Genomic DNA, 57,671 nt, shown 5'->3' with positions numbered 1-57,671 from the left:
TAAATGGTGGCAAAAACCATTCGATTGGATTAGTTGTGCTGTATCCATCTGGTTTCAAGGAAACAAAGATCATCCAAATGATCGGCAGAATGAACAGAACAGATACTGCAATCGCTACCGTAACTTTAACCGGATGAAAAGGATCGCGACTCCTGTTTAATGCTGCGGATCTTTTCTTTTTACTTTTCGGTCCTTCTCCATTTCTTTTCTCGACTGGTTTTTGTTCCGCTATATTTGGGATTGGATTAGGTTGTCCCATTTTAACTTTCCCCCGTTCTCTGTGGCCTTAGCTGGATTATCGACAAAATTAATAGAATAAAGAATAATGCAAAGGACATTGTAGCAGCATATCCTAAATTATTTTGTGTAAAGCCAGTTTCATAGATATATTGAATGAGAGGTCTAGTCGCACCACCTGGTCCACCGCCAGTGATTAGCATAATTTGTGCAAACACTTTAAATGAGGCAAGAACCTGCAGCAGCAAAATGACTTTGGAAATCGGCTTAAGCTGCGGCAATGTAATGTACCAAAACTGCTGCCAGCGGGTTGCCCCATCTATTTCACTTGCCTCGTATAATGATTCGGGTATGTCCTGTAGTGCGACAAGAAATAGAATCATATTCGTTCCTACCGTCCACCATAAGGTAACAACTACAATCGTAATCCAAGCAAGATATTTATCAGCCAGCCAAAAAGGCTCCCCTTCGATTCCTATGCTATGAAGAATGGTATTAACGAATCCGTTATATGGTTGCAGCATAAAAATTGCTAGAAAGGAAATAACGGCAACGGATAAGATACTTGGGATAAAATAAGCTCCCCTGAAAAAGGTCTGAATCTTCGTATTTAAGTTAGCGAGTAATGCCAGTCCTAGTGCAAGCACCATCATTGTTGGTGTTGTTAAAATAACAAACAGCGTTGTATTTCCAAGACTTCTCCAGAAATAAGAATCACTGAACATGACCTTAAAGTTTTCCAACCCAATAAAGTCCAATTTTCCAATTAATGACCAATCATAGAAGCTCATTTCCAGCCCTTTAATAACGGGAAAAATAGTAAAGATCATGTATACGATAAAAAAGGGAATTAGAAAGGGCACTGCCTTCATATCCTGTAACCATGACTTGTTTTTCATAAAATACCCCTTTTCTATTAAAAGTCAGAAGCTCCTAAAGTATATTAGGAGCTTAGACAGTTCAAATTATCCTCCTATTAACGCCTTTACTTCTTGTTCAATCAATTCAAATGCCTTCTCAGGAGATTCCTCATCTGTCCAGATCAGATCAAGATTGCGAATAAGTATATCCTGGATACCACGTGCATGTACGGTTTGATCTGGAAAATTAACATAGTTTGCTACTTCTGCGTAATCACTCCGATATGGAAGTTCCGCATATTCTTCTGATTCAACAACCGTTGTCTTTGCTGGAATATGTCCTGCTTCTGCCCAAACTACACCTTTATCTGTAGCGTAGTTCATAAATTCAATCGCAGCTTTTTGAACTTCCGGTTCCGCATCTTGACTAGCAGGGATTACGAAGGTGTGCGAATTGCCGAATGCAGCCTCTTTGCCAAATATATTTGGTGCAGGTATTGCTGTAAATTCTAATCCTTCCGTTGCTTCCCAAGTACCAGTTGCCCACACCCCAGTGGACATAGTTGCTGCATTGCCAGATTGGAAATCAGCATAGAAATCCGCTAAATTCAATGGAATAACTTCATGCTCGTACCATAAATCATGCATATAGTTTGCAGCTTCAATTGCTTTATCAACATCAAGTACATATTCAGGATTTTCTAAATCATCCGTTACAATATTTTCTCCACCTAATTGACTATAGAAGGAAAACCATAACCGATAGGAGTCTACACCAGCAGTAGAAAATGCCATCGGAAATTTATCTTTCGGTAATTCTTCTTTAAGCGTTGTCAAGAATTCAACAAACCCTTCTGGTGTCTGTTCCATTTTTACACTGCCATCTTCATTCAGAAGTCCTGCGTCACCGGCAAGCTGATTATTCACGAAAAAGATATGTGGATGTGTGTCGATTGGTATAGCAAAGTGTTGCCCATCAAAAACTGTCGAATCCAGAACGTTTGGATTGAATTCATCCCAGTTAACGCCAACTTCTTCACCATATGTGTCTAATTCCTGCACTAGTCCCTGATTAACCAATTCCGGAAGTACATTCGAATGGGAAATAGCCAAGTCCGGTCCTTTACCTGCGGAGACACTCGTGATCAATTTTGTATAATACTCTTCAAATTCTTGTTGAATATTGTTTATGAAAATCTCATCCTGACTTGCGTTAAATTCGTCAACAATTTCTTTCATAAACGCTGCATCCCCACCACCAAATAAGTTCCACATAACAACCTCTGTAGCACCCTCCGGCACCTTAACTTTCCCACCAGCATCATCTGAACCGCCACTGCATGCTGCAAGTGTGATGGCAGTAATAATTATTCCGATAAGCAACATTAACTTCTTTTTCATCATTGAACCTCCCCTTTATATTTAAGAATTGCAAATGAATAGATACTAACTTTTAGCTGCCTCCTTTCATCGATTACGGTTTTAATGTAAAGTTAAAACACGGCTCATGAATTCGCTTTCAAACAAAAGCAAAAAAATAAGAAACCGCCTAAGAAAAATACTATTATTGCATTAATTAAATTAATTAACTAACATAATAATAAACTCGATCTTTTCACTTGTCAATATCAATTATTCGAATAAACTCAAAATTAATTTATTAAGAATAATGTCTTAATATGTTGCTTATTGGTTTATAATATTCAAGATTCAGATAAGATCTATTAGATTAACGAGCATTATTAACAGGATTTTTGATGTCAAACACATATTATTACCGCAATTAAAGAACTGAATCCTGAACCTATCATCCTCCTATTCATTCTTTTATCTCCAGTCTCTAACTTTAAACATGGCTCTATAAGTGCTTATAGGTGTAACGTCCCTACATATTTATATCTCATTATATTTCTTCTTGTTTTTTTAAAATAAATATAGTAACATTAACTTAATTAAATTAATTAACTATTATACATTCTTATTATAATTGCAATATCTTAAGTACTTATCTCTTTTTTAAAGACCACGATACTACAGGAGGTTATTATGAATATAAGGAAACTAACAAAAGAATTCCAGGATAAATTCAGCACTTTCCAAACACCAAGACCCTTCTTCGCCCCAGGAAGAATCAACCTAATCGGCGAACATACGGATTATAATGGCGGACATGTGCTGCCAGCTTCAATTTCTTTCGGAACATATGCGCTTGGCCTAAAGCGTCAGGATCGAAAGTTACGCTTTTACTCCGTGAATTTCCCTGATGCAGGGATAATGGAATGTGATCTGGATGATTTAATTTATCAGAAAGTACATGAATGGGCGAATTATCCAAAGGGTATGATTCTTTATCTGCAGAAAGCAGGATATCAATTCGACCATGGTATTGATGTTTTATTTTATGGAAACATCCCAAATAGTGCAGGGCTGTCTTCTTCTGCATCAATTGAAATGGCCATGGGTGTCTTATTAGAAGGTTTGTTTGAACTGAATATTGACCGGATTGATTTGATTCGCATTGGACAGAAAGTGGAAAATAATTATATTGGTGTTAATAGTGGAATTATGGATCAGTTCGCGATTGGCATGGGAAAGCAGGATCATGCGATTCTCTTAAACTGCCAAACATTGAACTACCAATGTGCACCACTCATTTTAGGGGATCATGTTATCATCATCATGAACACGAATAAACAACGGACATTAGCAGGATCTAAATATAATGAACGCCGGACACAGTGTGAAGCAGCACTCTCTGATTTACAGACTGTACTGCCTATTCAAACACTTGGAAATGTAACAATTGATGCTTTTGAGAACAATCAACGGTTCATTAAAAATGAAGTAAACCGGAAACGTGCGAGACATATTGTTTACGAGAATGCCAGAACAATAGAAGCCCTTGAAAGGTTAAAGCAAAATGACCTTATTGCATTTGGAAAACTCATGAACGCCTCCCATATCTCATTAAGAGATAACTATGAGGTTTCAGGAATTGAGCTTGACACGATTGTCGAAGCTGCTTGGAATCAGCCCGGGGTCCTTGGTGCACGTATGACAGGTGCAGGATTTGGCGGCTGTGCGATTGCAATTGTAGCGCGTGAGGAAGTGGAGAAGTTCAAGAATATTGTAAGCGCAGTCTACACTGAAAAAATTGGCTATGCACCAACTTTCTATATGGCAGAAATCTGCGATGGAGCAAAAGAAGTCACAGAAGGAGCGTTAAAATGAGTGTATTAGTTTTAGGCGGTGCTGGTTACATTGGGTCACATGCCGTTTATCAATTGATTGATCGAGGGGAAGATGTCGTTGTCATTGATAATCTGCAAACAGGACATCAGGAAGCCGTCCATCCAAGCGCACAGTTTTATCAAGGCGACATTCGGAATGCAGCTTTCCTTCAAGACGTTTTTACCAAAGAAAGCATTGAGGCTGTTATCCATTTTGCTGCAAGCTCCCTTGTTGGGGAGTCAATGGAAAAACCACTCCACTATTTTGACAACAATGTTTATGGAACTCAAGTATTGCTAAAGACTATGGTCGAGCATGAGGTGAAGACTATTGTCTTCTCCTCCACTGCCGCAACTTATGGAGAGCCCGAATCCGTTCCAATTACGGAGACAATACCGACAAAGCCAACCAGCACGTACGGCGAAACAAAATTAACAATGGAAAAGCTGATGAAGTGGACAGAGCGAGCACATGGAATTAAGTATGTATCCTTGCGTTACTTTAATGTTGCTGGCGCCCGGCACTCAGGTGAAATTGGTGAAGACCATCGCCCGGAAACACATCTTGTTCCAATCATTATACAGACAGCACTTGGTCAGCGCGATTATATAACGATCTTCGGTGAGGATTATGATACACCGGACGGAACATGTATACGTGATTATGTTCATGTGGAGGATCTTATTGAAGCACATCTACTAGCACTTGATTATCTAAAGCTTGGCGGTAAAAGTGATGTTTTCAATCTCGGAAGCAACCAAGGCTTTTCTGTAAAAGAAATGATTGATACTGCACGTGAAGTAACCCGTAAGGAAATATATGCAAAGTCAGGAAGGAGACGTGCAGGTGATCCAAGCATACTGGTTGCCAGTTCAAATAAAGCCAAAAGTATGCTTGGCTGGGAACCGAGACGCACTTCTATCAAACAAATTATCAAGGATGCATGGAACTGGCATACATCTCATCCGAATGGATATGGAAAGGACGTGAAGAAGTGATTTTTCAGTATGTTAATGGACTTATTCAACAAGCAATTAAAGCAGAACTAATTGAACAGGCAGATAATATTTATGTTCGCAACCAAGTCATGAATCTATTAAATTTGGAGACTTTTCCTGAAGAGCCTGATTGTGTCACAGATAAATCGATTCCCGACATGCTTGAAAAAATAATCGAATATGCTATTGAACATGAAGTAATCGAGGACGTATTCGACGATAAAGAGATTCTCACAGCTAATATAATGAACTGCTTTGTAGCTCGTCCATCTGTTATTCATGCTGCTTTTAATGAAAAATATGAACAGTCACCGAAAGCTGCAACCGATTATTTTTATAACTTGAGCAAAAACAGCAACTACATTCAGATGAATCGGATTGAAAAAAACATTCACTTCAAATCGGACACAGCATACGGCGAACTAGACATCACGATTAACCTGTCCAAACCTGAAAAAGACCCCGTGCAAATCAAACGAGAACGTGAAATGAAACAAAAGCTGGATTATCCAAAATGTCTATTATGTGTGGATAATGAAGGATATACTGGTAGAACAGGGCATCCCGCACGTGCGAATCATCGTGTCATTCGCGTTCCACTGCTAGGAGAAAATTGGTACCTACAGTACTCTCCATATGTTTATTATAATGAGCACAGTATTTTGCTTTCAGAAGAACACCGGGACATGAAAATTGATAGGAAAGCTTTTGAACGCCTATTAACTTTTACAGAAATATTTCCCCATTACTTCATTGGATCAAATGCAGATTTACCGATTGTTGGAGGTTCCATATTAAGTCATGATCACTATCAGGCGGGACGCTATGATTTTCCAATGACGAATGCAGCGAGTGCTTTTGAATTTATCCTGGAAAAGTTTGATAATGTTTCTGCTTCTGTATTGAAATGGCCTTTATCCGTTATCCGTCTGAATAGTTCTAACAAGGATTTACTGCTTGACGCTGCTAATCATATTTTACAAATCTGGAAAAGTTATTCCGACGAACTTGCAGACGTGAAAGCATTTACTGGTGATACACCTCACAACACGATTACACCAATTGCTCGTTCTCGCGAAGACGTATATGAGCTTGATCTTGTATTACGAAACAACCGTACATCTGCTGAACATCCACTGGGGATTTTTCACCCACATGCAGATGTGCATCATATAAAAAAAGAAAATATCGGGCTGATTGAAGTTATGGGGCTCGCCGTTTTGCCAGCAAGATTGGAGATGGAACTGGCTGAAATCAGGCAGTTTTTAATTGGAAAATCCAGTGATGTAGCTGCATATCACCTGGAATGGGCTGATCAAATCCAAAGTGAGTACGGTGAGATTCTCGATTCTAGGATGGCTGATGAAATTTTAAAGAAAGAGCTTGGCAAAAAATTTGCCAAAGTTCTGGAAGATGCCGGTGTTTTCAAGGAACGGCGAGCATTTGAAAGATTTATCCATACATTAAATAAGCAGGTGGCACAATAATGAAAGTTGAAACAACTGATATTTTAGGAAAATGGAAAGAATACACACTAGTAAATGAACAAGGAATGTCTGTCAGTGTAATAAATTTTGGCGGAATCATTACAGAAATGCTTGTTCCCAATCGAAATGGAAAACTGGAAAATGTCGTAATTGGATTTAAAAATTATGCAGACTATGAAACGAACCCGAATTATTTCGGTGCTTTAATCGGTCGTGTTGCTGGAAGAATTCAAGGTGGGGAGTTTGTGCTTAATGGTAAAACCTATAGTTTAGATCACAATGATGGGGATAATCATCTTCACGGAGGTGCGTCAGGTTTCCATCAGGTAATCTGGAATGTTGATCCTTTTCAAACAAGTGACACAGTCGGGTTGAAGCTGACTCACAAAAGTTTAGATGGTGATGGAGGATATCCTGGCAATTTAGATGTAACTGTTACCTATATTTTGAATAACGATAACCAATTTACAATCGACTATGCTGCAACCAGTGATCAGGTCACTCCAATAACATTGACGAACCATTCTTATTTTAATTTAAGTGGAGACTTGAAAAACACCATTCATCATCACCACATAACGATAGATAGTGAAGAAATTGTCAAACTTGATGAGAAACTTATTCCAACAGGAAAATTAATGAATGTATTCAATACTTCCTTTGATTTTCGTGAAAGCCGGTCATTGCGCGAAGGATTCAATGACAAGTCTGAACAAAATACAGTTGCTGGAAATGGTTATGATCATTATTTTATTTTCAATAAGAAGAAAGAAAATGCTGTTACTGTAAGTGATGAGAAGTCTGGACGCTTGCTGATGATAAAAACAGATCAGCCAGGGATGGTTATGTATACCTCGAACATGCTCGAAGATGGGATGGAACTGAAAGAAGGCTTTTCAGAGAAGTATTTAGGAGTATGCTTTGAAACCCAAGCGTCACCTGCATCATTGCATTATCCAGGATTTCCGTCAGTTATTTTAAAAGCAGGAGAACAGTATAAAAAACAGACCGTATTTTCTTTCAGCATAGTAAGATAACAAGGGTCTTACTGATACCCTGAGAAATGTTAATAAAAGAGGATAGTTCTCCATGTGTAACACGAAGGAATATCCTCTTTTTTAATGCCAGGAAACTATAAAATTTGAATGCTGTGGATAACTTAGTTACCTAAACGGACACGTCCAGCGCTTGCGCTTTTGTTCTTTTTTCATCAAACTGGATCAAACAATTCCACCAATAATAGCGAGACTGCCCCTAACAGTGTTGCATCTTCACCAAGTTTTGTTACTGTTACTTCGGTTTCTTTTGCAGCCGGACTGAGTACACGCTGTTCAATCGTTTGCTTAATTTTTGGCAAGATGAATTTCTTACTCTTCATCACCCCTCCGCCGAGAACAATTTTCCTTGGGTTTATTAGATGTATTAAATTTGTTAAGCCGATACCAATAATCATTCCAGTTTCTTCAAGAATTTCAATATATGCCGTATTACCAGATTCGGCCAATTTGTATACTTCTTCGCCTGTAATTGTTTCTGATTTCCCCTCTAGCTTTTTTCTGGTTCTCTCAGCAATAGCGACACCACTGGCGAAGGTCTGCAAACAACCGCGGCTTCCACATTCACAAATCTCTCCATTAATATCTATCGTCATATGGCCTATCTCACCAGCAATATCCTGAGCGCCGTGGTACAGCTTTCCATTAATAACAACACCTGAACCGACGCCTCTTCCAATATTTACAGCAACCATACTATCCGCATCGCCGTGTCCTCCAAACCATGACTCGCCAAGTGCCATTGCTCTGGCATCATTTTCAACGTTGACCACTAAGTTAAATTCTTCCTCAAGTTTTTGCTTGATTGGAATATTTCTTAAATCCAGGTTTGGTGCTACAAGTGAGGTACCAGTTTCTATATCCACAACCCCATGCATTGCTACTCCAATCCCTAGAATTTTATCATGATACGGTTTTGATGTATGTAAAATCTTATGTATATTTTCTTTTAAAATACTGATAAACTGACCATTTGTAATTGGAATGTTTAGCTTACTAGAAACACGTTCAACGATCTTCCCAGATAAATCAGCAAGAATACACTCAACCGTTTCTGGACCAGCATCTACGCCAACAACATAGAAGGCATTATTATTAATATGAAGCATCGTCGGTTTTCGCCCACCCTTGGATTCGCCGAGATCACTCTCTCTAACTAATTCCTGTTCGATCAATTCTTTCACAATACTGCTTACCGTTGGTGGGGTGAGCTTTGTATCCTTAGCTATTTGAGCCCTGGAAATAGGTTCCGATGTTCTTATTTTATTGAGAATGATTGATTTATTGACTGATTTCATTAATTGGAATGTGCCCCGCTGCATGAAAAGTCCTCCTATATCTCTTGATACTTGTAAATATATTATAACATGATTAATTAAATTAACTAATTAAACACAACCACTTGTAGAAAATATTCCTGCAAAGAGTACAAGATATGTCTAGAAATATGGAGTCCATTATGTCTGATGTTGAGATTGAAGAATAAAACTATCTAAAAATGATAAAACCATTGTACAAGTAAAGATTTGCAGGCATTTGCAATCCGAAGAGGTTATTCCAAAATCTATTACACCTTCATTATGTATCTTTTATACAACGAAAGCCGATGTTTCCTGATGAACGATCAAGTGTATTAAAGCTTTTGATTGTTTCTTTTATGAAGTGCATTTATTCACCTACTCTCTTCTTTAATTTAGCAGAATATTTAAATTCAGACAAGAAATCATTTACTAGTGGCAAGATAATCAAAAATGACACGTTATTAATCGAATAAGACGGAGTACCTATTAAGAAAATGCATAAAAAGAAGCGAGGGAAATATCCCTCGCTTCTCTCTCACCTTCTTTACTTCAATTTCATCGCCTCAGCAATAATTTTAGGAAGATCCGTATTATCATGGAACCCAACAAATTTATGTGTTTGTGGACCATAAGCATAGACTGGAATATCAGCACCTGTATGATTAGTACTTGTCCATCCAATGCTTGCACGGTCGCTTACAATCGTATTAATAGCAAGCGGCGCATTATCAGCTTGTTGAATTTCATTAATTTCTTCTTCTGTTAACTCAAATCCAGTATGTGTTTTCAGAACTTCACTTACATTGGAGCGGTCTTCGTTTAATTGGGTTGCCATGTAATCACCTGTAGCTGTTACATCTGTTAATAGATCAGCATTTAAATCCATTGAACCATTCGAACCAGTTGTCATCCCACCAGTATCATGATCAGCTGCAACAATTACTTGTGTCTTTCCATCTTTCTTAGCAAAATCGATTGCTTCTTCAACTGCCTTTTCAAATGCAGCGACATCAGACATTGCCCAAGCTGCATCATTAGCATGACCTGCCCAGTCAATTTGACTTCCTTCAACTACTAAGAAAAATCCGTCTTTGTCTTCTTCCAAAACATCAATTGCAGATTCAGTCATTTCAGCAAGACTAGGTTCTTCTGTTTCAGCACGATGAAGCTCTGGAGCAAGTGCATCATCTGCAAATAAGCCTAAAAGCTTTTCACCTTTCTTAAGTGCAATTTGCTTATTGTCTAGTAATTGACTTCGTGTTTCTACCAATTCATATCCTTGCTCCTCAGCTTGCTCAATTAAATTAAGCTTTTCCTGATTTCCGCCTTGATCGAATGGTAAGAAATTGTTTTTCCCTCCGCCAAGGATAACATCTACTTCATTTTCAAGCATTTGTCTAGCAATCTCCGTTTCATTATTACGATCCTCGACATGTGATGCAAATGATGCTGGTGTAGCATGTGTAATCGTAGAAGTTGCTACAAGTCCAGTTGCCTTTCCGTTTTCTTGAGATGCTTCTAAAATTGTTTCAAGCTCGTTGCCCTCTGTATCCATTCCAATGACACCATTATTCGTTTTTTCACCTGTAGACATCGCAGTACCTGCAGCAGCAGAATCGGTAATATCAGAGTTAGCAGAATGTGTCGTGAACATTCCTTTTAGATGATCATCCCATACTGCATCTTCCCCCTTGTACACGCGATAGTTACTTGCATAATCAGCACTAAAGCCGTCTGGAACCATGAAGATAACATTCTCTACCTTCTTATTTCCCTTTCCTTTTCTATCTACAGCATCCGGTTTTGCGTCTACCGTTCCTATACTTAATCCAGACAATACAAGGGACGTACTAAGTACAACAGCACCAATCTTCTTAAACATCCTACACTCTCCTCTCAAATTTTTATTACAATTTAAGCGTAAAGGAAAGATATCTAAATGAAGTTACATGCTAGTAAAAGTCTAGTAAACTTTTTTCACCCTAAATAACTACCTCTTTTTTCATAGAGTTATCTGTAACCACTTGTCATTAACCGATAGAACTTGATATAACTTCATTTAATCCCTTTCACTTGATCCATTACAATCCACCAAAAAAACACTATCACTAGAGAGAATTCCCCTATTAAGATAGTGTTTTTTAACTATAATATATTCTATTCTTCTACCGTGATTGTTATCGTTTGCTCAACTACTTTGGTTTCATCTTCATCGTTAACGAAATCACCTGCAAGATTTTGACCATTCTCTCCATATACTTCTGTGACATGTGGACCATTATTATGATGGGATGGATCCATTGTAATAACAATATCATACTCGGTTAGATTTTTAATTCGACTGTCTTTTTCAGGATCATGAATATATAAAACTGTTGAGCCATCTGGATCCGTGTAGCTATACCCCTGAAATCCTGATGTAATATAATTTGGAATGTCTGCTCTTGCCAGAATAAATGTATCTTCTATAATGTTACTATTTATTTTTACTACAACATAGTCATCTTGTTTCTCGATTACTGGCTCTATCCATACCTTGGGGTTTCCATAATCCTCCGGCAAATCCCAGCTTGGTTCCGTAATCGAAAAATTATGTTGACCACCATCTATTGTAGCCGACTGTTGGAAGGATACTTTTTGATAGATTTCATTTGATTTCGCATAGTTTTGTACGAAGCTCCCACCCAGTTGGTTTAAATAATGATTTTTTATCTCCCCATACTGATTTGCTGGCTCAAATTTCAATTCAATATGTACGATTCCTTCTACTTCGTCTGGAAGAATATATTCCAATTCAAACTCTCCATTTTCGTTAACCTCAGTTCGATCAATTCCTCCAACTAACAATCCATATTCTGATTCAATTGAAAGAACAAGTTTTGACTCAGGCAATAGATTGGTCATGCCTTTTACAGAAACGAGCTTATTATCGATCTGAAATTCCCCTTCCAGCCTTACCTCTGAATCTCCTTGATCTTCTGGAGCCTCTTTTACTTGATTGACTTCAAAGGAAACCTCTTCCGTATTATCTACTGACTCTACTTCCTTTTCCACTTTCTCCGCCTTTGTACCTTCAGTTTCCCCAGCTTGTATACTTCCACTGCTTTGTTTTTCTGTTTCACTTTGTTCTTCATTATCACTACTACATGCTGCCAAAAATAAAATCATTAGTGCTAAAAACATAAATAATAAACGTTTACATCTAACCACGAAATTGATTCCTCCTAAATATAGTAAACAATCAATCCTAATGATACCGTTTGCCTTTTTGAATAACAACAGTACCAAGTACCTATAAGAAAAAAACTGGTGACAGTTCACTTTGTACTTTCATTATAGGGTCTTAACATTATGTTATCTACTTCACAAATTAGACATAATTACTATAAAAATTTCCTTGAATGTCTTTACATAAATGCGCTTTCATATATAATATAATTAAGTGATATATTTCACAAACAAAATCTAAAGGAGGAATAGCAATGGCTAACCTTGATACAGGTCTTACTTGTGTATATCAAACACAAGGTACGATTGCTCGTGAAAATATTCGTTCGAAATTTGTGGATTACCAAATTGCAGACATAAGCCTTCACCCGGATATACCGCTGCCTACTGAAGGAAATCATCCTATTTCCATAAAAATTGAAGGTACTTGGTACAAAGCAATTGCTTCTGTTGTAAGAACGCTGGCAAACGGTAATAGTAAAGCAGTGAAAGCATATATTCGTAACTTTAATCAGCAACTTCAAGCATGTAACGTACTAATTTCCTGGGATAATTATTTAAGCACTTCGAAAAAGAAAAAGCAACAAGACAAATCATTACCTCTAGCTATGAATTTATAAGAGCATACTACTTTATTAAAAGGCATTTTTAGGAACATTCTCGTAATCCATAAAGTAGTATCGCTATTCCTTATCCAATAATTTTAATCCTCATCTTCCGACCAAGGAATCGAATAATAAAGCTCTCCTAGATAATCAAGATATCCCCAGCCAATTCATTTCTGAATTCCTCTACAATAACTATACAACCGATTATGAAATGTCTTGAAAAGCGCTTCATCTTTTTCACATTCCATCACAACTTTCTGTAGTGGAATTGGCTTATCAGCAATTCATATTGCTTCGTCTAAGCTACTTTCATTGGCGTACACATCAATGACAATAATTTAGAATTAGCAAGGAAGTTTGGTGCTGATGTTTCCGTTGATGCTCTAAGTATTACGGAAACTTGTATGAATGGAATAAGTAGCTAAGAAAAGGTGGACGCCATCACAGGTCAGTGTAATGACGAAAAAGAAGCTGGTTTTATCTGGATTCCATAATCAGAAATCGTTTATTACGACACTCAGTATGCCCGTAGCTCGCTTCACTACACTACCAAGTTGCAAAAGGAAAATTGAAACCAGGGAAAAATGGTAACTCGAGAGATTAAGCTCTCTGAATGTGGAAGGAATTTTTGAAACCACAAGTAATTTTGCAACTTCTGGTACGTTTGTTGTAACGGATTACTCTTAAATAGCGTTAAAGCTGCTTGTTGTTTTTATGCAAGCAGCTTGTTTTTCCAATAGTAATCTTATACCTAAATGATTTTGATTATAAAGATGATAAAAGTTCTGCAAAAAATGATTCACGTAACTATAGGACCCCTTATCTACTCAATCAAACAATTACCAAATTATCTGATCGTTCGCCAATTTGTTTAACAACTTCTTTACCTATCTCTAACGAGGCTGTTGCTGCTGGTGATGGTGCATTACATACATGCAGGCTTTTCTTGCCTTGTATGATTTGGAAGTCATCAACCATTGATCCATCACTATTTAAAGCCTGTGCTCGGACTCCTGCTGGTCCTGGGACTAAGTCTTCACTCTTAATTTCAGGGATAAGCTGCTGTAAGTTTTCCACAAACTTTTTCTTGCTTACAGAACGAACCATTTCATTAATTCCTTCCTTCATATTTTGACTCGCTAATTTCCAAAAGCCTTTGTAGGTTAAAACTTCTGCAAGATCTTTTATGTTGATATCTGACTTTTTATAGCCTTCTCGTTTAAAGCTGAGTACTGCATTCGGTCCTGCTTCAACTTCTCCGTTTATCATTCTCGTAAAATGAACACCTAAAAAAGGAAAATCAGGATTCGGAACAGGGTAAATTAAATTTGTTACTAGATTTCTTTTTTCTGCTTTTAATTTATAATACTCTCCGCGAAACGGTACAATTTTCATATCAATATGATATCCTGCTAGTTTAGCAATTCGGTCACTTTGCAATCCTGCACAATTAATTAAAAATTTGGCTTTATAGCTTTGCTTGTTCGTATCTACTATCACTTCATGTTCAGATTCATTAATTGATAGTACAGTCTCGCCACAATTTATTTCACCATCATGCTGCTCTATAATCTCTGCATACTTGTTTGACACCATTTTATAATCTACAATTCCCGCAGTTGGAACTTGAATAGCTCCAATACCTTTAACATGTGGTTCTATTTCATGTAACTCTTCTTTATTTAGTTGTCTTATAGATAACCCATTCTGTAGTCCGCGTTCATATAGATTATTAAGTAATGGACGCTCCTTTTCATTTGTAGCAACAATTACTTTTCCACAAATATCATGATTAATATCGTATTTACGTGAAAACTCAACCATTGATTTGCTTCCTTGTTTTGCAAAGCGTGCTTTAAAACTACCTGGTTTATAATATATCCCTGAATGGATTACCCCACTATTATGACCTGTTTGATGTGTTGCCAGTTCTTTTTCTTTTTCAAGTACAAGTATTTTTTTGTTTGGATATTTTTCTGTTAAATTCATACCTACAGAAAGCCCTACAATACCACCGCCTACAATGATGTAGTCAAACATGTCCATTCCTCCTCGTATTCAATTCCGCGGTTCCGCTTGTCATCCACCTTGATGTACGACTAGTTGACTTCCAAAATCTGTTGTCGCCTTTATTTCAGGTTTCGGTACAAATCTATCTTAATGAAAGAATCGGCCACCCAACCTGTCCATCTATCTCTTAAAATTACGAGTCTATAAAATATCTTTTCTTAGCTGCAACTAAGTGATTCCACATAGCTGTCTGAGCTTTTAATTCATCTTGTTCTTCGATTGCCTTGTAGATATCGAAATGCTCCGATAAAATTATTTGCCCTTTTCCACTTTTAATACTTTTTTCACGTAGTATATTTACTCCTTGTATGAATGGGTCTGTAAAAAGTTCTACTGCTTTTAACAACATGGGATTTTTAGCCGCTGTTACGACCGAAATATGAAATTCATAATCTTCTTCTGCTGCAACCAAATCATTTGCATAAGCTTTCTCCATTTTAATATAAGCACTTTTTATCTTTTGTAAATCTGTCTCTGAACGTCTAATTGCAGCTAAATAAGCGGCTTGTCCTTCTAATCCCTGTCGGACCTCTATTAACTCAATAAGGTTTAAACCTTGACTATTTAAAAGTTTATCCAATTTGTTTAGTAATTTCGTATTCTCATCATTTATTAAAAAAACACCTTTACCTTGTAAAACTTCTACTAAACCTGCGGATTCCATCACACTTATTGCTTCTCTAACCGAGGTACGAGAAACAGAAAGGTTTTCAGCCATTTCTCGCTCCGAAGGTAATTTATCTCCTGGTTTAAGCTCATTATCTCGAATCAAAAGCTGAATTTGTTCTATAATATCCTGATATAATCGTTTTCTACGTATTGGCTTTAACATCATAACTAATCTCCCTTTTCCATAATATTATCTACTCTTTTTTAAAGGAACATCACTCCCTATTCTACTAGGTTCTCAATAAATATAATTTTTTATTAGCTATTCCATCCTTACCAACGATATTGGTTCGATTTTAATTTTATCACTTTTTATATACCGAATGAATTTACTGCACCAATAGGACATTTACCTTAAGATAACAAACCTTCTAAAGTTTATGGAGTTGTGTTATAACGAATGAAGTGCTCTAATCTTTTAACACCATCTTCAGCAATGGATAATACTTATTATATGAATACTTCCTTATTTATTAAACTAGGAGGGATTTCTCCTTGCAAACCTTTAATTAAATTTTCCGCTGCTAACTTAGCCATTTTATACCTAGTTTCCAATGTTGCAGATCCAATATGTGGTAATGTTACGACATTTTTCATATAAAGGAGGGGATTATTTGGTTCCACGGGCTCTTTTTCATAAACATCAAGTCCTGCTGCACAAATTTCTCTTTTTTTTAAAGCCTCAACTAATGCATCTTCATCAACCATTTGTCCTCTAGCACCATTTACAAATATAGCTGTTTTTTTCATGAGAGAAAATTCCTGTTTTCCTATTAGTTGAACCGTTTCGGGCGATAATGGTGCCATTAGGCAAACAAAGTCTGATTGTTGCAATAACTTTTGTAACGATACATATTCTGCTTGTAATTGTTCTTCTGCATTAAGCTTCCTAGAGCGATTATGATATAGAATCTTCATTTTAAAACCAAAGTGAGCCCTTTCAGCAATAGCTTTTCCGATTCTTCCCATTCCAATAATTCCAAGCGTCTTATGATGAATATCTACACCATATAAATCCTCGCCAATTTTTCCCGTCCACTGACCAGACTTTACATACTGATCAAGTTCTGTGATTCTTCTAGCGGTTGCTAACAGTAAACCGAATATCGTATCGGCAGTAGAATCCGTCAAAACATCCGGAGTATTCGTTGCCATTATTCCACGTGCATTGACAGCTTCCATGTCTAAATTGTCATATCCTACAGAGATATTGCAAATGATTTCTAAGTTCGGTGCTTCATCCAAAAGTGTTCGATCTACTTTCAAACCCGATCCAATGATTCCATGTGCATCTTTTAACTCATGAATAAATTCTGGATTCTCTACGTTAGTAAGTTCAACTACTTGAAAATGTTTCTGTAATATTTTTAATAGGTCGCTATAGATTGGATTATAAACGATAATCTTTTTCATCTTGGTCACCCACATTCCTTAATTGGAGTACTTATTTTTCAACTAGACTACCTATGACATGATTTGTAAAATGCTTAAATGATTGGTTAATTAAAGATGTAACGGTAATCCCAACGTAGTCTGCCCCCCAATTTTTCCGCATAAGTGCACCACTTCTATCCTTTGTATGGATACCTACTTTTACTCCGTATGTTTTAGCAGTTTCATAGATATTGTCAATTGTTTTTAACACTTCTGGATGATCAATTGATCCTCCGTATCCTAATGAAACGGACAAATCTGTTGGTCCAATATAAACCATATCAATTTCTTTCACACTAAGAATCTCGTTTAAATGAACCATTGCTTTTTCTGATTCAATATGAATTCCAATCAATGTTTCTTGATTGGCTTTTTCCAAGTATTGTTGAATTGGAATATTGCCATAATCAGCTGCTCTCATCGAAAATGCAGCTCCTCTTTTCCCAAGAGGTGGATATTTCACCGCTTCAACAATTCTTTCTGCCTGTTCCTTAGAATCAACCTGTGGAACGTGTACTCCGTGCGCTCCACGATCCATTACTTTTAATAGTTCAGAAGGGTCGCTAGATGAAGTTCGAACCAAAGGAGTAATCCCTTTATTTTCTGCAGCAATTACCATGTTTTCAATATTTTCATAAGAATGCATTCCATGTTCATTATCGATCACAATGACATCAAACTGACTTAATGCAGCCATTTCTATGATTTGTGTGGAAGGAAATCCAACAAAAACACTAAGTACAGGATTTTCTGTTGGTTCACTCCATCGTCTTTTTAATTGATTATAAAACATGTATCCCTCTCCTCTCTATTCTTCATCTACTTTATAATTGTTTCTATATTCGTATCTTATATCGCATTCATGAGACTTAAATAACTCTTCTAAGGAACTCAGAATGGTTTTTCAACACCTTCTCATTCCATAATTTCTACAATTGCTTCAAAACAGTTATTGTTTTTATCACTTTTGATAAGCACTTAGTTTTTTACTTCCTCTTTTAACATGTTCCAACTTCTTAAAATTCCTCTTACTTCTTCTTTATCAGCTTCATTCAGTGGGCTCACTGGTTCTCTAGTGACACCTGCACGTAATCCCACTTCTTCCATTGCTTCTTTAATAACCACAACATTGTTTCCATCATGATGTTTTGCTCGTAAGTTTTCAAAGCCAATGACTTCATTCCATATGTTCCACACGGTTTCATCATCAGCATCACGAAGCGCAGTAAGCATCTTTTGGGAGCTGGATGGATAAATATTAATCAATCCAGATGTAAATCCTTTCGCTCCTGCATAATAAAAGTATGGTGCCCATTTTTCAGCCGTACCACAAATCCATGCAAGGTTATGTTCTTTAGGAACTTCACGAACCACTTGCGTAAAACGTGGTAAATCATTGATGGCATATTTCACACCTATAAATTTCTTAAGAGATGCTAATTCCTTAATAACATCATCACTTAGATTAGGATTTTTAAAATATATAATGGACGGAATATCTAATGCTTCCATAATTTTTTTGAAGTAAGAAATTGCACCTTCCGTCGTAATGAAGGGATGAATTGGTTGGTGAATCATGACACAATCTGCACCAGCTTCTTGTGCATCTTTTCCTAATTCGATTGCAGTTTCCACCGAGTAACCAACACCAGCAACCACTGTCGCTCTCCCATTAATTTGTTTTGTAACTTTTCTCGCTACTTCCTTTGCTTCATCAAGCGTTAGCGCATAAAACTCACCGGTATTCCCATTTGGAACAATGACCTCTGTATCATTCTCTAATAAAAATTCAATATTTTCTTCTACCCCTTGCCAATCAATTTCTTTCGTACCCTCATTAAAAGGTACAATATTAATTGCACAAATTGTCTCTAATTTTTTTGCAATACTTGTAAAATCCATGTTCAACACTCCTCTTATTATTTTTCATATATTTTGTATAGAACTAAATAAATGCTTATTTACACAATTGACTGGTTCTTTCTCTTGCAATACATTAATAATTTCTTTGGCAGCACCAGATGCCATTTGACCTAAGGATTCTTTGGTATGCGCTGCCATATGCGGTGTTACAATGATATTTTCTAAGTTCCATAGAGTATAATTATCTTCTGGAGGTTCATTCTCAAACACATCTATACCTGCTCCGCGTATTTCATTATATTTTATTGCTTTATATAGTGCTTTTTCATCAACCAAGCCACCTCTAGCACAATTGATTAGAGATGCAGTAGATTTCATTTTTTGCAATTCTTTTTCACCAATAATATGATGAAGTTCTGATGTATATGGTAAATGCAACGATACAAAATCGGATTGTTCTAAAATCGTATCTACGGAATCTACAAATACAACATTTTCTAAAGATCTTTCGTTTTGAATGTAAGGATCATAAACAATGACATTCATATCTAATCCTAAAGCACACTTTTTCGCCGTTAATTGACCAATATTTCCATACCCAATTAAACCTATTGTCTTATCCGTTAATTCATTCCCGATAAAATACTCTCGCACCTCAAAATGATTTTTACGAAGAGCTTTATCTGCTTTAAGAATGTTACGAGACAAAGCTATTATCATCCCGACAACATGCTCTGCTACAGCATTCGAATTTACTCTAGGAACATTACAAACATAAATACCTTTCTCAGCTGCAGCAATAATGTCAATATTGTCATATCCTACACCCGAACGAGCGATTACTTTTAATTTCTTCGCCTTTTCTATCAAAGAGCGCGAAATCACTTTGGTTCGAACTAATATCGCGTCACAATCAACGACAATTTCCTCTAGTACTTCATCCTTGGTCGATTCTGGTTGTATGATTTCAACATTAGCATTTTTTAAGACCTCCATTCCGCTACTAGAAATTGGCTGAACTACTAAAACTTTATACTGGGTCATCAAATTACCTCTTTTCTATTATCAATTGCTATATCCAGTCTTTTTTTTCTCCTTAATTGATTGAAAAAGACTAAAGCTAATATAGCAATTCCAATCGAATCCGTCATGATCCCCCCCTGAATTAATAATAATGAAGCACTAAATAGCAGTACACTTTCAATAATCTGATTTTTAACAAGAAAGAAACCGACAACAGATGTAGCAAGAGCAAATACCCCAATGATTGCTGATACTAATGCTAACCCAGACGCTAAATAATCATTGGATTGTAACAATAGTTCTGGAGAATAAACAAAGGCGAAAGGTACGATAAATCCGGCAATCCCTAATCTAAATCCCGTCCAACCTACTTTGGAAGGACTTTCTCCTGCGATACCTGCAGCCGCATAAGATGCAAGTGCAACCGGTGGTGTTATTGCTGACAAACAAGCAAAATAAAGCACAAAGAAATGAGCAACGATTGGTTCTACACCTAATTGAATTAAGGACGGCGCTGCAACGGTAGCACCCACGATGTAACAAGCAGCAGTAGGAAGTCCCATTCCCAAAACAATCGCTGTTACCATCGTTAGGAATAAAGTTAAGAATAACTGTTCATTTGCTAGGACTAAAATGACATTAGCCAGTTTTAATCCTACACCGGTAAGAGATACTACACCGATAATAAAACCAACAACAGCAGTTGCAATTGCAACCGTAAGACCACCTTTTGCTCCCTCTTCTAAAGTTTTTAATAACGTTTTGAAATCCATACGTGTGGACTTTCTTAGGTAAGAGACTAAGAAAGTTGCGACAATTGCAAAGAAAGCTGCATAGATTGGTGTGTAATCCATGAATAATAAAACCATTAGCAAAATAACCGGTAAAATTAAATGCCCTCTTTCTTTAAAAATTGGCTTAAATGCAGGCAACTGTTCCTTTGGTATCCCCTTTAACCCATTTTTCTTACCTTCATAATGGACCATAATCCAGATCGATAAAAAGTAGAGAATAGCCGGAATAATAGCAGCAATTAATACCGATGTATACGGGATACCTAACATTTCTGCCATTATAAAAGCAGCAGCCCCCATAATCGGAGGGGTAAACTGTCCACCAGTAGACGCAGTCGCTTCTACACCACCTGCAATACGCTTGGAGTACCCTATTTTTTTCATCAAGGGAATGGTGAATACCCCAGTTGTAGCAACATTAGCAGTTGCACTACCATTGATCATTCCTAAACCAGCACTACCAAGTATGGATACTTTTGCAGGTCCTCCTACCCTATGACCTGCAATCGCCATCGCACCATTTGTAAAAAACGACGATAGTCCAGTTCCATTCAAAAAAGCCCCAAACAATATAAATAAGAAGATGTAAGTTGCAGAAGTACCTAGAGCAATTCCGAAAATCCCCTCACTTCCAATATACATATGCTCAATTAACGTAGTAGCAGTATATCCACGATGAGCTAGCGCACCTGGCAAATAAGGACCTAAATAGGCATAGGCTAAAAATAGTAGCGATAAAATTACTAATTCTATTCCTACACTTCTACGGGTTGCTTCAAGAATAACAATCATGGTAATCGCCCCCATGATTAAATCAATTGTCGTTGAAGACATTCCTCTACTTGCAATAGTGTCAAACATAACAAATAAATACCCAACAGAAATTGCAGAGACGGTTGCAAATAAATAATCAAAAATCGTTGGTTTACCTTTATTCGATTTTTTTCTACCCGGGTATAGTAAGAACACAAGTACAAGTGCAAATAAAAGGTGTAGGGCTCTCTGCTTCGTACTTACCATTGGAACAACTGCAGTAAATAAATGGAATGAAGACATGGCAATAGCAATAGTAGCAATTAATAGTCCAGTTTTCCCTTTCATAATTCGTGATTTTGATTCGTTGTCTTGGTTTTTTGACAATTCATCAATATCTATTAATTCTATCGTTTTCTCACCTTTTTGCTCTTCAGATAGTTGTTTTGTCATGTAATCACCTCTTTTTAATTTGGTAATTCCTTCTATAGACAGTGGAGTAGCTTTTTCTACTACCCCACTGTTCATCATTTATTCATCAATTTCTAACCCTTGTTCTTCAAAGTATTTAATGGCACCTGGATGTAATGGGATAGTTTTACCATCTAAAGCATTTTCCAAGTTAATATTTTCTGCAGCGATATGAATGTCAACTAGATCTTGTTTATTTTCATACAATACTGTTAAGAACTCATAAACAAAGTCCTCAGACATTTCAGAGCTACCATGCAACCAGTTTGCTACTGCAAATGTTTCTAATGGTTCTGGTTGATTTGGATACGTATCTGCTGGAATAGTAAATGGATAATATGCAATATTTACTTCTTCCGCAAGTTTTTTTACTATTTCTTCATCAAATTCCAAAATTTCAAAGTCACCGCTACTCATCAAATCCAGCATATTAGAGCTACCTAATGATGCAATCATATTCGCACCATCGGCCTGTCTATTTCTTAATAACTCTACGGATTGTGATTCACTCGTATATTCTGGTGTAATATCTTCATAAGTAATATCTGCCACTTGTAATAATTCTTGTGCATTGATTTCCGTAGCACTTCCAGATGCACCTACAGCAATCCTTTTCCCTACAAAATCTTCTACTGATTTAATACCAGCATCTTTTCTTACTGCAAATTGCATTACATTTGGGAAAAGATACGTTATCTGTGTGATTTTATCCATTTGATTCCCTTCAAATTGACCAGTTCCTTCATAAGCTTCTTTCGCAACACCGGCTTGAGCAACCCCCATTTCCGCATTCCCTTTTTGAATATTTTCTAGGATAACCGGTGATCCCGGGGTAGACTGCGCATTTGCATCAATTTCTGGAAACTCTTCCCCAATTAATTGTGCCATTGCATTTGCAAGTAAGAAGAATGTACCACCACTTGTTGCGCCACCAATTGTGATAAATTGGGGATACTCGGAGGATCCACCTCCACTAGAACTTTCTGAAGTACTATTACCACAAGCAGCTAAAATTGTTGCTAAGCCTAAAATCATCACAACCAAAAATATTTTCATATTTCTCATCGATTAGCCCCCTTTTTTTATCTTCACTGAAATATTTCGTGAGCAAGGATATTTGTCCCAAGATTTTAAACACTATTTAATCTGATATATTAAACATACGAAATTAAAATACTTTCAATGGATGCTTCACATTGTTTCCCTAACATTTTTAACTCATTGAAGATAGCTTCTGTTAAAACTAATCCTTCACTTTGAACTTTTTCGCGCTTATTCTGTTCTATATCACCAGGCATAAATACTCGTTCCACTCCATCTGCTGCAGGACCTTTTACCGTTTGTTCAATACGGTCTTGCATTCGTTCCTTATACACATCAATATCCATAAAACTATTAATATCTATAACGATAAACATATGACCTAATGTTTGCGGTTCATCGCCATCATACATTAACGGAATCTGATCACCAAATAGGGATCCAGTTAATACCCCTGTCATAATATCGATCATAATGGCTAATCCAGAACCTTTAGCACCAAATGGAAGTAAATATCCGTCAAGCGCTTCTTGAGCATCGGTTGTTGGTTTTCCGTCTTTCGTAATCGCCCAGCCTTCCGGAATACTTTGATTATTTTTTGCAGCAAGATTAATCTTTCCACGAGCTACCGTACTTGTTGCCATATCTAGTACAACTGGGTGTTGGTTTGTTGGTGCCGCAATACAAATAGGGTTCGTACCTAAAGTTGGTCGTTTAGAGCCCCAAGCTACCATTAACGGAGAAGCGTTCGTCATTACAATACCAATACAACCTTGCTTAGCTGCCATTCTTGCAAAGTAGGAAGCAGTTCCAAAATGATTCGAATTTTGAACAGCACTAATTGCTGTACCACATTCCTTAGCTTTATCAATTGCTTTTTGCATGGCTACTTTCCCTGCATATTGTCCCCAACCGTTATTGGCATCGTACAAAATAGTTGCTTTGTTCTCTCTAACTACCGAAAGTTCTGTCTTTGGTTCAATTAAGCCTTTTTCCAAACGTTTCATGTAATCGGCTAATCGCGTTACCCCATGGGAGTCAACACCGATTTCATTAGCATCAACTAAACTATCAGCAATGATCTTTGCTTCCTTTTCTGGGATTGAATTTCCTAATAGGACTTTTTCACAATACTCTTTTAGTCTCGAAGAATCTACCGTATACATTTGAACAGCTCCTATGCACTATTTCATAATAATCATAAATATCGGGAAAAATTTTATACCTCACCACACCTTAAGTAAGCGGTTACAAATCTGTTTTTTTAATACACTCAATCAATACTAATACATGATAATAATCCGACAACAAGTGTCAGGGGTATTCCAAAGCTCTGTCAATCCAAATCATAGAAATACCCTCTGCTTTAAAAATATTACCAAGATGTACCTATCGAGAATGAGAGAATGCACAAATAATCACAGTTCCTGACCACCATTTAATAAACATACTTATATATTTATTCGTAAAAATAAAGTGAATTATTTATGAGTTCAACCTACAAATCTAATTGAAGCGATAAATATTTGTATTCCAGATAATCTTCAATTCCATATTTACCGCCTTCGCGCCCAACACCCGAATCTTTCACACCTCCGAATGGTGCCTGCGCTACGGTAGGTGCTGGATCGTTAATTCCAACAATACCGTATTCAAGTCTTTCACTAACTCGGAAAATACGTGAGGCATCGTTCGTAAAAATATATGAAGCTAACCCGTAAACACTATTATTCGCTTTTTCAATGACCTCATCTTCTGTTTCAAATTCAAAAATTGGAGCTACTGGACCAAACGTTTCTTCATGAGAAATTTTCATTTCATGCGTAGCATTTGTTAATAGAGTAGGTTGATAGAAATAACCGTCCTTAAACTTTCCTTCGTTTAATCTTTCTCCTCCTACTACAACTTTTGCTCCTTTTTCAACAGCATCTTTAATTTGATCTTCAGCTTTTTCAATTGCTCGTTCATTGATCAGCGGGCCAATTGTCACACCAGAATCAAGACCGTTTCCAACCATTAATTCATTTATTTTTTGTGCAAAACGTTCGGAGAATTGTTCAGCAATACTATTTTGAACATAAATTCTATTTGCACAAACACAGGTTTGACCTGCATTTCGAAACTTACTTGCGATTGCTCCTTCAACTGCTGCGTCTATATTAGCGTCTTCAAAAACAATCAATGGTGCATGACCACCTAACTCCATGGAAACCTTCTTCATTGTATCTGCCGATTTGCGAACAAGCTGCTTGCCTACTTCTGTTGAACCAGTGAACGTAATCTTTCGAATAACAGGAGATTCCATCATGACATCAACAATATCATTTGCTGAACCATGCACTAAATTTATTACACCTTTCGGAACCTTTGCCTCATGAAACGCTTTTACTACTTCTATTGCCGTTAGCGGAGTTGCCGATGCTGGCTTCAGTACAACCGTGCATCCAGCAGCCAATGCAGGTGCAAGTTTCCTTGTTATCATAGCGATAGGAAAATTCCACGGTGTGATTGCTCCTACTACTCCAACTGGCTGACGAATTACCATAAGTCGTTTGTTCTCTGAAGATGAAGGTATTGTATCACCATATATCCGCTTTCCTTCCTCTGCATACCAATCGATATAATCAATTGCCATCGCAACCTCACCTTTTGCTTCTCCTAGCGGCTTCCCCATTTCCTTCGTAATCAATGAGGCAATTTGGTCTGCTCTTGAACGCAGGATAGTAGCCACTTCCATTAAATATTGATATCTCTTTTTAGCAATAAGTTTCGCCCATGATGGAAAAGCTGCTTTTGCGGATTCAATAGCTTTTTCCGTTTCATTACCTCCGCCTTTTGCTACACTTCCAATAACTTCACCTGTTGCTGGATTCACTACTTGGATAACCTCGCCTGTTTGGGATTCAATCCATTCACCCTCTATATAAAGCATAATACTCCCTCACTTCTTTGTTTTATTTCATTTTATTGTGTAAGCGTTTGTATTTTCACGTTTTTCTCTTGACCTGCTGTAAGAATCTCAGGATTTGTTAAAACTTCTATTAAAGCTGGTTTACCTGCAGACAATGCTCTTTCTAATGCAGGAATAAAATCTGCATTCTTTTCGACCCTTTCACCGTATCCACCAAAGTTTTCAGCTACTTTGGCGAAATTTGGGCTTGTCAATTCAGTTCCAACTACTCTACCTGGGTATTTATTTTCCTGATGTGAACGTATGGTTCCATATATACTATTATTCACTACAATTGCTATAACTGGAATATTATATCTCACTGCTGTTTCAAACTCTTGCATTGTCATCATATAGCCACCGTCGCCTGAAAAAGAAACTACGACTCTTTCAGATTTAGCAAATTTTGCACCAATAGCTGCTGGCAATCCATACCCCATTGCCCCTGACGTTGGTCCAATATAGGTATCTGCTTGATCGAAGCGATAATAACGTGATAGCCAAGTGAAAAAGTTTCCAGCATCATTCGTAATGATAGAGTCTTTCGGAAGTCTCTGAATCAAGTCATGCATCATCCCATCCATATCTACATAATCTTCGCTGTAATCTTCTTTTGTTGTTGAATAGGTATTATATTTTTTATTTATTTCGTTAAGGTTATAAGAACGTTGCTGATTTTTTATTGGTTCAATATTTTTTAATAGTTCCTTTGTAAATTCTTTTACATCAGAAACAATTGGCAATGTCGGTGTATACACTTTTCCTAGAACATCCGGTGAAATATCAACATGGATTAAACGAGTATTTTCATTTAAAAGAGTATAATTATTTGTAGCAAGTTGCGTAAACCTTGTCCCTAAAGCTAGAATTAAATCGCACTCTTTTATATAATCCAGCAAATAAGCTGGCGCTCCCATCCCTAATGATCCTACATAGTTTGGATGCGAATTTGGAAATGCAGTAAAACGTCTAAACGCAGTAACAACTGGTATTTGCAACGTCTCTGCAATTTGGATAAGTTCTGGTTGTGCCTTTGCTAAGTCTACTCCCCCACCTGCAATGATAATCGGTTTTTCCGCTTTTGATAATTCACTTACTGCTTGTTTAACAGATTCGGTATTCGGTTGAATAGAATTCACATGGTAAGGTGTATGTGTGACATCCCCTGTTAAATCCTCCAACATATCCTCAGGTAATGAAACTAACACAGGACCTGGTCTGCCTGAACGTGCTATATGAAAAGCTCTATGCAATAGTTCAGGAACTCTATCCGCTTGATCTATTTCTACTGTCCACTTACATAAATGACTGAAAAAAGGAACAAAATCAACTTCTTGGAATGCTTCTCTATTTTTAAAAGAGCGTTCAACTTGACCTATTAAGGCAACTAAAGGTGTGGAGTCTTGCTGGGCCGTGTGAATACCTATTGATAAATTAGTCGCTCCCGGCCCTCTTGTAGCCATACAAACTCCAACATCTCCCGAGGCTTTTGCATACGCTTCGGCCATAAAGGAGGCTCCTCCCTCCTGTCTTGCTGAAATATATTCAATATCTGAATGATCATAAAAAGCATCCATTACAGCTAAATAACTTTCACCAGGAACACCAAAAACTTTTCTAACTCCTTCTTTCCTTAAAACTTCCACTACACGTTGCCCACCTGTTCTTTTCATGAGTTTGTCCCCTTTATATTTTTTCAAAGTAATTAATTCAATTCATATGAATCCACTCATAGACTTCTTACAAATCTAATAACTGAGTCAATAAGTGTCTGAGTGGTCTAGCCACTTAAAAGATATCATGGTAACGTTTTCATGTCAATGACTATTTTAAATTTTTTATTTATTTAAAATAAAAAAATAGTTATCAATTGGTTAAATAAAACTGTAGGTATCGGAGGGTTTTGCCAATTATACTATCAACAATTGATAGTATTGTTTACATCAGATTTAAATCAGGATATATTAAAAATGGAACTAAAGAAACTACATGATTATTTAAAACAAGTAACTCAAACACAATCTATCGTACTTTTTTTTGGAAGAATTCAATCCATATACACTAATTTGGATAACAGTTATCACAGATTATTCTTAATAGAGTTTAAGCAGCTTGCAAATTTCATGCAAGCTGCTTGGGTGTTTCACGAAATCCGGTTCTGAATGTTTAACTCTCTAACAAGATAAAATTAAGGCTCCAGTATCACCTTAATTGCTTCTTTTGCTAGGCCAACTTCAAATCCGTTCACTGCATTATCTAAGGAAAATTTGTCTGACACTAATTTTTCATAAGGATATTTACCAGATGCCGCCATAGAAATTGTCCTTTTCAACGTTTTTTCTGTTACACCGTAGACGCCTTTCACGGTAATTTCGCCTCTGACAATTTCATTTGTTGGAAGTATTGTATCCTTTGCACTGATTCCGACTAAGAGAATTTCCGCCCCTTTTGAACACATCCTTACACCATCTACTAAAGACTGATGGAAACCGCTTGTTTCGAACACATGATCGACCCCTTCTCCATCCGTTATCCGACTAATCGCATCTACCACGTTTTCTTTGTCAGCATAAACAATGTCTGTTGCACCAAGCTCCTTAGCTAATTTCAATCGCTCTTCATCTTGCGTTAATCCAGTTACAATTAATCGTTCAAACCCGTAATTGGATAGAGAAGCAATCATCGATAAACCAATTGGACCAGGTCCGATAACTACTGCTGTATCTCCTGGCAGAAGACTGGCCCGTTCAATAGCACGTACACCAATACCGACCGCTTCAAGCAAACCAGCAACTTCACTTGGAATCTCATCCGGTATTTCTAAAACGTTTTGGTAGTAAATAGCAGCATACTCTGCCATTCCACCATTTTCTCTAAATCCATAACGTAAAGATTCAGCAGCTACCTTGCTCATTGATCCATTCCCATGATCACAAAGGTTTGTATTCCCCTTCTGGCAATTTTTACAATGTCCACATTTAATTATCACACGTTTATCCAGTAAATATTCATGATTAGGATTTTCTGCTTTCACTACTTTTCCAGTAAATTCATGTCCTAAAATTACAGGTGTGGGCACCCATTCATACGCATTCATCCCTTCATACATATGTAAATCACTGCCACAAATACTTGCTGCTTCTACTTTAACAAGTACTTGATCTTTCTCCAATCGTGGTGTTTCCACCTCTTTAACCTGAACTCCATGAATCCATTTCAGATAACGGTATAAACTCGTATTTTCTTAATAAAGAAAGTTCATCCTCAATCTTCCCTTTTGCTGCTTGTATTACTTGTTCATTGGAATCAATTAATTTTACAATAAAACCATTTTGGGCAAATAGTTGCGTAATACCTAATCCCATCGTCCCAGCACCAATTATTGCTATTTTTTGTTTTGTTGTGTTCAACTTCTCACCTCAACCCTAATTTTCTAAGCACTCTTTTATGATAATGTAAACAGAGGCCAGAACCTTTTTATTATACAAAAATTATTAATCTTATACTACAAACTTAATATCACTAAAAAATAATATAATAGATTAATATAATGATAATATTAGCGACAAAACATCTTTAAGTTTTAAAATTGGGTATTTTCAATTATCGTACTGATTCCTAACCCTCCAGCTATACATAGGGTAATTAAACCATAACGTTTTCCAGTGCGTTCTAAATCGTGAATGAGTATTGTCGCCAAGATAGCTCCTGTTGCACCAATTGGATGTCCTAGAGCAATAGCACCACCATTTGGATTGATTTTATTCATATCCATATTTAATTCTTTTATTACCGCGAGAGATTGTGCTGAAAAGGCCTCGTTCAACTCAATAACATCAATATCATTTAATTCTAAACCAGCTATTTTCAAGGCTTTTAATGTTGCGGGAACTGGACCAATCCCCATAAACTTCGGATCAACTCCTGCTGAGGCTTGCGCAACAATTCTTGCTTTCGGTTTCTTTCCAAGTCGGATTGCCTCTTCTTCTGACATTAATATTAAAGCTGCAGCCCCATCATTTCTTCCACTACTATTACCTGCAGTTACAGTCCCACCTTCTTTAAACGCTGGTTTTAAGTTTACTAGTTTTTCCAAGCTTGTATCCCTTGGATGTTCATCAACTTTAAATACCTTTTCACTTTTTTTATTTTTAACTAAATATGGAACAATTTCTTTTTCAAAAAGTCCACTGGAAATTGCCCTTTTCGCCTTTTCTTGACTACTTAATGCAAACTCATCTTGTTCTGTTCTTGAAATTTTATATTTTTCAGCTAGATTTTCTGCCGTCGTTCCCATCGTTTGTATCCCGTACTCTTCAGGCTGGGATCCTGGCTGACTTTCCGTATTTGGGTCAAGCAATAAACCGTTACCTGAATGCAAGCCAAATCGAGCATTTCGAATATAGTACGGAGCTGTACTCATTGATTCAGCTCCACCTGCAATAATAACATTCGATAGCCCACATTGAATTTGTTGTGCAGCTGAATTGATTGCTTGTACACCTGATCCACATTGGCGATGAAAAGTATATGCAGGAACTTCAACCGGAAACCCAGCTCTCAGTGCAGCGACCCTTGCTAAGTTTGAAGCATCCGCACTTTGTTTTGCCTGTCCCACAATGACTTCATCTACAACCTCTTTGGAAATGCCTGTTCTTTTCACAACATCATCAAGAACTCTCGCTGCAAGATAATCCACATCTACATTTCCCAAAGCCCCACCTAATTTACCAATCGCTGTTCGAACCGAATCGATAATTACAACATTTGACACATTACCATCTCCATTTTAAATCTATTAAGTTAATATTTTTTTTAAATCAAATATCTGTCACAGCAATTTTGGCGTTTAAATCCACCCTTGGATCCCGGTAAAGAGAATCCAGCACATTGTAGATATCACCTTTGGCGATGTCGATTCCTAAGATTAAAGTTCTTCCTTTTGCTGGATCGTAATTACCAGGTACGCTTTGATCAATTGTCATGCTTGCCTCTTTTATCGAACCTCCTTTTCCAGTTACCAGTTCATTCGATATGGATATTTCCCCCCTGCTTGACTCACTAATATTCATATCTCTAATAATTGAAGTTGTTTGATAATCATCATTCTCATCCAAGTCAAAACCCGATATATACACAGTACGGGAATTCTTTAGAAGTCTTTCATCCCAGCACCCAGCTAGTAATGGAAGAATAAATAAGATCAAGAAGAGCTCATTTTTTCCCATAGGTCGATCCCACCTCTCTTTTAAAGATAATTGTTATTAAAAGCAGTAGGATAGGGATAATAATGCCGAAAATTAAACTTAAATGCTTTAACCATTTTTCAAGTAAGGTAATCTCCATATAATAAAATATTATCGAAACGATAAGGACGAATGTTCCAGATAGTATCACAGCAAATTTATGTTTGATATGGATTAAAAATAAGTAGAACGAATGTTATCAAAAATAATATCCATGCTGGAGTTTCAGGGAGTATCCATCGTTTCAAGGTATCCGCATATTTAATGAAGATATAACAAATCACTGTGAGCAGGTAAATAATATATAAAAAATTTAATATAGTTCCAGAAGTTTTCCCCAAAATTACTTTAGAAAAATCAAATAAGGTAAGATTAGGGAAATTCCTGCAAAGTAACCAGATAAGCAGTACAATTAGTTGAATAAAAAATCCAGAAATTAAAATGGAAATCCATCCGTCACTGCCTGCTGCTTCATGTGTTTGATGAGGTAATGATAACAAGCCTACACCAATCATTGTTTGCACCAGCAGAAAAAATAAATTTACAGAACTAATACGGCTCTTCACTCTCATCTAGTTTCCACTTCCTTGATCGTTTTTCTTGCTTATAATGAGGAGAATTTTTAGAGTGTTTATACATCATCCAAGAAGGAACACGAATGATAGTATCTTTAAAATCCTCCATGTTTAATGGAACAAAAGGTGAAAAATATGGAAGACCGAATGAAGTAAGGCGTGACAAGTGAATTAACACAAATAACACTCAAATGACAATTCCTAAAAAGCCGAATATAGCTGCCAATAGCATTAAAGGAAATCCTAATATACGAATCGAGCTGCTCATTTCTAGATTTGGCTGAACAAATGATGAGACTGATGTTAATGCAACAACTATAAGACCACCATAGGAGACAATTCCTGCCTCAACCATTGCTGTTCCTACAACTAGCCCTCCGACGATCCCAAAAGTCGTGGCAACGGAAGGTGGCAGTCGAATGGACGCTTCTCTAAGCAACTCTAAGGAAAGTTGCATAATCAATAACTCTATAAATGGCCGAAATGGTACGTAGCTCAACGAAGACTGTAACGAATAAACAAGCTCCAATGGAATTACTTCATAATGGAATGAAACGAATGCAATATATAATGCCGGTAGAATAAGTGCAATGATATAGCTGAATAGACGTATAAATCTAAAAAATGAACCTAACCACCAACGGGTAATATAGTCATCCGGTGTTTGAAAGAACGTCATAAATGTTGCTGGCAATATAATTACAGTAGGACTTCCATCTATAATTAAAGCAACCCTTCCGTCCTTTAAATTTGCTGAAGCTCGGTCTGGCCGTTCTGTAAGTAAAAGCTGGGGAAATGGAGTAACTGTATGATCTTCAATGCAATCCTGAATATCTCCTGCTGATCGGATGGAATCAAGCGTAATACTTTTTATACGTTGTTCAACCTTTTTTATGATTTCCGGATCTGTCAAGTGATCCAAATAAATTAGTGATACATTCGTTGTTGTTGAGGAACCCAATGTATACTTTTTAACCGTGAAATCGGGTGATTTTGTTACAGTACGGAGTAAAAAAATGTTTTTGTCTAAGCTTTCAACAAAACCTACTTTTGCCCCAAGGATTGTTTTTTCTACGATAGGCTCCGAAACTTCTCTATCGGTTGATGCGTTCGTTTTCAGCAGGAATCCTTCACTATTCCTGCCTTTTTTTATTAGCAGACAATAACCGTCTAATAATCCGTTGATGGCTATTTTATTACTTTTGGCAGTGCTGATCTCCTGGCTATATAGTTCATTTAAAATATTGTTGTTTTCCATTTTTATAAGCGGTTTAATTATTTTTGATTCAAGCTTTTCCTGATCAACTAATGAATTGATGTAAAGGATAATATAGATTTGATTATTGCTATGTATTTCACGGTCTTTTAAATCGCTAGTATGATTTAATTGACTTTTGATATTCTTTATGGAAAGATTAGCCTGATTTATCAAAGACTTTTTGGATTTATTTCTTTTAAATCTCATCCCTGCACACCCTTTTTACCGCCACTTCTTGTTAGTAGTATGTGGAATTTGAATACAATTATGCAAATAGAAGATGGAAGATGTTTCAAAGAGAATGCAAGGACATCCGTGGGACAAATTACTTGAACACCAACGCTCAGCAGCCCCATAAGCCATATTCCACAAATTGGCCCAATAATAAAGTTTTGGAGGCTATACTTTATTCTATTTTGCACCTTTAGTATAATTAGTTCTTTACTCTTTCTTTAACCTTAGCCGGCAAAAGTTCTTTTAGTAGTTTAATCACCGAAACTTACTGAATATGTTAATCCCCACCTGTTTTTAGGTGGGGATTAAACAAGAAGGGGATCGGTTGAATCAGTTCCTTTATCTCCATTATTTTATAATCCCTTTTATGTCTGTTCTGTCCTTCCTTTATGTTTATTTTTATTCCAGATAATCTGTATGGAAAGGACTTTCTCTTTCTTCGGTTTGCACAGAAATCCATTGGACAGTAGTAAACTCTTCAAGTGACCATTTTCCTCCGAATCGCCCCAATCCAGATGCTTTCTCACCTCCGAACGCAATCAATGGCTCATCGTTAACGCTTTGGTCATTCACATGAACCATGCCGGAAGTTATCTGTTTGGCCATTTCCACACCTCTTTCTGGGGAACCTGCGTGAACCGCCCCACTTAGACCAAATGGGGTATCATTTGCAATACGAATTGCTTCTTCATCACTTTCAGCAGAAATGATGGTTGCAACCGGGCCAAACATTTCGTTTTGAGCAGTCGCTACATCATTCGAACCAGTTAGTATATAAGGATGCATGACGTTCCCTTCCACTTTTCCTTCCAGCACAACTTCTGCCCCTTGCTTTTTAGCTGATTCAATTTGTTCAAGAATCCGATCAATTGCCTGCCGATTTATCAAAGGACCGATTAGATTATCCTTTTCGCTTGGGTCGCCCACTTTAATCCTTTTGGTCTTTTCAACAAATTTCTCAACAAATTCCTCATATAAATCCTTATGAACTATAATTCGATTAATAGCCATACATATTTGTCCATTATGCATAAACTTACCGAATAATGTGGAATTTACTGCACTTTCCACTTTCGCATCACCAAGCACTACAAGCGGGTTGTTCCCCCCTAACTCAAGTGCAACTTTTTTAATATTTCTTCCACAAATTTCACCAATATACCGTCCTGCCGAAGTAGATCCTGTAAATGAAATTAACCGTGGAATTGGATGTTCCACAAATGCATCACCGATATCTTCTAAGTTTGGAACCACAACATTAAAGATTCCTTTCGGCAATCCCGCCTCTTCAAATACCTTCGCAAGTAATATCCCGCCAGTTACCGCAGTTTGCTCATCTGGTTTCAGTACGACCCCGTTACCGACAGCAAGTGCCGGTGCTACCGAACGCATGGCAAGATACATTGGGAAGTTGAATGGCCCGATTACACCAACTACCCCTAAAGGACTTCGGTAAATTCTATTTTCCTTTCCTGGGATAAGGGAAGGTACAATTTCCCCATTCATTCTAAGGGGAAAAGATGCTGCTTCCCTTGTAATTGCAATAACAAAGTCAATTTCGACGTTAGCCTTCAGATGTGATGAACCCCCTTCCCTAATTAAATGATCAACAAACTCTTCTCTTCTCGCTTCAATAATCTGCACTGCCTTTTCCATAATGGAAGATCGTTCAAATGGATTATATTTTGCCCATTCTTTTTTAGCCTGTTCAGCAGATTGATAAGATTCATCGATATCTTCTTTACTAGCCATTTTTATTTCTTGTAGAACTTCATCATTATAGGGATTTTTTACTTCATAAGTGGTTTTTCCTTGACCATCACGCCATTCACCAGAGATATAATTTTTGTTGAGATTTTCATAAATTTTCATATAATTTATTCTCCTTTCCTTCGTATACATGATTTAATCTTTATTAAAAAAACTTCCCTCTCTATCCCTATTTAAACTCGAATGGGACAAGGAAGAGGAAAATGCGCCTCTTTAAAATGCGATTGAAGCCAGAGAACTGTTCCCTTTGTAATCCCCCCTTTTCATGATTTCAAAAAAAGCAACCTGTCGTATGATTCCACCGAATCGCTTTAATATTCGAGAAACTACTGTTACATTAAGATTACTGAGGGAACTTTAGGCTAATAGAAAGACTCTTTACTCTGTTTACTCAAGTTGAAAGAATACTTAAAATTAAATAATATCGGAACCATAACAACAAAAGTTGTGTAGTTGCACGGAACAGTTAGTAATCGGAATCAAGTAAAAATTATTAAAAAAAGCTCAAAATAAAATCAAAAGTGACAATTAGGTGTTCTAGCCTTATTACACTTTATGAATGGTCAAAAACAAACAAAAATCAGAAAAGAAAAAAGCAAATCTTTATAACATTGACAGTAGGAGGAACTTTACTTGCTATCCTCCTCGTTTTCTTTCCGGAAATGCCAGGACCAACTCAAATCGTTGAAGGGATTTTTAAGCCTTTAGGTAAATTTTTGGAAAAATAAAAGTATTCGAGTGAAAAAGTATAGGAACATTAACCGAAAAATGTCGTCATATATGAACGGGTGGAATTCCCATCAAGAAAGAACTATCTTACTCGAGCGAGTCTGGTGAGTCATTTATTTTCAAGCACAGCCACCAATAGCAGGTAGAAAGGGAAGGCTTGCGTACAAATAATGTTATCCGGATTACTTGCCTCAGTAAATGGAATATTCATAGGTGATCACTAGATGGTGATTAAAGCATTATACATTTGGTTATATAAGCTAGGCAGTTTATGAATCTATTGTAAATAGACAGTAGAAATCAAGGTTTATACTCGCAGTAACAATAGGAGAGAATCTCTACTTTTTCATTGACACTTCTGAAAATTGGTCTAACCGTTCTTTGATACAATCGGTTTAGACAGTGGCTTTTTTTGGGTGATTTATTGGCTGTCAAGACTGCTGTCAGGAACTATTCTATCGCGATTACTGAAACGGCAACGCCAACTTTATCAAAAAGAGAGCCCTAAAAGTTAGGGCTCAAAAATTACAGGGGATAGTTCAGTATGAACTATCTTTAATTGTTTCCAACTACCTTTTAAAATATGCACTGACCGTTCATATTTTTATAAAAGTAACTAAATAAAAGATGCTTTCTATAATCTTGTGGTCATCAAAAGAAAGGTAAAAAAGCCCATATTTATTGTGTTATGCAGGATTTTTGAACAAACTCTTTGTTTATCATTTTTAGTTTTTGATTACTCGTGATAAGCTCGTCTAATTCTTTAATACAATAATTTCTTTGATATAGATTAGTTTTTATTTATTCCCATCAATAGCCTCTATTTGACCTTTGACTGTAAGATTGTCATAAAACTTTTCAGTACTACATTTTTTATCTCCAATTCCTGACACTTTCCCGTTTATCAATAAATCCTCTAATTCTTTTTTAAAAAGGAAATTTTGAAAATGATACAAATAGGCCCCTACTGTTTGGTGATTAAGGACCTTAATATTATTGTTGTTAAGTTAAAATGTTCGTATAAAAAAGTGGAAGGAGAAGATAATATTAAAAGTAAAAAACTAATAGTGAGGACGATAAAAGTGAATCTAAAGTGGTTAAGACTATTAACAGCAGTTTTTCTATCTACCATCATGTTATTGGGGTGTAATAATGTAGAAGAGGATAATGATCCACCACCACCTGAAGTGGATGTAGATCCTGATAGAGAAGAACCAATTGAAGATCCTGAAGATGCAAATGACCCAGATAATATAGATGAAAATAAAGATGATGAAGCTGATTTAGTCCCTGATGCAGAAGAACCCATTGAAGATCCTAAAGATGTAAACGATCCAGATAATATAGATGAATAAATATTAAAAGACAGCAATAAGGCACACCGTTTGTTTTAACGGTGTGCCTCTTATTGCTCCAAATTTAACTGTTACGATAACTCAATTGTTGTTTTTTGAACCAAAAGTACAACCCAAGATTTGACCGTTAAATAAGCGGTCTGTGCCAATTAAATAGGTTATTGCAGCAACTTCCTGCAATGCATGGACATATGAAGTATCTTTTGCTTGTTCTAATCCATTTAATACTTGTGATTTCAAATGAGGATATAAAGGTTGTTTGATTTGTTGCTCTGCCCAAATTTCAGACTCAGGATAATTGCTGAGACTGGGTGGAATATTGAGGGTGATAATTAGACATGTGATTATGATATTGATGCATTTTTAACTCCCTTTCTTTTCTTTAGAGTATATTCAGTTTTATCTTATGTTCCTCACTGGGGTTGATCTGGACCAGGAGATTAACAAATGGATACAATGTTCTGAAAAATAACGACTTTCCTGATGATGACAGTGGCCATGGCATCGGAAACAAACAACCAAGAAGGCATTGCTAGCATCACCTGGTATAACAAAATAATGCCTATAAAAGCAATGGGTGCTGAAGGATATGGAACGACCTTTGATATAGCAAAAGGGATTGGCAGTGGATCATGGAGCAAATGTCATTAATATGAGTTTAGGCAATTATCAGCCTTTTTCTCTTTCGAAAGAGGCAATCGAGCTATCCAGCAGCATATCCTGAAGTTTTAAGTGTGTCAGCTGTCGACAACACAGGACGACGAGCATCATTCTCAAATTACGGGGGATTATATTGATGTTTCAGCTCCTGGAGTCCAAATTACGAGCACATTTTAACCAGCAGTATGCAGCTTTATCAGGTACTTCTATGGCTTCGCCTCATGTGCAGGACTTGCTGGCCTTTTGCTTTCTGCAAACCCTAATTTAACTAACAGAGAAGTAATAGACATTATTAAGAATTTTGCATAGGAATCCCTGGAAATGAAATGATAGCGATTTGGCAATGGCTTAATTGATGTAAAGAAGCACTGGAAGCAGCCCAAAATGAATAATCTGAAATACTCCCCCTATTGACCCCATGTCAGGCAAAATTCAATGAACCTTTATAAAAGTTACCTTTTGTAGTTAAAAAACACCTTGAAATTTTTGAATTCATCCCCAAGTAGTTCCTGATTCTGGGTTCTGATATCATATTGCTAGGAAATCCTTCACAAGCAATCCTCTATTCTCCAAATGGATTTTCTGGAAAAGTTACAAAGGTTTAACTAAGGTTAGGCGATATGAAAAAATTGAATAATTTAAAAGCTATGGACTGGTTACCATAGCTTTTTGCGATCTTATTGTATTGGAGGATTATGCGGAAACTGGGACATATACCCTGTAAACTGCTGTGCCGCCTGTTGAAGTTTTTGTGGCTGTTCCGCTTCAAGCGAATACCATCCCTTTTGAAACATCAGATTATACAGTTCACGCTGCAAATTCTTCGTTTCGTCGAAAATCGCGTGAATGTCCTGATATAGTGAAGCGTGGCTTGCCTCATTCATTGCCGTAGAATAAGATGCCGTAATGTACTTTTCATACGAAAGCATATCGTTTAGGAAGTCACGTTCATTCATCTCAGGTGTTTTTGGTATAGGTGTTTCTGGATTTTGAATCTTGTTTTGATTGTTATTCATTTTGTATGTCCCCCTTATTATTCATTTGGTTCACATTTTGCTCCAAATGCTGCAAAATACACTGATAATGTCTTTCGTGCATCATGCTTGCCTTTTCAAGGGCTACTACGACCTGTTGATCTTGGCACTGGCCTGCTGCAAAATGTGCCTTTTTGAGTCCTAAAAGGTTCCACGATAGCATGTCCTTTAAGTAATTAAAATCTTTTCCTGTGATCACCTGTGGTGGCTCTTGAAAGACCGGCGGCTGACTTTGAGATTGATTCGGTTGTTGCTGTTGCATGAACAGTTCCTCCTTATTGCTTCATTACCACTTTAACTTTCCAAATTTATAAAAAACTATACATATATTAGGAATTTACCAGATGGTAATTTTTCAAAATCACTAAGTCTCTAGTTAGGACAGTGCCCAGATCATTACGCCTTTCATGATGTCAGAACTTACCCAACCATAATTCTCTTTTTTTTTCGTTCTTAATATCTTATAAAAGTTCTTATAAAGGTAGTCCATAATATATAACAAACAATCCCTTCATATTCCATACGTATATTGGTCCATAGTTTGTACATATTAAGAGAAAGAGAAAAAGAAGGAGGGATTCCAGTTGGAGTGGATTTTTTATCTATACCTGTTAAATATGTTCTTTATGTTATTCATAGCAATTTGGGAAGTTCGTCGCCCTGCCAAGGCTTTGAATTGGATAACAATCGTCCTTATTTTGCCAATCATTGGTTTCTGGCTATATCTTAGTACATCAAATCCCAGGCGTATTCATCGGAAAAGATTGACCTCTTCTCATAATGAGTCTGACAAATTACCTGATACATTTAGTCATTCATCCTCGGTAATCGCTGATACTTTACGTGATTTCACCGTGCAGGGGCTTCGAGTCGGCAAAGTCCAAGTACTAAACAATGGAATAGCAAAATATGAACTACTCATCGAATCTCTACAAAAAGCCCAAAAAACCATTGATCTGGAATATTACATCTATCGGAATGACCAAATAGGTAATCGCATCACAGAACTGCTGATCGAAAAAGCAGTAAACGGAGTGCGGGTTCGTTTTATTAGAGATGGTTGGGGGAGTAAAAAATTTCCGCGTCAAAAAATCCTGCAGATGGTGGAAGCAGGGATAGAATGCCGGACAATATTTCCTTTACGCTTTCCCTGGATTTTATCCAATTGGAATTATCGGGATCACTGTAAGATTGTCACGGTCGACGGAAAGAAAGCTTTTACTGGTGGCATGAACGTAGGATATGAATATACAGGATTAAATCCTGACGTTGGCTTCTGGCGGGATACTCATTTACAAATAACAGGAGAAGCATCAGTCGATTTGCAGACTGTCTTTGACGTTCATTGGAATATTGCTGTGCCGGAACGGGTAAAATCGAAAAAAAATCTGAAAACAAAATCTGAGGTAACAAAAATCAATCCAATCGGAAGAGTAGACCTTTCCAGATGGTCAGCCGAATTGGGGTCAGAGTTGAGCACCATAGATGGTAAAGAGATGGACATATATCCAAAGACAGGGACATTGCAAAAAGCGTACATCCACACGTTGGAAGGAAACCCTGGAATTCCTACCCCAGTTATTCGTCAAGCTTACTTTATATGTATAACACAGGCGACCAAGACTATTGATATAACAACCCCCTACTTTGTACCAGAAACAGATATTATCATGGCATTAAAGACAGCTGTGGCTCGTGGTGTAGATGTAAGATTGCTGGTTCCTCGCCACATTGACCAAAAAATTGTGGGCTATGCAAGCCGTACTTATTACGGGGAACTTATAGAAGCTGGGGTCCAAATCTACCAGTACAATAAAGGAATGTTACATGCGAAACTGATGATCATTGATGAGGAAATTGCAGAAGTAGGCGCAGCAAACTATGATATGAGAAGTTTTCGCCTGAATTATGAGGTGTGTCAAGTCGTGTACAGTGCTGATGTGGCAAGGGAACTCACAGAGCAGTTCGAGAGGGATCTTACTGATTCTGTACCATTAAGAATGGAAGACTTGTTGCAAAGATCCCTGACCGAGCGCATTGTTGAACAGGGTGCTCGCCTGCTTTCTCCATTATTATAAGTTGATGTATCCTGTTTTTATTGTTTTAAAAAGAACTTCCAACATGGTTTTTTTCTTATTTACGATGGAAATTCATTACTAACTAAAAAGGCAGCTCAAAGAGTTTGAATTCAAATATCTGTTACCTTTTCATTTAAATATAAAGGTGATATCAATAGATAATATATTTGAAAATCTTAAGGAAATACGTTTATTAGAAGATAAGCTCTATCATTTAGAATTAAATGGTTGGCTAAAAAATGAGTTTTTAACTTGGGAATGGTGGATACTAGTCGTTTTTTTAGTTGTGCCTTGGGTTATATGGGCTAAACTTGTTAAACGAGACATTATTTTAGAAATTTTGTTATTTGGTACCATAATTATCTTGACAACAACCTTATTAGATGTAGTTGGTGCACAATACAGTTTTTGGGATTACCCCATTGCATTCCTACCTTTTATTCCTAGGGCCTTTCCTTTTGATTTTTCAATGGTACCTGTAGCTTACATGTTGTTATATCAATATTTTAGAACATGGAAATCTTTTATTTTAGCCCAGATCATTATGGCACTAACATATGCCTATATAGGTGAACCCTTTTGCGAGTGGGTCAAACTTGTTAATTATTTAGAGTGGAGATATAGATATTCATTCATATATTACATCATTGTTGGAATTGTAACTCGAGCTTTAATACTAAAACTAGCCTCTTTATCTAAACCTCAAGATCTTACAACGAAGTAAAATTTAAATTGGAGGAAAAAACTTTGGAAGAAGTTAATATTGGTTTACTGACGATCAAAGTCATCGTTGGTTTTGCAACTTTATTTTTTATCATTATCATAACAGGCAGAACATCCATCTATCAGTTAACCCCGTTTCACTTAGTCTTTGTGTTAGTACTTGGAGATTTGTTAGGAAATACCATTTATGAAGATAAGGTAGGGATTTTTCATTTTTTATATGCCATCGGATTGTGGACGTTTCTTATGTTGGGAATAGAGTTTATGACTCTAAAAAATAAATCGACACGTTCTCTCTTATTAGGCAATCCTAACATCATCATTAGAGATGGTGTTATGGACAGAAAGTTACTTACAAAGAACAAATTGGATGTAAATCAAGTATTGAGTATACTCCGTCAAAATAATGTCTTTTCAGTTCGCGAAGTCAAATACGGTATATTGGAAGCTAATGGGCAAATAAGTTTATTATTAAAATCCAAGTATCAAAAACCAGACAAGCAAGATCTCAATCTTCCAGAAAGTCCAGTAGACCTCCCAACATCGTTAATTATAGATGGGGAAATTTTATGGGATAATTTACATGAACTCGGATTTGATCAACAGTGGTTAGATAACCAATTAACTACCAATGGATATGATAATGTAAAGCGTATACTTTACGCAGATTGGCGAGAGAGTGAAGGCATACATGTAAGTCCTAAATAAAATTTGTTAGGATAAGAGCACATCAATTTTCTTGGTGAATATAAACTAGTCTTCAACAAATCGGGCGCTATTGTTGAATAATTTCCAATCTCTCAGTGATATAAATGAGATATTGGGAATTTTTAATACTGGAATATCCTTAACGTTGTAAATATGTCAATTATCTTAACTTCGATGTGAGAACTATTGGAATATCAAAGGTTTCACATCATTTACATGTATTCAACGTAAATACTAAATTATAAGATTTGTTTATTAGTTGTGTTTTGTTAAATTAAAGCATCGTGAGTTGCATAAAATTATAACTTCTAAGCTATCCCAAAAACACTTCTATTTCATTTAAAAACTCTAATTTCCTAATATCCTTTACTTTGGCTCTCCCTGGTTTGGATCGCGCATCCTAATTTATTCTTTTTTTATGAGGAATTTATTCAGCATTTATATAAATTTGAAAGGCGCTTTCCTGATTGGGAAAGCGCCTTTTTAATGCTATAAACTTATCAGATAATCTCATAATTTTTATGTCCAATAACTGTTTTATCTCCTTCAAACTCCAGATTGGTTGTATTTTCAGTAACCGATACCATCACTGAATTCTGATAGATCTTTTCGACAATCCCCTTTACCCCAGACTTAAAAGAGATTTCGTCACCGATCCCTGCAATATTATTTATTTCCAATGTATGTCCCACCTTCACATAAATTATCTGTTGGATGTTCCTTTTTTGTTATTACATTTAACATCCAACTTAACAATCTTATTTAAGCTTTCCAATTTTGGGATTTAAATACAGGTTATTAGTTGGTGAATTCAAAGAACGAATAGCAATAACTGGATGTTGGACCATTGATTCTTGATCCACTTATATAGTTGTTACGATAGAGAGCAATGATGGAACGATTCAAAAGCAAAAAGAGCCAATATCAAATTCAATATTGTGTATTCGATATTATTTATTATCCTGGTGAAATGACTACATCCTTATCACTAATCGAACGTAAAGATATACTGAATCAGTTGGAATTCAATTCTGAACGGATTGTACATGTTCAGTAGCCTCTTGCTCTTGTAGGGGTCTTACCTACTGTCCTCGAGATAGATTCTACGTGTATTTGGGCTACTTGTATAACGTTTTTCTATAACAGAATTCATTAACTGAAAGAAATGACAATGAAATTTCCCGTATAGACTAAACAGTCTGGGCGGTGATTCCTGCTTAGAATATCAGTGTCCGAATACACCAAGATTGGTTTTCTTGAGAAGGCTGGAGGCTGTACATTAGGTGCTTAAACGCAAGTGTGATTCCGGACGGCGCCAGTAAGACCCATCTTTGAAAATTAGTCAATAGTATATCGCATTTTGCATCAGTTATAAGCATTATAAAGTAACCAACAATGCGGACAAGTGCTTACAAAGAAAGCTAATTCAAATAAGAAGAGATTGTAGCAATTGCAGATTGCAGTTTTTTACTATTCCTTTGGTACATTTCTTTTGATTCCGGATTTTCGGTTGAAAGAGCAAATAATTCCAAATCAGCCTGACACTTCTTCATGGTTGCTAGAAGAAGTGGCTTCTCCGTCGGTGCCGGAACAGCAATCATGTCATCATATAAGTCAACAGTCAGCTGCCCATCACTATCCGCTTGGGCTAAGAAAACATTTTCAATGCTGACATTCATTTTATCAAGCTCGGTTTCCAGCCAGTTTGTGTTTAGTGACAGATTTGCTAGTGGCTCCAGTAACACATTACCATCCATAACAACTGTTTGTGGTTCCTTTGTGGGAGCTAGTTTAATTCCTAAATCTTTCGCCGTGAGGGGACGACTTTCTCTTTTAGGCAGGACGCTCAAACTTCCATTTGGTTCTAAAACAGCAAATTCAACGTCTGATGCTAGAAATATATTGTTATTACGAAGTTTTTCCAACAAGTCATCCGTAGAGTAACCTTCCTTTTTTAAGTTATCCTCCATAATTTTTCCGTCCTGGATAAATACGACGCCCTTCCCCTCTGTAAAGTCCCGAAAAGCTTTACTTTTTAGAGCTATTTTCTCTACCCCAAATGGAACTATGAACCAAACAACCATCGCAATGAAGGCATAGCTAAAATTTGTATCTGGATTGACGGTATGAATGGCCGCAACGCTTCCAAGAACAATTCCAGAGATATACTCAAAACTATTTAACTGTGATAGATGCTTTGATCCAAGCCATTTGGTTAGAAAAAACAAAAATGCAATTAATGTTAAAGACCTTAACAAGACAATGATCCATTCCGGCACAGCGATTCTTCCTCTCTCTATTTATATTGCGGTTCTTGCTTCGAAAGCAACACCACTTGCTTCTGCAGGTCATTCTTAATCTCTTTAATTAGTTGTTCGGTATGTTCAAGTGCTTGTTTGGAATCTATGTTCTGTGTTTTGTTCGATAATACACCTAGACTTGCTTCAATGCTTTTAATGGATGAATAGCATCCTTTAACCTGCGAACCGACAGTCATACGATCAGCCTCCATTTAGCCTTTAGGTTTGAAAATTAATGCACCAATGACCCCGAAAATGATAGCGGAAGATATACCGGAACTCGTCACTTCAAACATTCCGGTGACAACACCAATGATCCCATGTTTTTCAGCTTCCTGCATTGCTCCATGAACAAGAGAATTCCCAAAGCTTGTAATCGGTACGGTGGCACCTGCACCAGCAAAATCAATTAATGGCTCATACAAACCAAATCCATCAAGTATTGCTCCACTTACAACTAAAATTGTCAATGTATGTGCAGGGGATAGTTTAAAAACATCAAACATGATTTGACCGATGACACAAATAAGTCCACCAACGATAAATGCCCAGAAAAATATCATACCTGATCACTTCCTGATTCAATTGATACTGCATGTGCAATACATGGGAGAGTATCTCCTTGCTGTACACTTAAGGTAGATTGCAAGGCGCCAGTTGCAACTACTAATATTCGTTTGGTTTCTCCTTGTGCCATCTGTTTAAGAAAATGCCCATACGTTACAACAGCAGAACATGCCGCACCACTCGCACCAGCAAGAACAGGCTGACCTTCCCGATAAATTGTAAGCCCACAATCCACATATTTACTATCCTCGATTGGAATGTCTCTATTATGCATATAGTCCAAGGATACCTCTCTTCCAACATGACCGAGATCTCCAGTAATAATTAAATCATAGTAGGAGGGATCGACATTTCTTTCCTTTAAATGAGTTTCAATGGTATCAGCAGCTGCGGGAGCCATTGCACCGCCCATATTGAAAGGATCTGTCATTCCCATATCGACAACTTTTCCGATTGTTGCCGATGTTATTTTTGGACCAACGCCCGTCTTTGCTACCAATGCACATCCTGCACCAGTGACAGTCCATTGGGCAGTTGGAGGTTTCTGACCACCATACTCCGTAGGGTACCGAAACTGCTTTTCTGTGGCTGCATTGTGACTGGATGAACCACTTAATACATAATTGGCACCACCACCATTGATGATTGCTGCCGATAATGCCAAGCTTTCCATTGATGTTGCACAGGCACTGAATAAGCCGAAATAGGGGAGACCCATTGTACTGGCGGCAAAGGTTGTCGGGGTTATTTGATTGATTAGGTCACCACCGATAAAAAATTGAACTTGTTCTTTTTCGATAGAACTCTTTTTTACAGCAATTTGACAAGCTTCTTCCATCATTTTCTGTTGAGATTTCTCAAAGGAATCCTGTTTAAGCCACATGTCATCATGAAGTGTGTCGAATGCTTCTGGTATATTTCCGTTCGCTTCAAAAGGTCCACCAACAGTACCAGTGGTTAGAATGACGGGTTTATTATTAAATATCCATGTTTGATGTCCGGCTAGCATTTAAAACCCCCCCCATTGAACGAGAATCGTTTTGATTAGAGCGACAATGAAAGCTGAAAAGACACCATATACAATCACTGGACCCGCCAATTTAAGCATATTACTGCCAACCCCTAATACAAAACCTTCTGTACGGTATTCAATGGCAGATGATATTACTGCATTTCCGAACCCTGTTACAGGTACTGCTGAACCAGCTCCAGAAAACTGGCCGATTCTGTCATAAACACCAAACCCTGTTAAAAGCATAGTTATAAAAATAAGTGTTGCTGTAGTTGGGTTTCCAGCAGTTTGTTCGGTGAATTTAAAATTATATATATAAAAAGTAGTAATAATTTGTCCAATAAAGCAAATAATCCCGCCAACTAAAAAAGCTTTTATGCAGTTTTTCAGCAAGGGTCTTTTTACTTCCCTTTTTGACTGGAAATCCTGGTATTTCTGTGCTTCGGGTGGTAAGTTTTTCTTTTTCTCATCAGCCATAGATTATTTCACCCTTTCTGTTAGGTCTGTTCCTTTGCCAATTTTGCAATCTGCTTAAATTTTTTCTCCATTTCCTTTTTTGAGATATCGTTATGATGGATTTTCTGCTCGAGCTTTTCAAGTTCAAGAACAATCTTTTTATCAGTTGAAAACTCAATCTTCATATCCTTGAAATGCTTTTTCATTTCTTTTTTGTATTTCTTTTCTAGTTGTGACATGGTGAACCGTTCATGATGCTCGACTTCAACTGCAATAAAAAGGCTATCCTTTGTATTCACAGATTTTATAGCCGTTATTTCTTCATAGTCGCTTAAAATATCTTTTGCTTTATTAGATGGTTGCTGACTAATTAGTTTTTCATTGGAAATCTTTGTAATATCCGGAGAATCAACGCTTTGTTGTCCTTGTTCCTGTGGTGGTTCATTTCCACAAGCGGTCAATAATAAAGCTAAACAAAGGAAAAAAAATACTGTGGTTGTTCGCATATCTCACACCCATCTCTTCATTTGAGGTATGTAGGAGGCTACTAAAAGCCCTCCTTTAGTTACTCGCCAATGCCTTTATTGTTTGTATTGTGGTTCTTCTTGTTCTATTTGAGTAACTCTTGGTTCTACATTGTTTAGTACGCCCATAGTTTGTTGTGCTGCATCTTGATATAGTTGTTTTGCTTGTTTGTTTTCTGTCTCAAGTGCAAACTGTTCAAAACTTGCCTGAACACTTTTCAATCCTGCAATTGTTTGTTTTACTTGTGTTGCTACTGTCATTTCATCCCTCCTCATTACTTGCACTATGTATTTTGTAGATATAGTAATTAAATATACTTGTTAAGTTCTACCATTTCTGTAGATGAAGGTTAGGTGTTTAATTTCTTATAGGTCAATTTGTTAGTAAGCAGAAGAAATAGATCACACGCTTTTAAGATGTGGTCTAATGTTATGATTTATGTTTGCGGGCGGTGTTGGGTAAAAAGCCATCGCTAACGGGCTGTATCCAAATATCTTTCGGTATAGATAGATGGGCCACACCACCTTTTCCGAGTGCTGCTTTCCGATATTCATAATCCGGGGAAGGAGTGGCTGTCCGTAACCAAAGAGGAATATTATGCGAGTGGTGCGATTAGCTGTTGCTGATTGATGTCCTGAGCTGTACCAGTACCAATTTGTGTTCGTTCCACTTGCCCGGTGATTGCGAAAACAGGCGCTTTATCTTGCCATGCGTCAACTAATCCATTAAGTAAAACAGTAATACCAGACCCAGAAGTTGCAGTACACACCGTCATTTTCCCCGTCAATTTGGCTTCAGCACTGGCCATTAATGCCGCGTTCATTTCATGTCGGCAAGCGATATATGAATGTTGCTCTGCTTTCCCAATTCGTCCATTAAAAACAAAATGCCATCACCTATGACAAGGGGGCTTTATACAGCATTACCGAACATTCCACTACAGCCCACTTGGTTTATAAGCTTGGATTGGAAAGGAACTTCTTCCGTTTTGTGTAAGGGAGTTCCTTTACCCTTTTTTATACTGCTAAATGCCCTCGAAAATACATTATAAAGATAGTAAATAATTTTCCGGTTTTCAACATAATAACGGATATTAAACTCTTAAAGGAATGATAAGATTGCAGCATGAAACTAACAGGAACGTCGCGGAACATCTTGTTCAACAGCTAACAAAGTGGGGAGTAAAAAGAATTTATGGCAAAGGTATCAGTATTTGCCTATATTCAGGAAAATATAGGAGGGCTTATTATGAACAATAACTATAACTTGAAACGTGAAAACTGTAATAACGACAATAGAAAACAAGCAATTTCAAGATGTAAATAATGTGGAATTTTCGAATGAAAAGAGTTTCTCAATAAAGACGACTTGAATGAGACGAACAAAAGTAAAAACAATCAACACGATAACCGCAAATAGTTAGGCTTTTAAGAAATCTATAAAACGAATTGTTATTCGTTTTATAGATTTCTGTCTTTTTGGTAATGTTCGGGCTCAATTGACAAATGGTCCCGGTAAACGCGCCGATCGGGTAGGAATGTGGGGATTTCCACAGTGCGAGCTTTTAGTTAAGAAGACGTTAGGCACCTTCTTGTCTAAGGGTAATGAGGAACTTATAGTTTAGTACATAGCGTTAGATGGAGCACGGAACGATGGGAAGCTATCATATTCCGTGTGGAGCAGGGGAAAAGCTGGAGATAATCTATTTGTTTTTTTCATTTCTAATTCTAATGCTGTACCTAATTGATATAACACTTCCTCTTGATGATGTTTACCAATTAGCTGTAAACCAATAGGTAGACCTTCCTTCGACATGCCACAAGGAATAGTTAAAGCAGGATTTCCTGTATAGTTAAATGGTGATGTTAATTTTAACAATGCATGCTGGGCTGTAACAGTCGCACCATTGATCTACTCTTTGTCCAATATTAGGTGGCAAGATTGGTAATGTAGGTACTAATAAAGCGTTCATCTCATCAAATATACGATTGAGATTTTCTATTAACTTAGCTCTTTTTGTTTGTGCTTGGATATATTCGTACCCTTTTACTTGTTTACTAGCTAATAATCTTTCATACACTTCCTCATCCATTTCATGATGATACCTTTCTAGATGATCAGCATGTACCGCGGATGCTTCTGCTTTAATTGTAACAGCCTGTTCTGCTGCAATTTCCTCAATCCCTGGTAGAGATACTTCTTTCCTATTTAATTGTAATGGCTTAAAAATGTTAAGTGCTTTATCGATACTTGCCTTTATTTCTTTATCCACATCCGTGAAAAAGTCATTCGTTGCAACCCCTATTGTCATTCCTTTTACATCTTCACCTATTAACCTTGTATAATCGGTCTGTTCATTTTTATTCAATGAATATGGATCTTCTGGGTCGTATCCTGCAATGATATTAAGTAATAAAGCATTATCGTTAATATTTGTAGTAATTGGTCCTAAATGATCGAGTGTATAAGCAAGTGGAAAAGATCCCTTTTTACTTACTAGACCAAATGTCGGTTTCATACCAATCACCCCACAAGCTGAGGGGAATTCGAACTGAACCACCTGTATCCGTTCCAATTGAAGCCGGAACGAGCTGAGCAGCAACAGCTACCGCAGAACCACTACTTGATCCTCATGATATTTTACCTGTGTGATACGGATTTCGACAGGCTCCAAAATATGAGCGATCACCAGTGGGACCGTAGGCAAACTCATGCGTATTCGCCTTTCCAATAATAATAGCTCCTGCTTGTTTTAACTTGTTAATTATCGTTGCATCAGTTGTAAGGACAAAATCTTCATATAATTTAGAGCGCATAGTTGTTCTAATCCCTTTTGTATCAATCAAATCTTTAATCGCAATGGGTATTCAATGCAAAAGCCCCCTTACTTTACCGTCTATTAATTCTTGTTCTAATGTTTTTGCATGTTCGATTGCCTCTGTTTCCGATACGGTAATAAAAACATTATATTCGGAAGCTTTCGCTTTTATTTTTCTTAATGTTTCATTCACTAAATCTAATGGAGTGATTTTTCGATCTACCATTGATTGATGGATATCCATGATATTCATTCCTAACTTCCCCCTTCACTAAATTGCAGGTACTTCTTTTTTCTTTCTTATCCCTGGTTTTACAAACAACATCGCTACCATACCAATAACAGAAGCACTGCTGCTTGCGGTAAACATAGATGAATAACCATAGCTAAGCACAGCTTATGTTTTATTATTTTTGAGATGTTATAAAAGGAATATTCCGTTGCTTAATTATTCTTAATTATTCCGCAAGAAGTCGAAAGGCAGTTGTTAACGTTGTTAACATTGGCAAAAGAAAAATATCAACATACAACAAAAATCGCCAAAGTTGCAATTAAGGCCATTACTCCTGCAACTGAATTCACCGCGCAAACGGAGTTCGAATTTTTTGGTAAATGTCCGAAAGGATTTACTTAGCTTGGTGGCATAGTGTAGACTAAATTTACAGAATTATTATACATAAAATAATGCAATATAAAGTTTGTGAAAAGATGTACTTACGCTAACTGGCAGGATAATACAATAAGATAAAGAGTAAACCTAAAGGTTTACTCTTCAATGTTACTATGATGAAGGGGTGGTGGAACTAACCATCCTTTTTCTTTATTTAATCGCAGAATTTTGGCTCCAAGTGTTGCCTTTTGAACATGAAATTGACCGAACATCGTTGCAATATCTTCTCGAATGGATTGCCCGATAATTGTACTGCATGCTACTAATCCTGCTGCAATGTTTCCTGAAAGCATAGCTGCTATTTCAGGGTCTGAAAAACGCGCTCCAGCTGGAATGTCATTCAAGTTAGCTTTAGGTTGCTCAGGGGGGGTTGGGGGTAATGCAACACCATTTGCTTTTAATAGGCTTTCAATCTCTTTAATTTCTTGCTGTCCACCCCGTATGGCTTCTTCAAGTAATTTTTGTAAGTCTTCATCACCTGCATGATTTAGGTGAGTTTGATAACCTGCAATAGCCCCTTTTGCCGTTAATAGAAATGACCATGTACTAAATACTTCACCATAGTGCATGGGTTCATCTGTTGGATTTCCACTTAAAATGCCCATTGTAATCCTCCTTATTAAATTCATGTTTAGTGCACCTTCCATAATGCACCTTAATATGTTTCCCAGTTATTTTTAAAATATTTATATTTAAGCTAAACCAGCTAATAGTTGTCAATATTTTTCACATAAAAAATTAAATTTCTCATGATATACTAAAAAAATACACATGCCAAATAACTCTCCATTATTCAGTGGTTGGAAGGTTTTACTATATTTAGTGCTATATCTTGGAAAGTAGTTCTGCTTTTTAGTAGGGTGTAAATCCAGTGTAAGAGCTTATTTACACATGCAATAACTGCTACTCTAAAGGGTTTGCCTTCTTCACTTTTTTTATCGTAAAACTCTCTTAGTCTCTTATTGCGTGCTATTATCTCGTCAGTCGTTTTCTTTTTACGAGAATCACGAATACCACTTTGAACAGCCATATATAGGGCGTGCCGTATTCAATTAGATCCTCGTTTGGTGATTCGATTTACTGATGCTGTAAACTTACCAGAAGAGTAAACACTCGGATCCACTCCAGCGAATGCAACGAGCTTTTTGGTATTACTAAATCGATCTATCTCCAATCTCGGAAATAATCGTGGCAGCGATTTTTTCTCCGATTCCAGGAATAGATTGCAGAATATGATATTCTTCTTCTTTAGCCAGGGCATCTATTTCAGTCGCAATCTTAGATAGATGCTCTTGGTATTGAAGAACAAGATTAACTAACATTTCAAGATTAAAGATATTACTCTGATACAGGTTGTTTTGGAACGGATTACGTAGGGCAGCTTCTTTTAACTTTTTTGCCCTTTCTTGTGCCCAAAGATCTGAACGACTTTTACATAATGAACTTATCTTCTCTGATAATTCCTTTTCACTTGCACTTAATACAGCCTCGGATGTTGGGAATGCTAGTAAAGTAAGCAAAGATACCCTTGAATATAAACTCCCAAACACACCTCTATATTCTGGAAATACTTGATCTAACAAGGCGTGTAACTGTATCTTAGTTTTGGCTGATATATCTGCAATACTTTCTTGTTGTCTAGTAAGGTTACGAAGGTTTAAAAAGTTGAACACCTCGCTTTTTATAAGGCTCTAACTCTTCTTTATAAAACAGTTCACAAAGGTGATAGGCATCTACTGCATCTGTTTTAACTTTATCGTACGGGAATTCGACTTTTTTAGGTTAAAAATCAATTAGTATACAGAATTCCCGAAATGTCGGCTATATCCCAACATGCAAAATATCGGTTAAAATAAGTGCAAGATAGCGTCTAAAGTGGACAGGCAGTGCATAAGCTCTACCACCGCTTCTGAATCCATCAGACATAGATATCCCTTTTTCCGTAATTAATATAAGACTATAAAGTCTCCCGTAATACATTATGTATAAGTAATTGAATATAATTGGGGTAAATTAACAACCTACTGGTTCCTAGCCATTTGTTTTCTCATACGCTTTATTTCCAAATCGGCCATCCTTACTGGAATTGGCAGACGACTTTCATCATTAATTAAGTTTAATGTAATTTTTGTAGTTGTTTGTAAATCAATATAGTTTCCACAAGGGATGAAAATGGGTGTTACGTCTTTATGAGTACGCAAAACTCTGCCATATATTTCATCCCTTACGATAATATCTTCATAAGAATCTGCTTCCCAGACATCATGAAATCAACACCATGTATTTTAAAGTAGCTTTTTGCTACTCCGATAGTTGGCTTATCAAAAAAAGGAGGCGTGTGCCGCAATTCCCATATGACTGGGATGCAGATATCCATTTCCGTCGAACATAAAAAGATCCGGTATGTTAGAAAGTCCCCTAGCTGCTTTGATAACGAGTGGAAGTTCTCCAAATGCTAAATATACGGGAACGTACGGAAAAGTAATCTTTCTGGTGCTACGTGCTTTTTCAACAAATGCCTTCGTTTCATCATTGATAACGATAATGCAACAGACTCCCCATTCAATTTCTTCCTCTTCCCAGTATGCTAAATATACCCCCGCACAAAACTTTATACTTTTATATATTTTTTAGGCTAATTTGCTAAAGAAATGGTTCTGAATGATTTCAAACTTTTCTATTTCAAAGTTTAGTGGATGTATTTCTTCAATTTTCGTTTTAATTCCTCCCTCGTAAATTTATCACTTTCCTCGTTGATGGTTATATTATATCATCTTTGCTTGTGTAACTTTCCGCCCGAATTCCAAGTGGAATGGCCACGGAAAATAAAGGGTTCATTATATAGCAAAACTTCATAGAAAGGTTATTTCTCGTACATACTAAACACAGTGTGGTTTTAAATGAAAGGAGTTTCATGATGTCGAAGAAAAAGGTTGAAATATCCCAGGATGAAATAGACAAAAAGCGTTGGGCAATTATATCGCTTGCCTCTATCCCCTTAATTATGACACTGGGAAATTCAATGCTTATCCCCATTCTTCCTTTAATGGAAAAAAAGCTTGATATCACAACGGTACAATCCAGTTATATAATCACCCTATATTCCATTGTCGCAATCGTTCTTATTCCCATCGCTGGGTATTTATCGGATCGGTTTGGACGGAAAATTGTAATCCTTCCCTCATTAATCATTGCTGGAATTGGTGGCCTTGTCTCAGGATGGGCCGCATGGAAAATGGAAAGTCCCTATTTTTTTATTATGATTGGAAGGGTCCTGCAAGGTATTGGAGCCGCAGGTACCGCCCCTATTGTTATGCCTTTAATTGGGGATCTTTTCAAGAAAGACGAAGAAGTAAGTTCTTCCCTTGGCATTATTGAAACTTCTAACACATTTGGAAAAGTTTTAAGCCCAATACTGGGATCCCTACTAGCAGGATTTATCTGGTTTCTACCCTTTTTCGCCTTTCCGGTATTTTGTCTGATTTCTGCTTTACTAATCTTATTTTTAATCAAAAAGCCTAAGAAGGAAGAAGAGCCTTTAACATTTAAGCTATTCACGCAAAATACAAAGTCTATTTTCCGCATGCATGGTAAATGGTTATTTGCAGTATTTATTATCGGTATCATTTTAATGTTTATGCTATTTAGTATTCTCTTCTATTTATCAAACATATTAGAAGATGAACATCATTTTACGGGGATTAAAAAGGGATTTATTTTAGCTATTCCACTAGCCTCCCTTTGTATTTCATCATTTATAGCAGGAAAGGTTATTAAAGATAATATGGTGACGATGAAATGGATTACTTTTGGAGGGATTGTGCTATCTGGGGTGTCCGCTTTAGCTGTAAGTTTTTCAGCTCAACTCATCTATTTGCTCGCTGTGTTTTTAACATGTGGCATTGGAATCGGTGTGAGCCTCCCTTGCCTTGATGCGCTTATTACCCAGACAATTGAAAAGGAAACACGTGGGACAATCACATCCTTTTATAGTGCGATGCGCTTTGTAGGTGTCGCAGCAGGACCACCCGTTATGGCCCTTTTTATGAAGCATAATGTATCGTTTATGTTTATATTACTTGCCGTATTTGGTCTCATTGCTGCGTTATTGGCATTTAAGATCCTACGACCCCCAAAAGAAAGTGATAAAAGGCCTGTGTAACAACCAGTTGAATCCCCCATTTAATTCTTTTTTAAGATAAATAACTAGAAAGGCTGCGGTAGTTTATCCCCTACTGCAGCCTTTTTAACCTATTTTACTTAATAGCTTTTATCAATGGATTTCCGTTCCAAATACGCTTTCTCCATACCCAATTCTCTGTTAATTAATAATCCCATTCCCTCTAAATCCATCATCGTCATCGTTACAATATGGTCTGCTTTTGACCAATCGACACTATAAACAAAATAGTAGTGATTTATAAATTATTAATCTTAAGACAACCACTGAGTTTGGGAACTTATCAAATCTTGCCCTTATTCCCCGTCGCCCCTTGAACCTTCATTATGAAGGTTCAAGGGGCAAAGGAGGTGCATACTTATTTATTTGCTTCTTCTTGATTTATTATGTAAGTAAATAAAATTAGTACCAATTCATTGGTTTCACACCTCCTCAAACTTTGATAGACAAAATAATCCCAAACTCTCATACAAGGGGGGCCGGGATCTTAATAACGGAAGATGCTTAAACGTAGTAAACCTCCAAATACACTATATAGTTCCATATTCGTTTATTTAACAAATTTTACATTGAATGCTTTCTGCTTTTTCTCAGAAAAAAATCCTAATACAAATTTATAAGGTGGGATAGTATGTCTAATTTTATTTTGAGAGTTTTCAAAGAAACAGGTAGTGTGGGTGTATACTTGCTTTTAAAGAAATTAGAAGGAGAAATCAATAACAAGGGTACAGTACTATACACAAAGCGCCCATAGTAGGCACCAAAATAAGTGAACAAATAGCAATAACTGGATGTTGGGGACCATAGTTGTTGTTTCGGACAACTGTATGGGTAGCGTCAGGAAAATGCAGATATACAACGTTAAGCAAATTAGAGCATGAAAGGTTGGTTCCTTTACAATATTTAGGAACCAATTTTCTGATTTATTTTATTAAGCTAAAGCCCCCGATTATGGAAGATTTGAATTCAAGGTAAAAGGACAACAATGATAACGTTATCCTTTAGTTAGATACTCTTCTTTATTATTAAGCCTATGCTAGCATTAGCTTGAAATTCGTATAATACTGTTTTTGTTTCTACTCACAACCTCTGGTGATCTTTTATTTCATTTAGATATTTATATTCATTACCCTCTAAATCTATAGTTGGGAAAATGCGAATCACCTCTTTAGTTACCCTTAGCATTTCATCTATTGTGTTTAAATGAAATTAAGAATTCTAAACTATCAGAATACATAAATAGGAAGTGAGACGACAATAATAAATCGTGATTTTAAATGGTAAAGATGGTAATGCAACGAGGATATAATGTTCATTATGTTCTCTCATATCACTTGAACAATCCTTTAAAGCCTTCAATCGTTGAGCTCGTAAGCTTCAATGTCATTAAAATAATCCCATACATAATTAGACCTCGCTTTTTTCATGCTTTCCATAGCGTGCTCTAAGTCATGATAATCTTTGCTCTCAAGGGAATCTACCGAATGATCATAGGGAATGTCCCCTACTGTTACATCTAACGTACTGATTAGTTACTATCGTAAAAGAACATGCTCCCGCGGGATAACAGCGCCGATTAAAGCAATTCCCATCGCCAATAATGCAGACTTCGTCGTGCGTTCCTTGTATAAAATAAAGCCTCTAATCAATCAAACGATAGGCTGCAAAGCAAGGATGATTGTTGAACTTGCGACAGAAGTTAGTTTTAACAATCCGAACCATAGTGCAAAATGTAATTCTAGAAATAATTCTGAAAAGAATAACAATAGCCATTCCTTTTGGGATATTTTTTGGAATTCTTCCCGCCTTGTCCAGACAAAGGGGAATAATAAAATCGCTGCCATCCACATGCGGTACATACTGGATCGTTGCCGGTGCTTCAGACCCTTTTAACGAAGATGGCAGAGAATGATATTGCGATAATTGAGACGAATAACGGCAAGACAATCAACTTTGAAGAGTTTTCATTATTCAATGTTACATTCTCCTTGTTAGCTTAGAATAGGATATTGCATGGTAGCTAATCGATTATACTTCAGCTTGCGCAAGGGGATAAGGAGAGCGCGATTTATGCGGCGATAGTTTTTCCTTTCTGTTTTAGGATATAAATGCTCATCGATGTAAAAATAAGCTTTGTTTAACATCAACTGAATATCTTATAAATATGAAAAATATAATATTAAATAGACGAATACACATTTTTCCTTATTTGCATATACTGCTAAGGGCTTTAGAGAAAAGGAGTGTGTAAAAATGAGTGAAAAATGGAATATTAATGATCCGTATGTTTATCAGGCTTTAACGGGACTTCATAATCAATCCCTTGCCGTTCAAACGACACGTGGCTCAGTACGAGGTATATTACAACAGGTCATGCCTGATCATATCGTCATCATGATGGGCGGGGCACCATTCTATATTCGTACAGCGCAAATAATTTGGTTTCAACCGATAATGTGTGAATAAGCCAAGCTCCATCCAACATATGATGTCAATGGTTATTATTTACGGATGGAGGCGTAAAGCTCATGATGAAACGTGTGAATAAAATCGCCATTGAGTTACCATATCCGGAACATGGCGATATGAATGCTGCAGCAGCTGTTCAGGAATTAATGGGAGGCAAATTCGGTGAAATGTCCACCTTAAACAATTACATGTTCCAATCCTTTAATTTCCGTGGTAAAAAAAAGCTAAAGC

At 36.8% G+C, this 57,671-nt stretch carries 51 protein-coding genes and 8 pseudogenes (1 of these 59 running past the window's edge); 16 read left to right on the top strand and 43 right to left on the bottom strand.

From position 1 onward, the window contains the following. The 3 genes from D1B32_RS17325 to D1B32_RS17315 all read right to left on the bottom strand — a co-directional run. A protein-coding gene (locus tag D1B32_RS17325; RefSeq protein ID WP_095308252.1) for a carbohydrate ABC transporter permease crosses the window boundary here: on the bottom strand, nucleotides 1–259 show its 5' end (the start). It extends 668 nt beyond the left edge of the window; 259 of the gene's 927 nt are visible here — the first part of the coding sequence; the start codon lies at nucleotides 257–259; its stop codon lies beyond the left edge, outside the window. Between the two features lies 1 nt (nucleotide 260). Next, nucleotides 261–1,136: a carbohydrate ABC transporter permease gene (locus D1B32_RS17320; protein ID WP_095308251.1), complete on the bottom strand. Its 876-nt coding sequence runs from the start codon at nucleotides 1,134–1,136 to the stop codon at nucleotides 261–263. Nucleotides 1,137–1,202: 66 nt separating this feature from the next. Beyond that, on the bottom strand, nucleotides 1,203–2,498 hold the full coding sequence (locus D1B32_RS17315; protein WP_095308248.1) for an extracellular solute-binding protein: 1,296 nt from the start codon (nucleotides 2,496–2,498) through the stop codon (nucleotides 1,203–1,205). A 645-nt stretch (nucleotides 2,499–3,143) separates the two neighbouring features. Between D1B32_RS17315 and D1B32_RS17310 the strand changes: the two genes are divergently transcribed. From D1B32_RS17310 to D1B32_RS17295, 4 genes are read left to right on the top strand one after another with little or no spacing between them, the layout of a single operon-like run. Further along, on the top strand, nucleotides 3,144–4,328 hold the full coding sequence (locus D1B32_RS17310; protein WP_095308246.1) for a galactokinase: 1,185 nt from the start codon (nucleotides 3,144–3,146) through the stop codon (nucleotides 4,326–4,328). Then, nucleotides 4,325–5,326: a UDP-glucose 4-epimerase GalE gene (gene galE, locus D1B32_RS17305; protein ID WP_095308244.1), complete on the top strand. Its 1,002-nt coding sequence runs from the start codon at nucleotides 4,325–4,327 to the stop codon at nucleotides 5,324–5,326. The genes D1B32_RS17310 and galE overlap by 4 nt, the downstream gene beginning before the upstream one ends. After that, nucleotides 5,323–6,813: a UDP-glucose--hexose-1-phosphate uridylyltransferase gene (gene galT, locus D1B32_RS17300; RefSeq protein WP_095308242.1), complete on the top strand. Its 1,491-nt coding sequence runs from the start codon at nucleotides 5,323–5,325 to the stop codon at nucleotides 6,811–6,813. The genes galE and galT overlap by 4 nt, the downstream gene beginning before the upstream one ends. Then, nucleotides 6,813–7,850: an aldose epimerase family protein gene (locus tag D1B32_RS17295; protein WP_095308240.1), complete on the top strand. Its 1,038-nt coding sequence runs from the start codon at nucleotides 6,813–6,815 to the stop codon at nucleotides 7,848–7,850. The genes galT and D1B32_RS17295 overlap by 1 nt, the downstream gene beginning before the upstream one ends. Before the next feature lie 173 nt (nucleotides 7,851–8,023). On the opposite strand, the gene D1B32_RS17290 is transcribed toward D1B32_RS17295, so the two are convergent. From D1B32_RS17290 to D1B32_RS17280, 3 genes are all read right to left on the bottom strand, one after another. Beyond that, nucleotides 8,024–9,190 (bottom strand): ROK family transcriptional regulator, encoded by a 1,167-nt coding sequence (locus D1B32_RS17290; RefSeq protein WP_095308237.1) that lies wholly within the window; start codon nucleotides 9,188–9,190, stop codon nucleotides 8,024–8,026. A gap of 523 nt (nucleotides 9,191–9,713) precedes the next feature. Continuing rightward, nucleotides 9,714–11,051 carry an alkaline phosphatase gene (locus D1B32_RS17285; RefSeq protein WP_095308235.1) on the bottom strand — a complete coding sequence of 446 codons (1,338 nt, stop codon included), beginning with the start codon at nucleotides 11,049–11,051 and terminating at the stop codon, nucleotides 9,714–9,716. Between the two features lie 275 nt (nucleotides 11,052–11,326). Further along, complete coding sequence (locus D1B32_RS17280; RefSeq protein ID WP_095308232.1) at nucleotides 11,327–12,379, bottom strand: hypothetical protein; 1,053 nt, start codon at nucleotides 12,377–12,379, stop codon at nucleotides 11,327–11,329. Nucleotides 12,380–12,651: 272 nt separating this feature from the next. Here D1B32_RS17280 and D1B32_RS17275 point away from each other — a divergent pair, with 272 nt between their 5' ends. Then, on the top strand, nucleotides 12,652–13,017 hold the full coding sequence (locus D1B32_RS17275) for a hypothetical protein (RefSeq protein WP_095308229.1): 366 nt from the start codon (nucleotides 12,652–12,654) through the stop codon (nucleotides 13,015–13,017). 819 nt (nucleotides 13,018–13,836) lie between these two features. Here D1B32_RS17275 and lhgO read toward each other — a convergent pair. From lhgO to D1B32_RS17180, 18 genes and pseudogenes are all read right to left on the bottom strand, one after another. Beyond that, on the bottom strand, nucleotides 13,837–15,045 hold the full coding sequence (gene lhgO / locus D1B32_RS17270) for an L-2-hydroxyglutarate dehydrogenase (protein ID WP_118889976.1): 1,209 nt from the start codon (nucleotides 15,043–15,045) through the stop codon (nucleotides 13,837–13,839). A gap of 163 nt (nucleotides 15,046–15,208) precedes the next feature. After that, on the bottom strand, nucleotides 15,209–15,910 hold the full coding sequence (locus tag D1B32_RS17265) for a FadR/GntR family transcriptional regulator (protein ID WP_095308224.1): 702 nt from the start codon (nucleotides 15,908–15,910) through the stop codon (nucleotides 15,209–15,211). Between the two features lie 284 nt (nucleotides 15,911–16,194). Next, complete coding sequence (locus tag D1B32_RS17260; RefSeq protein ID WP_095308222.1) at nucleotides 16,195–17,157, bottom strand: 2-hydroxyacid dehydrogenase; 963 nt, start codon at nucleotides 17,155–17,157, stop codon at nucleotides 16,195–16,197. Between the two features lie 31 nt (nucleotides 17,158–17,188). Then, the gene (locus tag D1B32_RS17255; RefSeq protein ID WP_095308220.1) at nucleotides 17,189–17,971 is read right to left on the bottom strand and encodes an HpcH/HpaI aldolase family protein; all 783 of its coding nucleotides are present in this window, start codon (nucleotides 17,969–17,971) and stop codon (nucleotides 17,189–17,191) included. 185 nt (nucleotides 17,972–18,156) lie between these two features. Continuing rightward, nucleotides 18,157–19,080 (bottom strand): dihydrodipicolinate synthase family protein, encoded by a 924-nt coding sequence (locus D1B32_RS17250; RefSeq protein ID WP_095308219.1) that lies wholly within the window; start codon nucleotides 19,078–19,080, stop codon nucleotides 18,157–18,159. Nucleotides 19,081–19,104: 24 nt separating this feature from the next. Beyond that, nucleotides 19,105–20,085, bottom strand: coding sequence for a hydroxyacid dehydrogenase (locus D1B32_RS17245; protein WP_095308217.1), 981 nt, complete (start codon nucleotides 20,083–20,085; stop codon nucleotides 19,105–19,107). Continuing rightward, nucleotides 20,085–22,064 carry a TRAP transporter permease gene (locus tag D1B32_RS17240; protein WP_095308215.1) on the bottom strand — a complete coding sequence of 660 codons (1,980 nt, stop codon included), beginning with the start codon at nucleotides 22,062–22,064 and terminating at the stop codon, nucleotides 20,085–20,087. The genes D1B32_RS17245 and D1B32_RS17240 overlap by 1 nt, the downstream gene beginning before the upstream one ends. Before the next feature lie 78 nt (nucleotides 22,065–22,142). Then, entirely contained in the window at nucleotides 22,143–23,147 is a 1,005-nt protein-coding gene (locus tag D1B32_RS17235; protein WP_095308213.1) for a TAXI family TRAP transporter solute-binding subunit, read from the bottom strand. A gap of 89 nt (nucleotides 23,148–23,236) precedes the next feature. Beyond that, nucleotides 23,237–24,289 carry an Ldh family oxidoreductase gene (locus D1B32_RS17230; RefSeq protein ID WP_095308210.1) on the bottom strand — a complete coding sequence of 351 codons (1,053 nt, stop codon included), beginning with the start codon at nucleotides 24,287–24,289 and terminating at the stop codon, nucleotides 23,237–23,239. A 332-nt stretch (nucleotides 24,290–24,621) separates the two neighbouring features. Beyond that, nucleotides 24,622–26,055 (bottom strand): NAD-dependent succinate-semialdehyde dehydrogenase, encoded by a 1,434-nt coding sequence (locus D1B32_RS17225; RefSeq protein WP_095308208.1) that lies wholly within the window; start codon nucleotides 26,053–26,055, stop codon nucleotides 24,622–24,624. A gap of 32 nt (nucleotides 26,056–26,087) precedes the next feature. Beyond that, nucleotides 26,088–27,746, bottom strand: coding sequence for a thiamine pyrophosphate-dependent enzyme (locus D1B32_RS17220; protein WP_095308205.1), 1,659 nt, complete (start codon nucleotides 27,744–27,746; stop codon nucleotides 26,088–26,090). Nucleotides 27,747–28,261: 515 nt separating this feature from the next. Continuing rightward, a complete protein-coding gene (locus tag D1B32_RS17210; protein WP_144029174.1) occupies nucleotides 28,262–29,245 on the bottom strand; it encodes a zinc-dependent alcohol dehydrogenase in 984 nt (327 codons plus the stop codon). 19 nt (nucleotides 29,246–29,264) lie between these two features. Further along, nucleotides 29,265–29,483 (bottom strand): 3-hydroxyacyl-CoA dehydrogenase NAD-binding domain-containing protein, encoded by a 219-nt coding sequence (locus tag D1B32_RS17205; RefSeq protein WP_095308201.1) that lies wholly within the window; start codon nucleotides 29,481–29,483, stop codon nucleotides 29,265–29,267. A 173-nt stretch (nucleotides 29,484–29,656) separates the two neighbouring features. After that, complete coding sequence (locus tag D1B32_RS17200) at nucleotides 29,657–30,847, bottom strand: thiolase family protein (RefSeq protein WP_118889974.1); 1,191 nt, start codon at nucleotides 30,845–30,847, stop codon at nucleotides 29,657–29,659. A gap of 46 nt (nucleotides 30,848–30,893) precedes the next feature. Further along, nucleotides 30,894–31,301, bottom strand: coding sequence for a Ger(x)C family spore germination protein (locus tag D1B32_RS17195; protein WP_240033825.1), 408 nt, complete (start codon nucleotides 31,299–31,301; stop codon nucleotides 30,894–30,896). A gap of 176 nt (nucleotides 31,302–31,477) precedes the next feature. After that, nucleotides 31,478–31,891, bottom strand: coding sequence for a GerAB/ArcD/ProY family transporter (locus D1B32_RS17190; RefSeq protein ID WP_240033824.1), 414 nt, complete (start codon nucleotides 31,889–31,891; stop codon nucleotides 31,478–31,480). Next, nucleotides 31,869–33,359: pseudogene (locus tag D1B32_RS17185) on the bottom strand (spore germination protein). The gene D1B32_RS17190 and the pseudogene D1B32_RS17185 overlap by 23 nt, the downstream one beginning before the upstream one ends. Nucleotides 33,360–33,785: 426 nt before the next feature. After that, entirely contained in the window at nucleotides 33,786–35,258 is a 1,473-nt protein-coding gene (locus D1B32_RS17180) for an aldehyde dehydrogenase family protein (RefSeq protein ID WP_095308197.1), read from the bottom strand. Nucleotides 35,259–36,294: 1,036 nt separating this feature from the next. Here D1B32_RS17180 and D1B32_RS24160 point away from each other — a divergent pair. Next, a pseudogene (locus D1B32_RS24160) lies at nucleotides 36,295–36,375 on the top strand (spore coat protein); the annotation flags it as partial. A gap of 307 nt (nucleotides 36,376–36,682) precedes the next feature. Here the strand turns inward: D1B32_RS24160 and D1B32_RS23865 are convergent. Continuing rightward, nucleotides 36,683–36,841: a hypothetical protein gene (locus tag D1B32_RS23865; protein ID WP_158586286.1), complete on the bottom strand. Its 159-nt coding sequence runs from the start codon at nucleotides 36,839–36,841 to the stop codon at nucleotides 36,683–36,685. Between the two features lie 126 nt (nucleotides 36,842–36,967). Between D1B32_RS23865 and D1B32_RS17165 the strand changes: the two genes are divergently transcribed. Both D1B32_RS17165 and D1B32_RS24620 read left to right on the top strand, forming a co-directional pair. Further along, on the top strand, nucleotides 36,968–37,240 hold the full coding sequence (locus D1B32_RS17165; RefSeq protein WP_095308306.1) for a hypothetical protein: 273 nt from the start codon (nucleotides 36,968–36,970) through the stop codon (nucleotides 37,238–37,240). 434 nt (nucleotides 37,241–37,674) lie between these two features. Further along, nucleotides 37,675–38,194, top strand: a pseudogene (locus D1B32_RS24620) (S8 family serine peptidase); the annotation flags it as partial. Nucleotides 38,195–38,577: 383 nt separating this feature from the next. On the opposite strand, the gene D1B32_RS17155 reads toward D1B32_RS24620, so the two are convergent. Both D1B32_RS17155 and D1B32_RS17150 read right to left on the bottom strand, forming a co-directional pair. Next, nucleotides 38,578–38,916: a spore coat protein gene (locus tag D1B32_RS17155; RefSeq protein ID WP_095308193.1), complete on the bottom strand. Its 339-nt coding sequence runs from the start codon at nucleotides 38,914–38,916 to the stop codon at nucleotides 38,578–38,580. Further along, nucleotides 38,909–39,196 carry a hypothetical protein gene (locus tag D1B32_RS17150; RefSeq protein ID WP_095308191.1) on the bottom strand — a complete coding sequence of 96 codons (288 nt, stop codon included), beginning with the start codon at nucleotides 39,194–39,196 and terminating at the stop codon, nucleotides 38,909–38,911. Before D1B32_RS17150 ends, D1B32_RS17155 begins: the two co-directional genes overlap by 8 nt. Before the next feature lie 322 nt (nucleotides 39,197–39,518). Here D1B32_RS17150 and D1B32_RS17145 point away from each other — a divergent pair, with 322 nt between their 5' ends. The 3 genes from D1B32_RS17145 (at nucleotide 39,519) to D1B32_RS17135 (ending at nucleotide 42,443) form a co-directional block, all read left to right on the top strand. Beyond that, nucleotides 39,519–41,012: a phospholipase D-like domain-containing protein gene (locus D1B32_RS17145; RefSeq protein WP_118889973.1), complete on the top strand. Its 1,494-nt coding sequence runs from the start codon at nucleotides 39,519–39,521 to the stop codon at nucleotides 41,010–41,012. A 145-nt stretch (nucleotides 41,013–41,157) separates the two neighbouring features. Further along, the gene (locus D1B32_RS17140; protein WP_009336498.1) at nucleotides 41,158–41,736 is read left to right on the top strand and encodes a CBO0543 family protein; all 579 of its coding nucleotides are present in this window, start codon (nucleotides 41,158–41,160) and stop codon (nucleotides 41,734–41,736) included. Between the two features lie 23 nt (nucleotides 41,737–41,759). Then, entirely contained in the window at nucleotides 41,760–42,443 is a 684-nt protein-coding gene (locus D1B32_RS17135; RefSeq protein WP_118889972.1) for a DUF421 domain-containing protein, read from the top strand. A gap of 500 nt (nucleotides 42,444–42,943) precedes the next feature. Here the strand turns inward: D1B32_RS17135 and D1B32_RS17130 are convergent, their stop codons facing one another. Then, nucleotides 42,944–43,123 carry a DUF2187 family protein gene (locus D1B32_RS17130; RefSeq protein ID WP_240033823.1) on the bottom strand — a complete coding sequence of 60 codons (180 nt, stop codon included), beginning with the start codon at nucleotides 43,121–43,123 and terminating at the stop codon, nucleotides 42,944–42,946. Between the two features lie 212 nt (nucleotides 43,124–43,335). Between D1B32_RS17130 and D1B32_RS23855 the strand changes: the two genes are divergently transcribed. Further along, entirely contained in the window at nucleotides 43,336–43,500 is a 165-nt protein-coding gene (locus tag D1B32_RS23855) for a hypothetical protein (protein WP_158586285.1), read from the top strand. A 364-nt stretch (nucleotides 43,501–43,864) separates the two neighbouring features. Here D1B32_RS23855 and D1B32_RS17125 read toward each other — a convergent pair whose 3' ends face one another. The 8 genes from D1B32_RS17125 to D1B32_RS17090 form a co-directional block, all read right to left on the bottom strand. After that, nucleotides 43,865–44,722, bottom strand: coding sequence for a DUF421 domain-containing protein (locus D1B32_RS17125; protein WP_095308187.1), 858 nt, complete (start codon nucleotides 44,720–44,722; stop codon nucleotides 43,865–43,867). Nucleotides 44,723–44,739: 17 nt separating this feature from the next. Then, on the bottom strand, nucleotides 44,740–44,940 hold the full coding sequence (locus D1B32_RS17120; protein ID WP_095308185.1) for a DUF1657 domain-containing protein: 201 nt from the start codon (nucleotides 44,938–44,940) through the stop codon (nucleotides 44,740–44,742). 15 nt (nucleotides 44,941–44,955) lie between these two features. Beyond that, nucleotides 44,956–45,306 (bottom strand): stage V sporulation protein AE, encoded by a 351-nt coding sequence (spoVAE, locus tag D1B32_RS17115; RefSeq protein WP_095308183.1) that lies wholly within the window; start codon nucleotides 45,304–45,306, stop codon nucleotides 44,956–44,958. Continuing rightward, a complete protein-coding gene (gene spoVAD / locus D1B32_RS17110; protein ID WP_095308181.1) occupies nucleotides 45,303–46,319 on the bottom strand; it encodes a stage V sporulation protein AD in 1,017 nt (338 codons plus the stop codon). The genes spoVAE and spoVAD overlap by 4 nt, the downstream gene beginning before the upstream one ends. Further along, on the bottom strand, nucleotides 46,320–46,799 hold the full coding sequence (gene spoVAC / locus D1B32_RS17105; RefSeq protein ID WP_095308179.1) for a stage V sporulation protein AC: 480 nt from the start codon (nucleotides 46,797–46,799) through the stop codon (nucleotides 46,320–46,322). Nucleotides 46,800–46,819: 20 nt separating this feature from the next. Continuing rightward, complete coding sequence (locus D1B32_RS17100) at nucleotides 46,820–47,284, bottom strand: hypothetical protein (RefSeq protein ID WP_095308177.1); 465 nt, start codon at nucleotides 47,282–47,284, stop codon at nucleotides 46,820–46,822. A 75-nt stretch (nucleotides 47,285–47,359) separates the two neighbouring features. Beyond that, the gene (locus D1B32_RS17095; protein WP_095308175.1) at nucleotides 47,360–47,563 is read right to left on the bottom strand and encodes a DUF1657 domain-containing protein; all 204 of its coding nucleotides are present in this window, start codon (nucleotides 47,561–47,563) and stop codon (nucleotides 47,360–47,362) included. 335 nt (nucleotides 47,564–47,898) lie between these two features. Next, nucleotides 47,899–48,171 (bottom strand): thiamine pyrophosphate-binding protein, encoded by a 273-nt coding sequence (locus D1B32_RS17090; protein ID WP_262366379.1) that lies wholly within the window; start codon nucleotides 48,169–48,171, stop codon nucleotides 47,899–47,901. 784 nt (nucleotides 48,172–48,955) lie between these two features. On the opposite strand from D1B32_RS17090, the gene D1B32_RS24300 reads away from it, so the two are divergent. Beyond that, nucleotides 48,956–49,099, top strand: a complete 144-nt coding sequence (locus D1B32_RS24300; protein ID WP_240033831.1) for a hypothetical protein — start codon at nucleotides 48,956–48,958, stop codon at nucleotides 49,097–49,099. Between the two features lie 13 nt (nucleotides 49,100–49,112). Here the strand turns inward: D1B32_RS24300 and D1B32_RS24465 are convergent. The 6 genes and pseudogenes from D1B32_RS24465 to D1B32_RS17070 form a co-directional block, all read right to left on the bottom strand. Next, nucleotides 49,113–49,181 (bottom strand): annotated as a pseudogene (locus D1B32_RS24465) (hypothetical protein); the annotation flags it as partial. Then, nucleotides 49,156–50,119, bottom strand: a pseudogene (locus tag D1B32_RS17085) (amidase). The pseudogenes D1B32_RS17085 and D1B32_RS24465, both read right to left, overlap by 26 nt. Nucleotides 50,120–50,170: 51 nt before the next feature. Continuing rightward, entirely contained in the window at nucleotides 50,171–50,374 is a 204-nt protein-coding gene (locus D1B32_RS24295; protein ID WP_240033822.1) for a hypothetical protein, read from the bottom strand. Nucleotides 50,375–50,886: 512 nt separating this feature from the next. Then, a complete protein-coding gene (locus D1B32_RS17080) occupies nucleotides 50,887–51,396 on the bottom strand; it encodes a DUF3231 family protein (protein ID WP_118889971.1) in 510 nt (169 codons plus the stop codon). Between the two features lie 188 nt (nucleotides 51,397–51,584). After that, a pseudogene (locus D1B32_RS17075) lies at nucleotides 51,585–52,546 on the bottom strand (IS110 family RNA-guided transposase); the annotation flags it as partial. Between the two features lie 266 nt (nucleotides 52,547–52,812). Continuing rightward, nucleotides 52,813–53,406 (bottom strand): annotated as a pseudogene (locus D1B32_RS17070) (endonuclease V). 302 nt (nucleotides 53,407–53,708) lie between these two features. On the opposite strand from D1B32_RS17070, the gene D1B32_RS17065 reads away from it, so the two are divergent. After that, a complete protein-coding gene (locus D1B32_RS17065) occupies nucleotides 53,709–54,953 on the top strand; it encodes an MFS transporter (protein ID WP_392391080.1) in 1,245 nt (414 codons plus the stop codon). Between the two features lie 1,583 nt (nucleotides 54,954–56,536). On the opposite strand, the pseudogene D1B32_RS24615 reads toward D1B32_RS17065, so the two are convergent. Then, nucleotides 56,537–56,946, bottom strand: a pseudogene (locus D1B32_RS24615) (EamA family transporter); the annotation flags it as partial. A 278-nt stretch (nucleotides 56,947–57,224) separates the two neighbouring features. On the opposite strand from D1B32_RS24615, the gene D1B32_RS17050 reads away from it, so the two are divergent. Both D1B32_RS17050 and D1B32_RS17045 read left to right on the top strand, forming a co-directional pair. Then, nucleotides 57,225–57,437 (top strand): YuzF family protein, encoded by a 213-nt coding sequence (locus D1B32_RS17050; protein WP_095308167.1) that lies wholly within the window; start codon nucleotides 57,225–57,227, stop codon nucleotides 57,435–57,437. A gap of 62 nt (nucleotides 57,438–57,499) precedes the next feature. Then, nucleotides 57,500–57,671: manganese catalase family protein (locus D1B32_RS17045; protein WP_193552330.1), on the top strand; the 172-nt coding region annotated here is incomplete at its 3' end.

This window comes from Oceanobacillus profundus, from assembly GCF_003515705.1.
Taxonomy (GTDB): Bacteria; Bacillota; Bacilli; order Bacillales; family Amphibacillaceae; genus Oceanobacillus; species Oceanobacillus profundus.
The sequence above is the reverse complement of the archived record's forward strand: the minus strand, read 5'-3'. Positions and strand labels throughout refer to the sequence as shown.

Bases quoted from the DNA above. Each gene is read 5' to 3' on its own strand.
- D1B32_RS17195 (WP_240033825.1), bottom strand. From the start codon at position 31,301: ATGGGAAAAAATGAGCTCTTCTTGATCTTATTTATTCTTCCATTACTA.
- D1B32_RS24295 (WP_240033822.1), bottom strand. From the start codon at position 50,374: ATGAATATCATGGATATCCATCAATCAATGGTAGATCGAAAAATCACT.
- D1B32_RS17295 (WP_095308240.1), top strand. From the start codon at position 6,813: ATGAAAGTTGAAACAACTGATATTTTAGGAAAATGGAAAGAATACACA.
- D1B32_RS17080 (WP_118889971.1), bottom strand. From the start codon at position 51,396: ATGGGCATTTTAAGTGGAAATCCAACAGATGAACCCATGCACTATGGT.
- D1B32_RS17150 (WP_095308191.1), bottom strand. From the start codon at position 39,196: ATGCAACAGCAACAACCGAATCAATCTCAAAGTCAGCCGCCGGTCTTT.
- D1B32_RS17220 (WP_095308205.1), bottom strand. From the start codon at position 27,746: ATGAAAAGAACAGGTGGGCAACGTGTAGTGGAAGTTTTAAGGAAAGAA.
- D1B32_RS17310 (WP_095308246.1), top strand. From the start codon at position 3,144: ATGAATATAAGGAAACTAACAAAAGAATTCCAGGATAAATTCAGCACT.
- spoVAE (WP_095308183.1), bottom strand. From the start codon at position 45,306: ATGATATTTTTCTGGGCATTTATCGTTGGTGGACTTATTTGTGTCATC.
- D1B32_RS17240 (WP_095308215.1), bottom strand. From the start codon at position 22,064: ATGACAAAACAACTATCTGAAGAGCAAAAAGGTGAGAAAACGATAGAA.
- spoVAC (WP_095308179.1), bottom strand. From the start codon at position 46,799: ATGGCTGATGAGAAAAAGAAAAACTTACCACCCGAAGCACAGAAATAC.
- D1B32_RS24300 (WP_240033831.1), top strand. From the start codon at position 48,956: ATGGGAAGCTATCATATTCCGTGTGGAGCAGGGGAAAAGCTGGAGATA.
- D1B32_RS17290 (WP_095308237.1), bottom strand. From the start codon at position 9,190: ATGCAGCGGGGCACATTCCAATTAATGAAATCAGTCAATAAATCAATC.
- D1B32_RS17255 (WP_095308220.1), bottom strand. From the start codon at position 17,971: ATGTTTTATAATCAATTAAAAAGACGATGGAGTGAACCAACAGAAAAT.
- lhgO (WP_118889976.1), bottom strand. From the start codon at position 15,045: ATGTTTGACTACATCATTGTAGGCGGTGGTATTGTAGGGCTTTCTGTA.
- D1B32_RS17225 (WP_095308208.1), bottom strand. From the start codon at position 26,055: ATGCTTTATATAGAGGGTGAATGGATTGAATCCCAAACAGGCGAGGTT.
- D1B32_RS17050 (WP_095308167.1), top strand. From the start codon at position 57,225: ATGAGTGAAAAATGGAATATTAATGATCCGTATGTTTATCAGGCTTTA.
- D1B32_RS17315 (WP_095308248.1), bottom strand. From the start codon at position 2,498: ATGAAAAAGAAGTTAATGTTGCTTATCGGAATAATTATTACTGCCATC.
- D1B32_RS17265 (WP_095308224.1), bottom strand. From the start codon at position 15,910: ATGATGTTAAAGCCAATACGTAGAAAACGATTATATCAGGATATTATA.
- D1B32_RS17235 (WP_095308213.1), bottom strand. From the start codon at position 23,147: ATGAGAAATATGAAAATATTTTTGGTTGTGATGATTTTAGGCTTAGCA.
- D1B32_RS17275 (WP_095308229.1), top strand. From the start codon at position 12,652: ATGGCTAACCTTGATACAGGTCTTACTTGTGTATATCAAACACAAGGT.
- D1B32_RS17095 (WP_095308175.1), bottom strand. From the start codon at position 47,563: ATGACAGTAGCAACACAAGTAAAACAAACAATTGCAGGATTGAAAAGT.
- D1B32_RS17285 (WP_095308235.1), bottom strand. From the start codon at position 11,051: ATGTTTAAGAAGATTGGTGCTGTTGTACTTAGTACGTCCCTTGTATTG.
- D1B32_RS17120 (WP_095308185.1), bottom strand. From the start codon at position 44,940: ATGACTGTCGGTTCGCAGGTTAAAGGATGCTATTCATCCATTAAAAGC.
- D1B32_RS17065 (WP_392391080.1), top strand. From the start codon at position 53,709: ATGTCGAAGAAAAAGGTTGAAATATCCCAGGATGAAATAGACAAAAAG.
- D1B32_RS17155 (WP_095308193.1), bottom strand. From the start codon at position 38,916: ATGAATAACAATCAAAACAAGATTCAAAATCCAGAAACACCTATACCA.
- spoVAD (WP_095308181.1), bottom strand. From the start codon at position 46,319: ATGCTAGCCGGACATCAAACATGGATATTTAATAATAAACCCGTCATT.
- D1B32_RS17190 (WP_240033824.1), bottom strand. From the start codon at position 31,891: ATGAGAGTGAAGAGCCGTATTAGTTCTGTAAATTTATTTTTTCTGCTG.
- D1B32_RS17260 (WP_095308222.1), bottom strand. From the start codon at position 17,157: ATGAAAAAGATTATCGTTTATAATCCAATCTATAGCGACCTATTAAAA.
- D1B32_RS17100 (WP_095308177.1), bottom strand. From the start codon at position 47,284: ATGCGAACAACCACAGTATTTTTTTTCCTTTGTTTAGCTTTATTATTG.
- D1B32_RS17245 (WP_095308217.1), bottom strand. From the start codon at position 20,085: ATGACCCAGTATAAAGTTTTAGTAGTTCAGCCAATTTCTAGTAGCGGA.
- D1B32_RS17250 (WP_095308219.1), bottom strand. From the start codon at position 19,080: ATGGATTTTACAAGTATTGCAAAAAAATTAGAGACAATTTGTGCAATT.
- D1B32_RS23855 (WP_158586285.1), top strand. From the start codon at position 43,336: ATGGAACGATTCAAAAGCAAAAAGAGCCAATATCAAATTCAATATTGT.
- D1B32_RS17230 (WP_095308210.1), bottom strand. From the start codon at position 24,289: ATGTATACGGTAGATTCTTCGAGACTAAAAGAGTATTGTGAAAAAGTC.
- D1B32_RS17320 (WP_095308251.1), bottom strand. From the start codon at position 1,136: ATGAAAAACAAGTCATGGTTACAGGATATGAAGGCAGTGCCCTTTCTA.
- galE (WP_095308244.1), top strand. From the start codon at position 4,325: ATGAGTGTATTAGTTTTAGGCGGTGCTGGTTACATTGGGTCACATGCC.
- D1B32_RS17180 (WP_095308197.1), bottom strand. From the start codon at position 35,258: ATGAAAATTTATGAAAATCTCAACAAAAATTATATCTCTGGTGAATGG.